General features: G+C 57.1%; 45 protein-coding genes and 1 pseudogene (2 of these 46 cut by a window edge). 27 read left to right on the top strand and 19 right to left on the bottom strand.

Features of this window, described 5'->3' with window-relative positions:
* The 3 genes in view from entF to fes are tightly spaced (at most 10 nt apart) and all read right to left on the bottom strand, a layout consistent with a single transcriptional unit that may run on beyond the window.
* Positions 1 to 3,104 carry the 5' portion of an enterobactin non-ribosomal peptide synthetase EntF gene (entF, locus tag PGR09_RS01885; protein ID WP_430915757.1) on the bottom strand. 778 nt of this gene lie to the left of the window's left edge, so the window shows 3,104 of its 3,882 coding nt (coding positions 1-3,104); its start codon is at positions 3,102 to 3,104; its stop codon lies off the left edge, out of view.
* 10 nt (positions 3,105 to 3,114) lie between these two features.
* A complete protein-coding gene (locus PGR09_RS01880; RefSeq protein ID WP_045392859.1) occupies positions 3,115 to 3,318 on the bottom strand; it encodes an MbtH family protein in 204 nt (67 codons plus the stop codon).
* Positions 3,319 to 3,321: 3 nt separating this feature from the next.
* Positions 3,322 to 4,590, bottom strand: coding sequence for an enterochelin esterase (gene fes / locus PGR09_RS01875; RefSeq protein ID WP_430915837.1), 1,269 nt, complete (start codon positions 4,588 to 4,590; stop codon positions 3,322 to 3,324).
* A 236-nt stretch (positions 4,591 to 4,826) separates the two neighbouring features.
* On the opposite strand from fes, the gene fepA reads away from it, so the two are divergent.
* Positions 4,827 to 7,055, top strand: coding sequence for a siderophore enterobactin receptor FepA (fepA, locus tag PGR09_RS01870; RefSeq protein WP_289577301.1), 2,229 nt, complete (start codon positions 4,827 to 4,829; stop codon positions 7,053 to 7,055).
* A 204-nt stretch (positions 7,056 to 7,259) separates the two neighbouring features.
* On the opposite strand, the gene PGR09_RS01865 is transcribed toward fepA, so the two are convergent.
* Together PGR09_RS01865 and PGR09_RS01860 are read right to left on the bottom strand one after the other, a co-directional pair.
* On the bottom strand, positions 7,260 to 8,201 hold the full coding sequence (locus tag PGR09_RS01865) for a transketolase family protein (protein ID WP_047068226.1): 942 nt from the start codon (positions 8,199 to 8,201) through the stop codon (positions 7,260 to 7,262).
* Positions 8,194 to 9,024 (bottom strand): transketolase, encoded by an 831-nt coding sequence (locus PGR09_RS01860; protein ID WP_047049382.1) that lies wholly within the window; start codon positions 9,022 to 9,024, stop codon positions 8,194 to 8,196. The genes PGR09_RS01865 and PGR09_RS01860 overlap by 8 nt, the downstream gene beginning before the upstream one ends.
* A gap of 372 nt (positions 9,025 to 9,396) precedes the next feature.
* On the opposite strand from PGR09_RS01860, the gene PGR09_RS01855 reads away from it, so the two are divergent.
* The 10 genes from PGR09_RS01855 (at position 9,397) to PGR09_RS01810 (ending at position 20,772) form a co-directional block, all read left to right on the top strand.
* Positions 9,397 to 10,347, top strand: coding sequence for a sugar-binding transcriptional regulator (locus PGR09_RS01855; RefSeq protein ID WP_015367784.1), 951 nt, complete (start codon positions 9,397 to 9,399; stop codon positions 10,345 to 10,347).
* A gap of 350 nt (positions 10,348 to 10,697) precedes the next feature.
* Complete coding sequence (locus PGR09_RS01850; RefSeq protein WP_430915756.1) at positions 10,698 to 12,218, top strand: FGGY family carbohydrate kinase; 1,521 nt, start codon at positions 10,698 to 10,700, stop codon at positions 12,216 to 12,218.
* A gap of 169 nt (positions 12,219 to 12,387) precedes the next feature.
* Positions 12,388 to 13,323 (top strand): D-ribose ABC transporter substrate-binding protein, encoded by a 936-nt coding sequence (locus tag PGR09_RS01845; RefSeq protein WP_015367786.1) that lies wholly within the window; start codon positions 12,388 to 12,390, stop codon positions 13,321 to 13,323.
* 43 nt (positions 13,324 to 13,366) lie between these two features.
* Positions 13,367 to 13,987, top strand: coding sequence for a DUF2291 family protein (locus PGR09_RS01840; protein WP_063414694.1), 621 nt, complete (start codon positions 13,367 to 13,369; stop codon positions 13,985 to 13,987).
* A gap of 1 nt (position 13,988) precedes the next feature.
* Complete coding sequence (locus PGR09_RS01835; RefSeq protein ID WP_045392839.1) at positions 13,989 to 15,533, top strand: sugar ABC transporter ATP-binding protein; 1,545 nt, start codon at positions 13,989 to 13,991, stop codon at positions 15,531 to 15,533.
* A 17-nt stretch (positions 15,534 to 15,550) separates the two neighbouring features.
* Positions 15,551 to 16,618 (top strand): ABC transporter permease, encoded by a 1,068-nt coding sequence (locus PGR09_RS01830; RefSeq protein ID WP_015367789.1) that lies wholly within the window; start codon positions 15,551 to 15,553, stop codon positions 16,616 to 16,618.
* Positions 16,619 to 16,679: 61 nt separating this feature from the next.
* The gene (locus PGR09_RS01825) at positions 16,680 to 17,477 is read left to right on the top strand and encodes an SDR family oxidoreductase (protein ID WP_020079384.1); all 798 of its coding nucleotides are present in this window, start codon (positions 16,680 to 16,682) and stop codon (positions 17,475 to 17,477) included.
* Positions 17,478 to 17,676: 199 nt separating this feature from the next.
* Positions 17,677 to 18,462, top strand: coding sequence for an SDR family oxidoreductase (locus tag PGR09_RS01820; protein ID WP_047049390.1), 786 nt, complete (start codon positions 17,677 to 17,679; stop codon positions 18,460 to 18,462).
* 274 nt (positions 18,463 to 18,736) lie between these two features.
* Positions 18,737 to 19,717, top strand: coding sequence for a DUF1852 domain-containing protein (locus PGR09_RS01815; RefSeq protein WP_047049391.1), 981 nt, complete (start codon positions 18,737 to 18,739; stop codon positions 19,715 to 19,717).
* A 23-nt stretch (positions 19,718 to 19,740) separates the two neighbouring features.
* On the top strand, positions 19,741 to 20,772 hold the full coding sequence (locus PGR09_RS01810) for a methionine synthase (RefSeq protein ID WP_047049395.1): 1,032 nt from the start codon (positions 19,741 to 19,743) through the stop codon (positions 20,770 to 20,772).
* 79 nt (positions 20,773 to 20,851) lie between these two features.
* Here PGR09_RS01810 and PGR09_RS01805 read toward each other — a convergent pair whose 3' ends face one another.
* The 3 genes and pseudogenes from PGR09_RS01805 to betT all read right to left on the bottom strand — a co-directional run bounded on the left by PGR09_RS01805 (position 20,852) and on the right by betT (position 25,764).
* The gene (locus tag PGR09_RS01805; protein ID WP_047077911.1) at positions 20,852 to 21,217 is read right to left on the bottom strand and encodes a hypothetical protein; all 366 of its coding nucleotides are present in this window, start codon (positions 21,215 to 21,217) and stop codon (positions 20,852 to 20,854) included.
* Positions 21,218 to 21,225: 8 nt separating this feature from the next.
* Positions 21,226 to 23,482 (bottom strand): annotated as a pseudogene (locus PGR09_RS01800) (type VI secretion system Vgr family protein).
* Positions 23,483 to 23,730: 248 nt separating this feature from the next.
* Positions 23,731 to 25,764, bottom strand: coding sequence for a choline BCCT transporter BetT (gene betT, locus PGR09_RS01795; protein WP_015704693.1), 2,034 nt, complete (start codon positions 25,762 to 25,764; stop codon positions 23,731 to 23,733).
* Between the two features lie 128 nt (positions 25,765 to 25,892).
* Here betT and betI point away from each other — a divergent pair, with 128 nt between their 5' ends.
* The 5 genes from betI (at position 25,893) to PGR09_RS01770 (ending at position 31,949) form a co-directional block, all read left to right on the top strand.
* Positions 25,893 to 26,486 (top strand): transcriptional regulator BetI, encoded by a 594-nt coding sequence (betI, locus tag PGR09_RS01790; protein WP_045392822.1) that lies wholly within the window; start codon positions 25,893 to 25,895, stop codon positions 26,484 to 26,486.
* An 11-nt stretch (positions 26,487 to 26,497) separates the two neighbouring features.
* Positions 26,498 to 27,970 (top strand): betaine-aldehyde dehydrogenase, encoded by a 1,473-nt coding sequence (gene betB, locus PGR09_RS01785; protein ID WP_047077914.1) that lies wholly within the window; start codon positions 26,498 to 26,500, stop codon positions 27,968 to 27,970.
* 14 nt (positions 27,971 to 27,984) lie between these two features.
* A complete protein-coding gene (betA, locus tag PGR09_RS01780; protein ID WP_045392819.1) occupies positions 27,985 to 29,649 on the top strand; it encodes a choline dehydrogenase in 1,665 nt (554 codons plus the stop codon).
* A gap of 407 nt (positions 29,650 to 30,056) precedes the next feature.
* Positions 30,057 to 31,172, top strand: coding sequence for a YbdK family carboxylate-amine ligase (locus tag PGR09_RS01775; protein ID WP_063414688.1), 1,116 nt, complete (start codon positions 30,057 to 30,059; stop codon positions 31,170 to 31,172).
* Positions 31,173 to 31,220: 48 nt separating this feature from the next.
* Complete coding sequence (locus PGR09_RS01770) at positions 31,221 to 31,949, top strand: phosphodiester glycosidase family protein (protein ID WP_396279846.1); 729 nt, start codon at positions 31,221 to 31,223, stop codon at positions 31,947 to 31,949.
* A gap of 44 nt (positions 31,950 to 31,993) precedes the next feature.
* On the opposite strand, the gene PGR09_RS01765 is transcribed toward PGR09_RS01770, so the two are convergent.
* Positions 31,994 to 34,717, bottom strand: a complete 2,724-nt coding sequence (locus tag PGR09_RS01765) for a cation-transporting P-type ATPase (RefSeq protein WP_430915754.1) — start codon at positions 34,715 to 34,717, stop codon at positions 31,994 to 31,996.
* A gap of 499 nt (positions 34,718 to 35,216) precedes the next feature.
* Between PGR09_RS01765 and PGR09_RS01760 the strand changes: the two genes are divergently transcribed.
* Positions 35,217 to 35,465, top strand: coding sequence for a DUF1158 domain-containing protein (locus PGR09_RS01760; RefSeq protein WP_015704686.1), 249 nt, complete (start codon positions 35,217 to 35,219; stop codon positions 35,463 to 35,465).
* Positions 35,466 to 35,521: 56 nt separating this feature from the next.
* Here the strand turns inward: PGR09_RS01760 and PGR09_RS01755 are convergent, their stop codons facing one another.
* Positions 35,522 to 35,863 (bottom strand): RamA family antibiotic efflux transcriptional regulator, encoded by a 342-nt coding sequence (locus tag PGR09_RS01755; protein WP_015367806.1) that lies wholly within the window; start codon positions 35,861 to 35,863, stop codon positions 35,522 to 35,524.
* Between the two features lie 32 nt (positions 35,864 to 35,895).
* Positions 35,896 to 37,011: an MBL fold metallo-hydrolase gene (locus tag PGR09_RS01750; protein ID WP_380378588.1), complete on the bottom strand. Its 1,116-nt coding sequence runs from the start codon at positions 37,009 to 37,011 to the stop codon at positions 35,896 to 35,898.
* A 173-nt stretch (positions 37,012 to 37,184) separates the two neighbouring features.
* Between PGR09_RS01750 and PGR09_RS01745 the strand changes: the two genes are divergently transcribed.
* The 3 genes from PGR09_RS01745 (at position 37,185) to nfsB (ending at position 38,908) form a co-directional block, all read left to right on the top strand.
* Positions 37,185 to 37,766, top strand: coding sequence for a TetR/AcrR family transcriptional regulator (locus PGR09_RS01745; RefSeq protein WP_047049409.1), 582 nt, complete (start codon positions 37,185 to 37,187; stop codon positions 37,764 to 37,766).
* Entirely contained in the window at positions 37,766 to 38,134 is a 369-nt protein-coding gene (locus tag PGR09_RS01740; RefSeq protein ID WP_015367809.1) for an MmcQ/YjbR family DNA-binding protein, read from the top strand. The genes PGR09_RS01745 and PGR09_RS01740 overlap by 1 nt, the downstream gene beginning before the upstream one ends.
* 120 nt (positions 38,135 to 38,254) lie before the next feature.
* Complete coding sequence (gene nfsB, locus PGR09_RS01735; RefSeq protein WP_047049412.1) at positions 38,255 to 38,908, top strand: oxygen-insensitive NAD(P)H nitroreductase; 654 nt, start codon at positions 38,255 to 38,257, stop codon at positions 38,906 to 38,908.
* 142 nt (positions 38,909 to 39,050) lie between these two features.
* Here the strand turns inward: nfsB and PGR09_RS01730 are convergent, their stop codons facing one another.
* Together PGR09_RS01730 and PGR09_RS01725 are read right to left on the bottom strand one after the other, a co-directional pair.
* Entirely contained in the window at positions 39,051 to 40,088 is a 1,038-nt protein-coding gene (locus PGR09_RS01730; RefSeq protein WP_430915753.1) for a DUF2157 domain-containing protein, read from the bottom strand.
* Positions 40,089 to 40,112: 24 nt separating this feature from the next.
* On the bottom strand, positions 40,113 to 40,982 hold the full coding sequence (locus PGR09_RS01725; protein ID WP_020079399.1) for a helix-turn-helix transcriptional regulator: 870 nt from the start codon (positions 40,980 to 40,982) through the stop codon (positions 40,113 to 40,115).
* 109 nt (positions 40,983 to 41,091) lie between these two features.
* On the opposite strand from PGR09_RS01725, the gene PGR09_RS01720 reads away from it, so the two are divergent.
* The 3 genes from PGR09_RS01720 (at position 41,092) to PGR09_RS01710 (ending at position 44,389) form a co-directional block, all read left to right on the top strand.
* Positions 41,092 to 42,519 carry an MFS transporter gene (locus PGR09_RS01720; RefSeq protein WP_430915752.1) on the top strand — a complete coding sequence of 476 codons (1,428 nt, stop codon included), beginning with the start codon at positions 41,092 to 41,094 and terminating at the stop codon, positions 42,517 to 42,519.
* A 77-nt stretch (positions 42,520 to 42,596) separates the two neighbouring features.
* Entirely contained in the window at positions 42,597 to 43,841 is a 1,245-nt protein-coding gene (locus PGR09_RS01715) for a mechanosensitive ion channel family protein (RefSeq protein ID WP_430915751.1), read from the top strand.
* A 131-nt stretch (positions 43,842 to 43,972) separates the two neighbouring features.
* A complete protein-coding gene (locus PGR09_RS01710) occupies positions 43,973 to 44,389 on the top strand; it encodes an Exc2 family lipoprotein (protein WP_045381305.1) in 417 nt (138 codons plus the stop codon).
* Between the two features lie 36 nt (positions 44,390 to 44,425).
* Here the strand turns inward: PGR09_RS01710 and pheP are convergent, their stop codons facing one another.
* From pheP to PGR09_RS01685, 5 genes are all read right to left on the bottom strand, one after another.
* Positions 44,426 to 45,802 (bottom strand): phenylalanine transporter, encoded by a 1,377-nt coding sequence (pheP, locus tag PGR09_RS01705; RefSeq protein ID WP_430915749.1) that lies wholly within the window; start codon positions 45,800 to 45,802, stop codon positions 44,426 to 44,428.
* Between the two features lie 106 nt (positions 45,803 to 45,908).
* On the bottom strand, positions 45,909 to 48,107 hold the full coding sequence (locus PGR09_RS01700) for a TonB-dependent receptor (RefSeq protein WP_063414682.1): 2,199 nt from the start codon (positions 48,105 to 48,107) through the stop codon (positions 45,909 to 45,911).
* A 59-nt stretch (positions 48,108 to 48,166) separates the two neighbouring features.
* On the bottom strand, positions 48,167 to 49,249 hold the full coding sequence (locus PGR09_RS01695; protein WP_316422876.1) for a YncE family protein: 1,083 nt from the start codon (positions 49,247 to 49,249) through the stop codon (positions 48,167 to 48,169).
* 368 nt (positions 49,250 to 49,617) lie between these two features.
* A complete protein-coding gene (locus PGR09_RS01690; protein ID WP_430915748.1) occupies positions 49,618 to 50,922 on the bottom strand; it encodes an NAD(P)/FAD-dependent oxidoreductase in 1,305 nt (434 codons plus the stop codon).
* A 323-nt stretch (positions 50,923 to 51,245) separates the two neighbouring features.
* Entirely contained in the window at positions 51,246 to 52,730 is a 1,485-nt protein-coding gene (locus PGR09_RS01685; RefSeq protein ID WP_289577343.1) for an aldehyde dehydrogenase family protein, read from the bottom strand.
* A 158-nt stretch (positions 52,731 to 52,888) separates the two neighbouring features.
* On the opposite strand from PGR09_RS01685, the gene PGR09_RS01680 reads away from it, so the two are divergent.
* The 4 genes from PGR09_RS01680 (at position 52,889) to PGR09_RS01665 (ending at position 57,013) form a co-directional block, all read left to right on the top strand.
* A complete protein-coding gene (locus tag PGR09_RS01680) occupies positions 52,889 to 54,190 on the top strand; it encodes an NAD(P)/FAD-dependent oxidoreductase (protein ID WP_015367823.1) in 1,302 nt (433 codons plus the stop codon).
* 13 nt (positions 54,191 to 54,203) lie between these two features.
* Positions 54,204 to 54,569 (top strand): cupin domain-containing protein, encoded by a 366-nt coding sequence (locus PGR09_RS01675; protein WP_025714914.1) that lies wholly within the window; start codon positions 54,204 to 54,206, stop codon positions 54,567 to 54,569.
* A 373-nt stretch (positions 54,570 to 54,942) separates the two neighbouring features.
* Positions 54,943 to 56,442: an APC family permease gene (locus PGR09_RS01670; RefSeq protein WP_047049430.1), complete on the top strand. Its 1,500-nt coding sequence runs from the start codon at positions 54,943 to 54,945 to the stop codon at positions 56,440 to 56,442.
* Positions 56,420 to 57,013, top strand: a complete 594-nt coding sequence (locus PGR09_RS01665; RefSeq protein ID WP_430915747.1) for a DUF3156 family protein — start codon at positions 56,420 to 56,422, stop codon at positions 57,011 to 57,013. Before PGR09_RS01670 ends, PGR09_RS01665 begins: the two co-directional genes overlap by 23 nt.
* A gap of 6 nt (positions 57,014 to 57,019) precedes the next feature.
* Here PGR09_RS01665 and PGR09_RS01660 read toward each other — a convergent pair whose 3' ends face one another.
* Positions 57,020 to 57,671, bottom strand: partial view of a class II histone deacetylase gene (locus tag PGR09_RS01660; protein WP_315709624.1) — the 3' portion only. The gene runs 464 nt beyond the window's last position; only the last 652 of its 1,116 coding nucleotides appear in the window; the start codon falls outside the window, past its right edge; the stop codon is at positions 57,020 to 57,022.

Raw genomic sequence — 57,671 nt, 5'->3', positions numbered from 1 at the left:
CCGACCGTCGAAGCGACCATCACCTGCCCCGGCGTCACCTGCCGCGCCAGCTCGCGGCTAAGCTGCGCCGCCAGCCGCATCGCCAGCAGCGAATGGCCGCCGAGGGCGAAGAAATCGGCGTCGATATCATTTACCTCGCAGCCCAGCAGTTGGCTGAACGCCGCGGCAACGGTCATTTCGGTAGCCGATTGCGGCGGGCGACCGCTGCGCTCGCTGCTTAAGGAGGGGAGCGGTAGCGCTTTACGGTCCAGCTTACCGTTGGCGCTGAGCGGGAAGGATTCCAGTTGGATCAGCACCACCGGCACCATGTGCGGCGGCAGCTGTTCGCTAAGACGCGCCTTCAGCGCCGCCACGTCCAACGGCTGGCCGGACTCGCTCACCAGATAACCGACGAGCTGACGGGCATCGCCGCCGGTGGCCGCGGCCTGATTGAAGACGCAGGCGTGGCACACCGCCTGCGCGACGTCCGGCAGCGCCGCCATCACCCGGTCGATCTCGCCAAGCTCAATGCGCTGGCCGCGAATTTTCAACTGATCGTCGCTGCGGCCAAGATACTCTACCGCCCCGTTATCCAGCCAGCGCGCCACATCGCCGGTGCGGTACATGCGCTCGCCGGGAGCAAACGGGTCGGCAATAAAGCGGCTGGCGGTCAGATCCGGGCGCCCCATATATCCCTGCGCCAGCTGAATGCCCGTTAAGTACAAATCACCCGCCACGCCCGGCGGCACCGGGCGCATGGTGGCATCAAGAATACGTAATCCAGTGTTCCATACCGGCCAACCGATGGGCACGCTGTTGCCGGTGACCGCCGCCAGCTCTGGCCCACAGGCGGGATACCAGCTGACATCCACCGCCGCTTCCGTCGGCCCGTACAGGTTATGCAGCGGCGCGCCGGTTAAGCGTTCCCATTCGCGACACAGTTCCGTCGGCAGCGCTTCGCCGCTGCAGAAAACGCGTTTTAGCGTCCGGCAGGACGACACATTATCGCTATCCAGCGAGGCGACAAACGCCGCCAGCATCGACGGAACAAAGTGGGTGGTGGTCACGCCGTACTGCGCGAAGAACCGCTGCATCGCCTGCGGATCGCGATGCGCCTCCGGCGCCGCCATCACCAGCTGCGCGCCGGTCATAAACGGCCACCAGAACTCCCATACCGAGACATCAAAGCTGCACGGCGTCTTCTGCGCCACCACATCGGCGGCGGTTAACGGATAGTGATTTTGCATCCACAGCAGGCGGTTCACGATGGCGGTCTGGCCGACCATCACCCCTTTCGGCCGCCCGGTGGAGCCGGAGGTGAAGATGATATAGGCGGTATGTTCCGGTTTTGACAGCGCCAGCGGCGTATCATCTTCAGCGGCCAGCGGCTGCTGATAACACAAGCTGCTCAGCCCAGGAATATCGCTAAAACGGGCCAGTTGATCGTCAGAGGTAATCAGCAGCGAAGGCCGCGCATCTTCCAGCATCATCCGCAGACGGTCATCCGGGTAGCCGGTGTCCAGCGGCAGCCAGGCGGCGCCGGCTTCGACAATGCCGTGCAGCGCCAGCGTCAGGAACACCGAACGCGGTAAGGCAACCGCCACGCTATCCCCCGGCTTCACGCCGCGTTGCCGCAGCAGGTTGGCCAGCGCCACCACCTGCTGGCGCATTTCGCGGTAGCTAAAGCGCCAGTTGGCATCCGCCAGCGCCGGGGCATCCGGCGTTTTCCGCGCCTGTTCCGCCACCAGCGCGCTGAGGGTGGTGGTCGGCAGCGGCATCGCGGTATTGTTGATCAATGCCAGCTGCGCGCCTTCTTCCGCCGACAGCATCTCCGCTTCGCCGCAGCGCAGCGCCGGATTGGCGGCAAACTGCGCCAGTAACGATGTCAGACGCGATACGTGGCGGTTCAGCGTCGCCTCATCGTAGCGTGCTTTGTTGGCGAGGATCTCCAGCGACAGGCCGCCGCGTTCGTCCGGGAACAGTGCCAGCTCGAGGTCATTCACCGGGCCGGTGGCGAGGGTATGCGTCTGCGCCTGCACGCCGTCGATATCCAACTGGTAATCAAAGACTTTGATGTTCAGCACCGGGCCGAACAGCGGTTCGTCGCCCGCCGCTTTGCCGCTATCGCGGACAATTTGCTCAGCATCGTAGCGCTGATGGCGGCGCATTTTTTTCAGCTGCCCGGAGAGTCGCGTCGCCAGCTGCGCCAGCGTCTCCTGCGCGTCGATATTCACCGCCAGCGGCAGTACGTTGAGTACCGGGCCGGTAGCGGTCAGCGCCGCCGATCCCATGCGGCGCATAAAGATAAAGCCCGCCGCGTAATCCATGCGGCCGCACAACCGTCCCAGCCATAACGTCGTCAGCGCCAGCGCCAAATCGGCGCGCTGGCACTGCGGCGCGCTGGCGGCGAGCTGGCTGAAGATAGCCGGATCGGCCTCCAGTTTCAGGCGCCAGATATCACTGCTGGTCGCCCGCCCGGCCAGCGGCGCGTCAGATAGCGAAGCCGGAGACGGCAACGCCTGACGCTGCGCCTGCCAGAAGGCTTTATCGCGCTGCCACGCCTCGCTGCCGTAGTAGCGCTGATACTCTTCCACCACCTCGGCGAACGAGGTAAACGGTGAATCCGGCGTCTCTTCCCCGCGTTGCCAGGCGCGATAAATCGCGGCGATCTGGCGGGTAATGGCAGGGAAGCTAAAGCCATCAACCAGCAAATGGTGATAGCGCTGATACCAGTACCAGCAATCGTCGCCAACGCGCATGAGCTGATGGCAGACCAGCGGATTACCGCTATCGACACGCAGATTCTGCCCGAGATCGCTTTGCATCAGGGCCAGCGCGGCCATGTGCGGATCGGCCTGCTGGCGCAGGTCGACGTTTTGCGGCTCGGCAAACTCGCGCGCGTCATCAACCCACTGCCACGCTTCGCCGTTATCTTCGCAAAAGCGCATGCTCAGGGTATCGGCCTGCTTAAGCCCGGCGACGATAGCCTTACTCAGCAGCGCCGAATCGAGATTGCCGCGCAGTTCAACATAGTGGGCAACGCTCCAGGCGCCGGGTAGCGTAGAAAGGCGTTCAGCCATCCAAATCCCCGGCTGCGCCGCAACCAGCGGTAAACGTGTACTCATCGAAAGCTCCTCAGGAGGCGTAGTGCGCTGGAATAAGGGTTGACCAGTTGGCGGCAAGCCAGGCGTTACAGGCCTCTAATGACTGCGGCGGACACTCCACCGTCCAGCCTGTCGGCAGCGCGCAGTGATGCGGCCACAGGCTAAATTGCCCCTGTGCGTTGCGCAGAATGTAAAACTGCCCTTGGGGATTATCGAAGGGGTTGCTGAATTGCATCTCTCACTCCTCGTTAAGCGCGTGTTGTTGCCCGCGGCGCAAAGACTGCCACAGCTGGATAAGCCCGGACGTCAGCCCGCCGCGCCAGCATAGCGCGTCATGCCCGCCGTCAACCTGGCGCCAGAAAATGGACGGCGTGGTCTGCCGCAGCTGCGCGAAAAGCGCCTGGTTGGCGCGAAAAATAATCGGTTCGCGCACGCCGGCTTCCAGCCAGATACGCAGCCCCTGCGGCCGAAGTTCGCCGCGCTGCAGTTGTTCAAGTATCACCCCCGGCTGGCTACTGCCGCGCTGCGGCCACCAGTACGACCCCGACTGGCTCAGGACGCAGCCAAAACGCTGCGGCCAGTGGAGCGCGGCATACATCGCCGCCAGACCGCCAAAGCTCTGCCCCGCCACCACCGTCCGGTCGGCGCGATCGCTGAATGGCGCCACGGCGTGCACCTGCGGCAGCAGTTCTTCCTGTACCGCCAGCCAGAAATCACGGTTGCAGGGCAGCTCGACGCTGCGGTGTTGATTGTCGATAACGTCGATCAGCACATAGACCGCCGGCGGTAGGCGGCCTTCCCGCGTCAGCCCCGCCAACGGCGCAAAAATCGGCATGCTTTCGGCCCAGAACTGGCCGTCAAGCAGGACCGCCAGCGGGCGATCCGTCCCACTGCCGGTGGTGTAAATCCACACTCGTCGCTGGTTACCTAATCGCTGGCTGCGCCATTCAATACAGCGCGGCGCAGGCGAAACCGGCTCGCGATAATGCCAACCCGGCTGTTCCGGCGCCTGCGGCAGTTCCAGCGCCGAGACCGCGTGGCCGCGTCCCCCCTTCCAGCTTTGCGGATTGCGGGGATCGGCAATCGCCCGCGGCAGCAGTTTGCGCCAGCCTTCGCGCAGCAGCGCGCGGTCCGGCGCTTCACCGTTAAAAAGCTGCGGGGAAAAATCGTCGTCGCGTTCGGAGGGAATAAAACAGTAGCTGCCGCGCCAGCTGGCGGGGAGCGTGGTTTGCCAGCGCCAGGCATCGGTACCGGGGATGCGCTGCAGGGTTTGCGGCGCCGCGTTGTGGTGATGATCGGTGACGCCGGTAATGTAAATCCACACCCGCCGAATCGGCGACGTGGTTTCGCTGCCGGCCGGATCGCGCCACCAGAAGGTCACCCGATATGCGTCGCCCAGCACCTCAGTCTGCGGGCCGGCGATCCCCCGCCACCAGTCGTCACTTCCCGTTATTTGCATTCCGTCAGTAACCCTATGTTTACCGTGATTTTTATCAACAAAGGTAATATTTATTGATAATATTATTGATAACTATTTGCATTTGCAATAGCGTATTAACGCGCCTATGGGTAGCGCGTCTTCTCAATACATTAAATCAAGGTCAGAGAGGGTCTTTTCAGAGCGTTTGGCTCGGTCGGCTACGGAAAGCGTTCACCTTCTACTGGCTACATTTATGCTGTCTCCCCTCCCGGTGGGAAGGGGCTTCTGGGGAAAGCGGCAAAGAAAAGCGGAACTGACTTACAATGAATAACAGGATTAAGTCCCTGGCCTTAATGGTCAATCTGGGTATCTACGGGGTGGCATTCCCGCTGTGCGCGGCAGAAGAAACCACCGACAGTAAACAAGCCGCCGGTGAAGAAACGATGGTCGTCACCGCCGAGGTGCAAAACCTGCAGGCGCCGGGCGTTTCGACCATTACCGCCGATGAAATTCGTAAACGTCCGCCGGCGCGCGACGTCTCTGAAATCATCCGTACCATGCCGGGCGTCAACCTGACCGGCAACTCCACCAGCGGCCAGCGCGGCAACAATCGCCAGATTGATATTCGCGGTATGGGCCCGGAAAACACCTTAATCCTGATTGACGGTAAGCCCGTGACCAGCCGTAACTCCATTCGTCTCGGCTGGCGCGGCGAGCGCGACACCCGCGGCGATACCAGCTGGGTACCGCCGGAAATGATCGAACGTATTGACGTTATCCGCGGCCCGGCGGCGGCGCGCTACGGCAACGGCGCGGCGGGCGGCGTGGTCAACATCATTACTAAAAAATTCGACAACCAGTGGCATGGTTCGTGGAACGCCTACATGAACATGCCGGAGCATAAAGACGAAGGCGCGACCAAGCGTACCGACTTTAGCCTCAGCGGCCCGCTGGGCGGCGATTTCAGCTTCCGCATGTACGGCAACCTCGATAAAACCCAGGCTGACGCCTGGGATATCAACCAGGGCCATCAGTCTGAACGCACCGGCATTTACGCCGATACCCTACCCGCCGGGCGTGAAGGGGTAGAAAACAAAAACATCAACGGCGTGGTGCGCTGGGATTTCGCGCCGATGCAGTCGCTGGAGTTTGAAGCCGGCTATAGCCGCCAGGGCAACCTGTATGCCGGTGATACGCAAAACACCAACAGCAACGCTCTGGTGAAAGAGAACTACGGTAAAGAGACCAACCGTCTCTATCGCAATACTTACTCCGTGACCTGGAACGGCGGCTGGGATAACGGCGTGACCACCAGTAACTGGGCGCAGTACGAACACACCCGCAACTCGCGTAAAGGCGAAGGTCTGGCGGGCGGCACCGAGGGGATCTTCAGCAGCAACCAGTTTACCGATATCGACCTGTCGGACGTGATGTTGCACAGCGAAGTTAATATTCCGTTCGACCTGTGGGTTAACCAGAACCTGACGCTGGGTACCGAATGGAACCAGCAGCGCATGAAGGACAACGCCTCCAATACTCAGGCTCTGTCTGGCGGCGAAATTCCGGGCTACGACAGCACCGGCCGCAGCCCGTATTCGAAAGCGGAAATCTTCTCCCTGTTCGCCGAGAACAACATGGAAGTGACCGATACCACCATGCTGACGCCGGCGCTGCGTTTCGATCACCACAGTATTGTCGGTAATAACTGGAGCCCGTCGCTGAACCTGTCGCAGGGTCTGGGCGACGACTTTACCCTGAAAATGGGTATCGCCCGCGCCTATAAAGCGCCGAGCCTGTATCAGACCAACCCCAACTATATTCTCTACAGTAAAGGCCAGGGCTGCTACGCCAGTAAAGAAGGCTGCTATCTGCAAGGGAATGACGACTTAAAAGCCGAGACCAGCATCAACAAAGAGATTGGCCTCGAGTTCAAACGCGACGGCTGGCTGGCGGGCGTCACCTGGTTCCGTAACGACTACCGCAACAAGATTGAAGCGGGATATGCCCCAGTTTATCGCAATACTAAAGGGACCGACCTGTACCAATGGGAAAACGTGCCGAAAGCGGTAGTTGAAGGGCTGGAAGGCACGTTGAACGTGCCGGTCAGCGAGACGGTGAACTGGACCAACAACATCACCTACATGCTGCAGAGTAAGAACAAAGAGACCGGCGATCGCCTGTCGATTATTCCGGAATACACGCTGAACTCGACGCTGAGCTGGCAGGTTTATCAGGACGTTTCTGTGCAATCGACCTTCACCTGGTACGGCAAGCAGGAACCGAAGAAGTACAACTACAAAGGCCAGCCAGTCACCGGCAGCGAGAAGAACGAGGTCAGCCCGTATAGCATTCTCGGCCTGAGCGCGACCTGGGACGTGACCAAAAACGTCAGCCTGACCGGCGGCGTGGATAACGTCTTCGACAAGCGCCACTGGCGCGCGGGTAACGCCCAAACGACCGGCGGCGACAAAGGGAGTATGTACGGCGCTGGCGCTGAAACCTATAACGAATCCGGTCGTACCTGGTATATGAGCGTCAACACCCACTTCTGATGACAACCCTTCAAAGAGCACGGACGCTCCCCTCGCCCCTTCGGGTGAGGGTTAGGAAGAGGGGTAAATCTGCTGATTAGTCAGCTCGTTATCACCCTCACCCCGGCCATCTCCCTGGGAGGGAGAGGGAAAAAAAGACCCCTCATTCACTTTTAAGCACGTTTGTCAGCAGTCTGACGCCCTCCCCATGGAGGGCGTTGTGCTTCAACCCCGTACTGACTTCTGTACTCGCGCGACAATCGACGCCGCGTCAAAACCGTGATGTTGACGCAGCCAGCCGCGATCGGCGGCCGCCGCGTATTCGCCATCCGGGATCCCCAGACGCTGTAAGGTTATCCCCGTCCCCGCTTCCGCCAGCACTTCGGCGACCAGGCTCCCCAACCCGCCGTTGACATTATGCTCTTCGACGGTAATGACTGAACGACATGACCGCAGCGCCGCCAGCAGCGCCGCGGTATCGCAGGGTCGAATCGACGGCACGCTAACCACTTTAGCCTCAATACCAAGGTCGGCAAGCTGCTGCGCCGCCTCCACCGCCTCGTGCACCGTCGAGCCGGTCGCCACCAGCGCCACCGCTTCGCCTTCGCGCAGGGTCAGCACCGCGCCGGGCACAAAACGGTACGCTTCGTCATGCAACTCCGGCAGCGCCTTGCCATCCAGACGAATATAAACCGGCCCCTGATACGCCAGGGCGTAGTCGATAATCTGCCGACATTCGCGCGGCGTGGAGGGGGCGAAAATCTGGATATTGCCGAAACCGCGCATTACCGCCAGATCGTCAATGGCATGGTGGGTACTGGCCAATGGGCCATAGCTGGCGCCGGCGTTGAGGCCAAAGAGCTTGACGTTGGTGTTGTTGTAGCAGACATCAACTTTAATCTGCTCGTTGGCGCGAGAGACAAGGAACGGCGCGGCGTTACAGGTTACCGCCACTTTACCGCCGAGCGCCAGCCCCGCGGCGGTGCCGACCATGCTCTGCTCGGCGATACCGACGTTAACCAGCCGTCCGGGGAACTGCTTAATAAAGGGAGCGATCTTGGCCGTTGAGGTGGAGTCCGCGACCACCGGCACCAGATCGACGCCCTTTTCCACCGCGGCGATAAACGCCTCGACCATCACGTTCGCCAGGTGTTCTGCATTACTCATCTTTCAGTTCCTCCAGCGCCAGTGCGATTTCCTCGCCTTTCGGCACCCGGTGGTGCCACTCCGGGCGCCCCTGGATAAAGGAGATGCCCGCGCCCTTCGTGGTGTTGGCAATAATGACGTTAGGTTTACCGTTCTGCTGTAGCCCTTCGAGAGTCGCGACCACCGAGGCCATATCGTTGCCCTCGCATTCGCTGACCTCCATGCCGAAGGCGCGCCATTTATCGGCCAGCGGATCGGTATTCATAATTTCGCGGGTTGGCCCGGCCAGCTGAAGATTGTTCTTATCATTAATAATGACCAGGTTATCGAGGCCGTAATGGGCCGCCGCCAGCGCCGCCTCCCAGTTACTGCCTTCCGCCAGTTCGCCGTCGCCGGTGATTAAAAAGATGCGGCGTGAGCTGTTGCTTTTCTTCGCGGCCAGCGCCAGCCCCACCGCAACGGGCAAACCGTGGCCCAGCGCGCCGGTGTTGAGCTCAATGCCCGGCGTTTTCTGCCGCACCGGATGGCCGGGAAGATGCGAGTTCGCATGCTGGTAGGTCTCCAGCCAATCGATCGGGAAGAAACCGGCTTCCGCCAGGACGCAGTAGTAGCAGCCCACCGCATGGCCTTTCGACTGGATATAGATATCGCGCTGCGGGTCGTCCAGGCGATCGGGCGCCGCATTGAGCACACGGAAGTAGAGCGCGGTTAACAGCTCGACCTGCGACAGGTCGGCCCCGGTGTGACCGCCAGCCGGACTATTGGCGTTTAAGCGGACAATGTGGCGGCGCACGGCGCGCGCTTTGCGCTCAAGCGTCTGGACATCAAATCTGTAGGGATTCATTTAATACCTCTGAATTTATTTTCAATATGGAATATTTATTCCGTCAGGGACTAAAAAACCAGATATCCCCATGCCGGTGGTTAGCCTTCCGCCCCAGCGCCATACTCAGGAACATTCTGCCTTCCGCTCCAGGCGAAGCCCGGATAAACTCGTTGACTCAAAACCGCCTTGAATATATATTCAATGATGATTCTTTATTCGATTATGGCCTGGCTGTTTTGTTTTTGTCCATAGCCGATTTTGATGAGTGGTAAAAATTTGACCATCATCACACTTAAGTGTGATTTTTTTTCGCGTATGATAAAAGTCACTACGATAATGGCTGCAGCTAAACGCCTGAAGAAAGGCGATAAATGATTTTCGAGGATTAATATGGCTAAGCAGGATGAACAACGGCTATTGGTGAAGATTGCCACGCTTTACTATCTGGAAGGACGAAAGCAGTCTGATATCGCCCAACTTCTCTCGCTGTCTCAGTCATTTGTCTCTCGCGCGATTACCCGCTGCCAAAAAGAGGGCGTTGTCAAAATCAGCGTCGTACAGCCATCAAATATCTTCCTCAATCTCGAAAAGGGGCTTGAGGATCGCTACGGGCTTAAACAGGCGGTGGTGGTCGATACCGAAGAAGAGGCCAGCGACCATACCATCAAGCGGGCGATTGGCTCGGCCGCCGCGCACTACCTGGAAACCCGCCTGCGGCCAAAAGATCTGATTGGCGTCTCTTCATGGAGCTCCACCATCCGCGCGATGGTCGATGAGGTTCACGCGCAAAATCTGAAGGCCAGCGGCGTCATCCAACTGCTTGGCGGCGTCGGGCCCAACGGCAACGTGCAGGCGACGATCCTCACCCAGACGCTGGCCCAGCGTCTTAACTGCGATGCCTGGCTGCTGCCGTCGCAAAGCATCGAAGGTTCCATGGAAGAGCGCAACCGCCTGCTGGCCAGCAAAGATGTCGCCGATGTGGTTTCACGCTTTGACGAGGTCGATATCGCCATTGTCGGCATTGGCATTCTCGAACCTTCCCAGTTGCTGAAAACGTCGGGTAACTATTATCACGAAGATATGCTGCAAGTGCTGGCGGCGCGGGGCGCAGTTGGCGATATCTGCCTGCACTACTACGACAAATACGGCCAGCCGGTATTACGCGAAGATGAAGATCCGGTGATCGGCATGGCGCTGGAGAAAGTCAAAAAATGTCCGAACGTGGTCGCGCTGGCCGGCGGCACCGACAAAGTCGCGGCAATTAAAGGCGCGCTTACCGGCGGCTATATCGATGTTTTAATCACCGATTACCCCACTGCCAGACTACTGGTTAGCGACTAATCCTCCGCAGTTTTATGCCTCGTCAATCCCTGAGGCTGTTTTTTCAGCAACAGGGATTGCAAAATAACTCATTTTAATTCAATAAATTAAACCGCTCCCCTCCCCGCCTTCGTGTCATATTCCCAATCTGCGAAATGTGATTGCCAGCACAATTGATGATTTTTCAGGTAGCCCATCACCGGGTTTGTGGCTTAAGGTATCAAATAAATAATCACTATCGAATATATATTCAGTGATTAAAGAAACGATAACGATATGTCACATCATGGCCTGCATAGACGCATGCAATGGCCGGAGACCATCTCTGTTTCCGCCGTTCCAGGACAATGGGTGACCGAGGAGAGCATCATATGCAGGCGACAGCCAAAGAGTTCATCATTGCGCTGGATGAAGGCACCACCAACGCGAAAGCCGTGGTGCTGGACGGCAAAGGCAAGGTTAGCGTCAAGTTCTCGCAGCCGCTGGCGATCCAAACCCCGCGCGAAGGTTGGGTGGAACAATCCGGCGAGGCGCTGATGGCGGCCTCACTGGCGGTGATCGCCAAAGCGGTGGCGCACGTCGGTGCGGAAAACGTCGCGGCGCTGGCTATCAGTAATCAACGCGAAACCGCCATCGGCTGGTATCGCGCCAGCGGCGAACCGATCAACGCCGCCATCACATGGCAATGTACCCGCAGCGCCACCTTCTGCGACACGCTGCGTCGCGATCGTCAGGAGCAGCGCATTAAGCACGCCACCGGCCTGCCGATTGCACCGCTGTTTTCCGCCTCCAAAATGCGCTGGCTGCTGGATGCCACTTCCGATGGTTATCAGCTTGCCGCGCGCGGCGAGATTTGCCTCGGCACTATCGACAGCTGGCTGCTGTGGAATTTAACCGGCGGACAATCTTTCTTCTGCGATTACTCCAACGCTGCCCGCACCCAATTGCTGAATCTGCACCGCGGCGAGTGGGATGACGAGATGCTCACGCTGTTTGGTATTCCGCGCGCGGCGCTGCCGGAGATTAAACCGTCGAGCGGGCTGTTCGGCTACACCAAAGGGCTGGCGGCGATCCCCGACGGTATCCCGGTGATGGCGATGATTGGCGACTCCCACGCCGCGCTATTCGGCCACGCCCTTGGCGAAGCTGGCTGTGTGAAAGCCACCTACGGTACCGGCTCCTCGGTGATGGCGCCGGTCCAATCAGCCCAGTGCGATATTGCCGCCCTGGCGACCACCGTCGCCTGGCACGATGGCGACCAGCTGGTGTGGGGACTGGAAGGCAACATCCCCCATACCGGCGATGCGGTAGCATGGATGGCGGACAGCACCGGACTGAGCGAACTCTCCGCAGCCGACCTGGCCCATGAGCTGAATACCCTGCCCGCCTCCGTCGATTCGACTTTAGGGGTCTACTTCGTACCGGCGCTGACCGGGCTCGGCGCCCCCTGGTGGGACGACAGCGCCCGCGGGGTAATCTGCGGCCTTAGCCGCGGGGTCAAGCGCGCGCACCTGATCCGCGCGGCGCTGGAATCCATTACCTATCAAATCGCCGACGTGGTGGCGGCGATGCGCCAGCACGCTGAATTCACCCTGACGGCATTAATGGTCGACGGCGGTCCAACCAACAACGACTGGCTGATGCAATACCAGGCCGACCTGCTCGGCTGCCCGGTGATGCGCAGCGATATCCCGGAACTGTCCGCCATCGGCGCGGCGCTGCTGGCGCGAAAAGCCCTCACTCCCGGTGAAACCGCTGACCTGCAAGCCTTCTTAACCGAACACAGCGCTTTTCAACCCGACATGGCCCGCCACCAGCGCCTACAGCAGCGCTGGCAGGAGTGGCGCCATGCGGTAAACAGAACATTATGGAAACCGGATTCGCCGGCCTGATGCCCATCGGCGTCAGATTGGGCGACGAACCTTATTAACCCACTACAGGAGAACCCCGGCCCATAACGATGTATCGCAACCCCCGAATTTATTCTGGGGAAATTTCAGACCGTAAACCCTGCCCGCTCAGGGATCATTTGTTCGAATATAAAAATACAGGAACAGAGTCATGAAATTACGTTTAACTCTTTTAACCGCTGCGACCCTGACCGCCTTTTCCTTTGCCGCGCATAGCGCCGAAAAAGGCACCATTATGATAATGGTTAACTCGCTGGATAACCCTTATTACGCCTCGGAAGCCAAAGGCGCCAGCGAAAAAGCGCAAGCCCTCGGCTATAAAACGACCGTGCTTTCGCATGGCGAAGATGTCAAAAAGCAAAATGAGCTGATTGATACCGCCATTGGTAAAAAGGTGCAGGGAATTATTCTCGATAATGCCGACTCCACCGCCAGCGTCGCCGCCATTGAAAAAGCCAAAAAAGCGGGTATTCCGGTGGTCTTAATTAACCGTGAAATTCCGGTTGATGATGTCGCGCTGGAACAAATTACCCACAATAACTTCCAGGCCGGTTCAGAAGTCGCCAACGTATTTGTTGAGAAAATGGCGGAAAAAGGCAAATACGCCGAACTGACCTGCAACCTCGCCGATAATAACTGCGTCACCCGTTCTAAATCCTTCCACCAGGTGATTGACCAGTACCCGGATATGGTCAGCGTGGCAAAACAGGATGCCAAAGGCACCCTGATCGACGGCAAACGCATTATGGATAGCATTCTGCAGGCTCACCCGGATGTCAAAGGGGTGATCTGCGGTAACGGCCCGGTGGCTCTTGGCGCCATCGCGGCGCTGAAAGCGGCCAATCGTAACGATGTGATTGTCGTCGGCATCGACGGTAGCAACGACGAACGCGATGCGGTGAAGGCAGGCACGCTACAGGCGACCGTGATGCTCCAGGCGCAGGCCATCGCCGCCCAGGGCGTTACCGATCTCGATAACTACCTGCAAAAAGGCGAAAAGCCGGCGAAGCAGCGCGTGATGTTCCGCGGCATTCTGATTACCCAGGATAACGCAGATAAAGTTCAGGACTTCAATATCAAGTCCTGAGTTCGGGTGGTTGCGCCCCTGCGGGGGCGCAGAGGAGAGCATTATGTATAAGAAAACCTGTCTGGCGCTGGCCGTTCTGGCGCTTGGCGGCTGCCGCATCGTCTCGCAGCAGGAGCTGGCAGACCTGAAATCCCCGCCCAATCCGCATATGGCGAACATCGATAAAACCTGGCAGCAGAGCATCGTGCCGCAGGTGGTCGCCAACGCCCGCCCGGCGGCGGAGTTGATGAGCGCGCTGAAGGCGCAAAAAGATATCGATAGCGCCTGCAAAGCGCTGGGCTACCGCGCCCAGGACGAAAACCCGTGCATCTTTTACGTCAAGGTGGCGGGCGCCGTCAGCAAGCTGGATAGCGCCTCGCGCAGCGGCAAGATGACCCTCGCCGATGGCAGCATCGGTAATGTGCTGGTGCAGATTGGCCCTACTCTGCGCGGCACCCTGCTGCGCGACGGTTACCGCGGCGCCAGCTACCAGGACTTTAACGACCAGGTGCTGTTTGGCGAATACAGCAAAAATATTAATAGTCAGGCGGTCAAAATGATTCAGGCGGCCAACCTGAAAACCGGCGACAACGTAGAAGTGTATGGCGTCTTCTCAGCCTGGGATATTCCACAAACTATTCCGGAAATCACCCCGGCGAAAATCGTTCATCCGGGGGGACAATAATATGACGCCGCAAGATATCGTCGCTCCCCAACCAGTCGAATCTGAAGTGATTATCGAAACCCGCGGCCTTTCGCGCATTTATCCCGGCGTGACCGCGCTGGATAACGTGAATTACCGGGTCTATCGAAATAAGGTTAACGTTCTGATCGGAGAAAATGGTGCGGGTAAATCCACCATGATGAAAATGCTTGCCGGCGTGGAAACGCCCTCCTCCGGTCAAATTATTCTCGATGGCGAAGCGGTGACTTTAAACTCTACCCACCAGGCAGAGAAATTAGGCATCAGTATTATTTTTCAGGAACTAAATTTATTCCCCAATATGAATGTGATGGACAACATATTCATGGCTAATGAATTCTTTCAGAAAGGACGCATCAACGAAAAATATCAATATGCGTTAGCCAAATCGCTACTGGAGCGGCTGGAGCTCGACGTCGATCCCTACACGCAGCTGGGCGAACTGGGGATTGGTCATCAGCAGCTGGTTGAAATCGCCCGCGCGCTATCGAAAGACACCCGCGTGCTGATTATGGATGAACCCACCTCGGCGCTGAGCCAGTCAGAAGTCAAAGTGCTGTTTAAGGTTATCGAGCAGCTTAAGCGCCGCGGCGTCACCATTATCTACATTTCGCATCGCCTCGAAGAGCTGATGGAGATTGGCGACAACATCACCATTTTCCGCGACGGCCGCTTTATCAGCGAGCGTAACGTCAGCGACGCCAGCGTGCCGTGGATCATCGAGCAGATGGTCGGAGACAAGAAAAAGCACTTTGATTATCAGCCCGCGCCAAAAGGAAACGCGGTGCTTGAGGTCAAGGGGCTGACCGCGCTGCATCCGAGCGGCGGCTACAAACTCAATGATGTCACCTTCACCCTCAGCAAGGGCGAAGTGATCGGTATTTACGGCCTGCTGGGCGCCGGGCGCACCGAGCTGTTTAAAGGGCTGGTCGGCCTGATGCCCTGCCAGAGCGGCGAGGTACATCTTAACGGCGAAAGCATCGGTAAATCTCGCTTTCAACATCGCCTGAAAAAGGGGCTGGCGCTGGTGCCGGAAGACCGTCAGGGCGAAGGCGTGGTGCAGATGATGTCGATTCAATCCAACATGACGCTCTCTGATTTTAGCCTGCAGGGTTTCCGCCGCGCCTGGCGCTGGCTGAATCCGCAGAAAGAGGAGTTCTGCGTAAAAGAGATGATTCAGCAACTGGCGATCAAAGTAAGCGACGCCAATTTACCCATCACCTCGCTGAGCGGCGGCAATCAACAAAAAGTGGTGCTGGGTAAGGCGCTGATGACCCAGCCGCAGGTGGTGTTCCTTGATGAACCGACGCGCGGCATCGACGTCGGCGCGAAAACCGACGTCTATCACCTGATCGGCAAAATGGCCCAGCAGGGGCTGGCGGTCATGTTCTCCTCTTCGGAGCTGGATGAAGTGATGGCGCTGGCCGACCGCATCCTGGTGATGGCCGATGGCCGCATTACCGCCGATTTACCGCGCCATGCGGTGACCCGCGAAAAGTTAATCGCGGCTTCAACACCTCAAGATTAATCAGGCTGGAATCCATCATGAACCAGAAATATATGATTTATATGTACCTGCTGAAGGCCAGAACCTTCATCGCCCTGCTGCTGGTGATCGCATTCTTCAGCGTGATGGTACCGAACTTCCTGACCGCCTCTAACCTGCTGATCATGACCCAGCACGTGGCGATTACCGGCCTGTTGGCCATCGGTATGACGCTGGTGATCCTCACCGGCGGCATTGACCTGTCCGTCGGCGCGGTGGCAGGTATCTGCGGGATGGTCGCGGGCGCGCTGCTGACCAACGGGCTACCGCTATGGAACGGCGATATCATCTTCTTTAACGTCCCGGAGGTCATCCTTTGCGTCGCGGTCTTCGGCGTGCTGGTAGGGCTGGTTAACGGCGCGGTGATTACCCGCTTCGGCGTCGCGCCGTTTATCTGCACCTTAGGGATGATGTACGTCGCCCGCGGCTCCGCCCTGCTGTTTAACAACGGCAGCACCTACCCGAACCTCAACGGCATGGAAGCGCTGGGCAATACCGGTTTCGCCACGCTGGGCTCCGGTACGCTGCTTGGCGTTTATCTGCCGATCTGGTTGATGATCGGCTTCCTGGTACTGGGCTACTGGCTGACGACCAAAACGCCGCTTGGTCGCTACATCTACGCTATCGGCGGCAACGAATCCGCCGCTCGCCTCGCCGGCGTACCGATCGTCAAAGCCAAAATTTTCGTCTACGCCTTCTCCGGCCTGTGCGCCGCCTTCGTCGGCTTGATCGTCGCCTCTCAGCTACAAACCGCCCACCCGATGACCGGCAACATGTTTGAGATGGACGCCATCGGCGCCACCGTGCTCGGCGGAACCGCGCTGGCAGGAGGCCGCGGTCGGGTGACCGGCTCGATTATCGGCGCCTTCGTGATCGTCTTCCTCGCCGACGGCATGGTGATGATGGGAGTTAGCGACTTCTGGCAGATGGTCATTAAGGGCCTGGTGATCGTCACCGCCGTTGTCGTCGACCAGTTCCAGCAGAAGCTGCAGAACAAAGTCATTCTGATGCGCCGCCACGAAGAGAAGCTGGCCGCGATCCCGCCGAACGGCGCCACCTCCAGCTAATCGCAACCGTATTCACGTATTCCGCCGGGCCCGGCGCCCGGCTTATCGAAAGGGAAAAAATATGCAACGAGATTTCCATAATAAAACGGTAGTTATCACCGGCGCTTGCCGCGGCATCGGCGCAGGTATTGCGGAGCGCTTTGCCCGCGACGGCGCTAATCTGGTGATGGTCTCCAACGCCGAGCGCGTTCACGAGACCGCCGAAACCCTGCGTCAGCGCTATCAGGCGGATATTTTATCGCTGCAGGTCGATGTGACCGACGAAGCGCAGGTACAGTCGCTGTATGAGCAGGCCGCCGCGCGCTTCGGCGCCATTGACGTCTCCATTCAGAACGCCGGGGTGATCACCATCGATTACTACGATCGGATGCCAAAGGCCGATTTTGAAAAAGTGCTCGCGGTTAACACCACCGGCGTGTGGCTGTGCTGCCGCGAGGCCGCTAAATATATGGTGAAACAGAACCACGGCAGCCTGATTAATACCTCTTCCGGCCAGGGGCGTCAGGGCTTTATCTACACGCCGCACTACGCCGCCAGCAAAATGGGCGTGATCGGTATTACCCAAAGCCTGGCGCACGAACTGGCGCCGTGGAACATCACCGTCAACGCCTTCTGCCCCGGCATCATTGAGAGTGAAATGTGGGATTACAACGATCGCGTGTGGGGAGAAATTCTCAGCACCGAGCAGAAGCGCTACGGCAAGGGCGAACTGATGGCGGAATGGGTCGAAGGGATCCCGATGAAGCGTGCCGGTAAGCCGGAAGACGTGGCCGGGCTGGTGGCCTTCCTCGCCTCCGACGACGCACGCTACCTCACCGGGCAGACCATTAATATCGATGGCGGTTTAATTATGTCGTAATCCCCCGAGGTTAGCGGGCCCTATCGCCCGAATAAGGCATCCCGCATTGGCGCCACCACTCCGGGAAGGCCCCCGGTGGCGCTTTGCTTACCGGGGCTACGTAATACCGCCGAAGGGTAGCCCGGATAAGGCGCTACGCGCCGCCATCCGGGAAACCGGGACCCCGACGTTCGACACTATACTGAAGAGAGTAATCACTATGATCGGCAAAGACTTTGCACAGCAGCTGTTTAACCTGCAGGAGCGCGTCGCTTTCGTGACCGGCGCCGGCAGCGGCATCGGCCAAACCATCGCCTGCGCGCTCGCCAGCGCCGGCGCGCGAGTGGTCTGTTTTGATCTTCGCGACGACGGCGGGCTGGCGGAAACGGTCGGCCATATTGAATCCATCGGCGGCCAGGCCTGTTCTTATACCGGCGATGTCCGCCAGCTTGCCGACCTGCGCGCCGCCGTTGCGCTGGCCAAAAGCCGCTTTGGCCGCCTCGATATCGCCGTTAACGCCGCCGGTATCGCCAACGCCAATCCGGCCCTGGAGATGGAAAGCGAGCAGTGGCAGCGGGTTATCGACATCAACCTCACCGGCGTATGGAACTCCTGCAAAGCAGAAGCGGAATTGATGCTCGAGTCTGGCGGCGGGTCGATTATTAATATCGCCTCGATGTCGGGGATTATCGTTAACCGTGGCCTCGATCAGGCGCATTACAACTGTTCGAAAGCCGGCGTTATCCACCTGTCGAAAAGCCTGGCCATGGAGTGGGTTGATAAAGGGATCCGCGTCAACGCCATCAGCCCCGGCTATACCGCCACGCCGATGAATACCCGCCCGGAGATGGTGCATCAGACCCGCGAGTTTGAAAGCCAGACCCCGATGCAGCGCATGGCGAAGGTTGAAGAGATGGCCGGCCCGGCGCTATTCCTCGCCAGCGACGCCGCCTCATTCTGCACCGGCGTCGATCTGGTGGTCGATGGCGGGTTTATCTGCTGGTAAAACCGGTCTTGCCCCGGCTAACGATGCCTAAGCCGGGGCTATTTCATTCCACTCTTGCACGTCTACGCAGAGCACATGACGGCTCATGAAGATGGCTCATGCCGTATTGAAATTAACTCTCTTTCACTCACTCAATGACTCTGGCAAAAATAGTCTTCAGCAACTGCAGACAATATGAATGCTACTGAATAATAAATCCAGATAAATCGCAAGGTCATTCTGGGAATGTGAAATACCTGCATTTTTATATCAGAACCCAGGGTGGAAAGAGACGATGACAGACTTTACCTTTACGATTAAACGCAGTCGTTTTGATGAACACTATAACCCGGCGAAAAATACGCGTATTACCACCAATTTTGCCAACCTGGCGCGGGGCGAAAACCGTCAGCAGAACCTGCGCAACACGCTGACGATGATTGATAATCGCTTTAATAACCTGGTGCAGTGGGATAATCCGCACGGCGACCGTTATTCCGTCGAACTCGATATTATCTCAGTCGAGATGAATATTACCGCTAACGGCCAGAATGCGGCATTCCCGGTGATTGAGATTCTGCAAACCAATATTATCGATAAAGCCACCAATACGCGTAGCGAAGGCATTGTAGGAAATAACTTTTCCTCTTATGTGCGCGATTATGATTTTAGCGTATTACTGCCGGAATATAATAAAGACAAGGCAACCTTCAGCGTGCCGGAAGATTATGGCGTTCTGCATGGCAATATCTTCAAGCACTTCACGCACTCTGCCGAATACCATGAATGTTTTAAAAAATCGCCGGTCATCTGCCTGAGCGTATCCAATAAGCATACTTACCGCCGGACCGGTAATCAGCACCCTATTCTCGGCGTCGAATACCAGCAGGATGGCGTGGCCCTCACCGAAGCCTATTTCAATAAGATGGGCCTGCAGGTGCGTTACTTTATGCCGGCCAATAGCGTAGCGCCGCTGGCCTTCTTCTGCGCGGGGGATCTGCTTAGCGATTACAGCAACCTTGAGCTTGCTAGTACCATTAGCACCATGGAAACGTTCCAGAAGATTTATCGCCCGGAAATTTACAACGCCAACTCCGCGGCCGGGCAGTGCTATCAGCCGAACCTGAATAATCAGGATCATTCGTTTACCCGGATTGTCTATGACCGCGAAGAGCGCAGCCGCCTGGCGATTGAACAGGGCAAATTTACCGAACAACAGTTTATTAAGCCGTACCAGCATATTCTTGAGCAATGGTCAGCTCATTACGCTCTCTAAATCATAAAATAAAGGTCACCTGTATGAAAACATTGCTCCCGACATCCACCGCAGGCAGTTTACCGAAACCGACCTGGCTGGCGCAGCCCGAAACGCTGTGGTCGCCGTGGAAATTACAGAATGAAGAGTTAGTATTGGGCAAACGCGATGCGCTGCGTTTATCGCTCGACGATCAGCTGCGCGCAGGCATTGATATCGTCAGCGATGGCGAGCAGACGCGTCAGCACTTTGTCACCACCTTTATTGAACATCTCAGCGGCGTCGATTTTGAGAAACGGCAAACGGTGAGAATTCGCAACCGCTATGACGCCAGCGTGCCGACCGTCGTCAGCGCCGTCGAGCGCCAGCAGCCGGTGTTTGTCGAAGATGCGAAATATCTGCGTCAACTCACCAACAAACCGATTAAATGGGCCCTGCCGGGGCCAATGACCATGATCGATACGCTGTATGACGATCACTATAAAAGCCGTGAAAAGCTGGCATGGGAATTTGCCAAAATTCTCAACCAGGAAGCACGGGAATTAGAAGCCGCCGGGGTAGATATTATTCAGTTTGATGAACCCGCCTTTAACGTCTTCTTTGATGAAGTCAATGAATGGGGGATCGCCGCGCTGGAAAAAGCCGTTGAAGGGCTGAAATGCGAAACCGCCGTACATATCTGCTATGGCTACGGCATTAAGGCCAATACCGACTGGAAAAAAACGCTCGGCTCCGAATGGCGCCAGTATGAAGAGGCGTTCCCGAAACTGCAGACCTCTTCTATCGATATTATTTCGCTGGAGTGCCACAACTCGCGCGTACCGATGGACCTGCTGGAGCTCATCCGCGGTAAGAAAGTGATGGTCGGAGCAATCGATGTGGCGACCAACGCCATTGAGACGCCAGAAGAGGTGGCCAGCACGCTGCGTAAAGCCCTGCAGTTCGTCGACGCCGACAAGCTCTATCCATCAACCAACTGCGGCATGGCGCCGTTATCGCGTCAGGTCGCCAGCGGTAAGCTGCATGCGCTAAGCGCCGGGGCGGAAATCATTCGCCGGGAGCTGGCGGCGAAATAGTATTCACCGATTTCTACTCTCTGATACTAAAATAGTAGCCGGGTCTACCCGGTTGCTGTTATTTATCCCCACAAGGTTATCATCTCTGTCTTAACTCCTGATGATAATAATCTAACTTACTGTACTTCGGATTAGCCCGATAGTAGATCACGGGCACCTCTTTTCCCACATAAACCTTATCGAGATCCACCATATTAATAGTCATAAACTGATTGGCCTTGCTATAAATTTTACCTCCGGCACTAAAGCTGTACGTTAATACAATACTCACCTCGCCACGATCGTTCGGTGTTTTAGGATAATAAGAGACGATACTAGCGCGAGTCGCTACGGGATCCCTTTTAATCAGCCAGTAGAAGAAAAAACCTCGGGCAAAGCAGAAGACAACCGCAGCCATCAAGGCATAGAAGGGCCCACGAATGATGATCCCTGAATATTTTTCCATTATATTTCTCATGTAATGATTGTTAATAGTGCGGTCTGCAAAGACAATAAATTATACTCCAGCCTATTACCATTGATCTCAAAATGCGCCCCGCCGCCGCGAAACTTAAACACCACGGGATTAGTTTCGTATTTTAATCCTTTGACGCTAATTTCTGTTAGGGCCAGCGCGGTATCATTAAGTTTGACCGACATCGCCGCCGCTTTATATTCAAAATAATCCGGGCACTGGAGGTCAATTTTCTTTTCTCCTCGCAATATCATGGTATCAGGGGTCGATATCTCGATATCACCGGTAGTCACTTTTTGGGCCCAACCTCCAGCTACGGTTGTTGTTAATCCGCCGATGATGGTATTTTTACGCCCGCCGCTACGGACTATTAATTCATCGCCGTCGTGGATTTCAACGTGCCGTCCTCCCGCGGAAACCTTCAGCCACATGCTGCCATCTTCCAGGGTCAGGTACCGATCGCCGATGTTTATTGTCGTGCAGGCAGTACCATTAATGGTGGTCGTCACATCACCGTTAATCTGTGAAAAATCGCCACCGTCGGTGATGGCCAGTTTTCTCCCCTTCGCGATTGTCTTGGTTTCACCCTGGTTAAAAATGGATTCTTCTGCTTTTTCAACCCTGGTGGTACGCCTGGACAGATAAGTAAAAACGGCGTCATCCATCACTTCATGGGTCTGCGTTTTGCCTATTTTTGTGAGATAGTGGCCATCAATAGCCGCAGTTTTATCGTTCTCTACTGAAATATTCATATCTCTTTCAGCGTGTAAATCAACCGATTCGCTGCCCGCCCGATCTTCGAAGAAAAGATAGCTCGCATTATCTTTATGCCCATCTTTGCTACGGGTCATAAACCCCATCCGCGTGGCCTCGTTCGGTAGCGCCCACGGCGGTAAACTAGATTCGTTATAAACGCGCCCGATAATTATTGGGCGGTCGGGATCGCCGTTAATAAAGTCAACGATCACTTCATCATTGACCCTCGGGATCTGTATCCCGCCAAACCCCTGTCCTGCCCAGACGCTCGATACGCGTACCCAACAGGAACTGCTATCGTCGTTATTTCCTTCTCGATCCCAGTGGAATTTCACTTTGACGCGCCCATATTTATCGGTCCAGATACTCTCAGCCCGAGGGCCCACCACTCTTGCTGTCTGCGGACCATAGGTACGCGGCCAGGGTGTCGCCAGTGGCGGACGGATAGACGGTAGACGACGGGATCACGACAAAATCAATGCGCTGAATGGCCTGATTATCAGCACCACTGGCGTAACGATTTTCCTCGAATTCATAATGCGCCTGGATGGTAAGATATTCGCCATTGTCGCCAAAGAACGGCGCGTTGCTTAATTGAAATCGCGCGCCAGGCACAATGCCCGGCGCCGTCGAGGTAGCGTTAATTTTATGCTGTTCCACCTGCCAGCGCTGTTGACGAAGACGGGCGTAGTTTGCCCCCTGTTCATGCTCCACAAAGCGGCCAGGCCAGTCATAAACATCAATTTTTCCCGGCCGTGGGGAGAGCGGATTTTGTCGCGCCTGCAGCAACCAGGCATTCGGTTTACGAAAATCATAATCATCAAGGCTATATAGCCCCGGAGTGACGTTATCCTGCATCGCCCAGCGTGAGATGCCCTCGGCCGGCGTACTTCCACGCAATGATGCGCACTGGTAGGGAATGTCTTCATAACCAGTAATCGAATGATAACTTTCAGCGGCATCAACCAGAACCAGCGTATGCTTATCTCGATCGTGGCGAAAATAATAAGCAATACCTTCGTGCTCCATTAAGCGGCTGATAAAATCAAAACTACTTTCCTGATATTGAACACAGTAATCCCAGACACGATATTGTTCCAGCAGCGCATCTTCAACATTTACCTGGTATTCAGCCAATAGCATGACCACAATCTGCGGAACTGTTTTTTCCTGAAAGATGCGCGAATTACGATCGCGCTGCATCGGCCATAAATCTGATTCAAGCGTCAGCGAATAAGCCGCATATCGGTTCCCTGACAGCTCTATCGCCCCCACGCCAATCCCGGTGACTTTGCCATTAAAATATCGCGGTTCTAACGCGTTTTTTACAGGAACAGCAACCGTAACCGACTCTCCCAGCAAGGTGCTACGATCGATACGCGCATCCGTCGCCAGCAACACGGCTTCAAAAGAAAATGGCGTTGAAATTGCTGCATCTCCAGACAATTTCCAGAAAGAAAGTCCGTCAATCGGAAGCTCAACAGATATACGGTTAAATATCGTTGTCGCTCCTGGAAGCAATCCTGGAGGACTCATTATTTCATTCCATTATTTGCAAATAATGATATTTAAGCGTAGATATCCCCCCATGACTATATGACAACCAGTAATAACACAAATAAAACATTTTAATTAAGCACAAATAGTACATTAAATGGCTATTTAATAATTAAAGCTGTAAATTGACAATGTATTAGATTGCAAGAAAAGGGCGTCATTTATTACATGACGCCCTGGTAAAAGCGGGTTTACATTCCAGGGAAGGTGACGCTATTCCCCGGCGCTTCCCTGTGTAGATGAATAAAGTTCAGGTGCCGCTCGTACTGGTCGAGAATATCGGTGATCACCTGCTCTTTGCTGTAATCCATCAGGTCGTTACCCTGGCTTCCTTCCAGCAGGAAAGTCTCAAGACGGTAGTAGGTCGATTTGCCGCTGCGCGCCCGGTAGGTAAAACCGGGAATCGAGTACTGCTGCGGCCAAATCTGGTAGACGAAGTTCTGTTCGTCGCCCATATGCACCAGCAGATCGAGGTGACCAAGGTTATCCCCCTCTTCCGGCGGCAGGCTTTTCAGCTCAACGTAAGCGCCGCGCAGCTTCAGCTCCTGCGCCACCTCTTCCATCGCCGGGAAGCATACCGTCTCCATCATCTGGCGGGTATAGCGCGTGCCGGGATAGTTCATCAGGCGTGACAGGCGCTTTTTCCAGCTCAGACGATCCTGCACGCCAAGCGGGCGCGGCGCGGTATCACGGTTAGCGCTTTCACGGCGATAATCCTCCACCTTCAATGACTTATATAACCCCGCCATCACGAAGAAAATCACAAAGCTGAACGGTAGCCCCATGATCACCGTCGCGTTCTGTAGGGCGGAGATGCCGTTAGTCATCAGCATACCGAGGGTCAACAGGCCAATCACCACCGACCAGAAGATGCGCAGCCAGTTCGGCGCATCGCTATTAATATCCTTCAGCTTCGAAGTGAAGTTGCCGAGTACCAGCGCGCCGGAGTCCGCTGAGGTGACATAAAACAGCAGGCCGGTAATGGTGGCGACCGAGGCGCTAAAGGTAAACGCCGGATACTGCGCCAGCAGGTTATAGAAACCGCGCTCCGGGTGAGCGATGGCTTCGGCGGCAAAATCCGCATTGCCGTGAATAATTTCATACAGCGCGCTATTGCCGAATACCGACAGCCACAGCAGGGTGAAAGTGAACGGAATAATCAGCGTACCTACCACAAACTGGCGAATGGTGCGCCCGCGCGAAATACGCGCCAGGAACAGGCCGACAAACGGCGACCATGCCACCCACCAGGCCCAGAAGAATAACGTCCAGTTATTCATCCATTCCACCGGGCGGTCGAAGGCGAAGCTGTTCAGCGTCATTCCCATAAAGCGATTGACGTAATCCCCGACGTTCAACACCAGCGCATTGAGCAGGAACTCGGTATCGCCCATAAACAGAATGAATAAGATCAGCCCCAGCGCCAGTACCACGTTGAGCTCGGAAAGGATACGAATGCCCTTATCCACTCCGGAGGTCACCGAAATGGTGGCGATAATCACCGACAATACAATCAGCGCCGCCTTTGCCCCCAATGAATCAGGAATATGGAACAGCACGCTCAGGCCATAATTGAGCTGCACCACGCCGATACCGAGGGTGGTGGCGATACCGAAAATCGTACCGATCACCGCGGCGATATCGACGCTGTGGCCGATGGGGCCATTAATCTTTTTCCCGAAGATAGGATAGAGCGCGGAACGGATGGTAAGCGGCAAATTATAACGATAGCTAAAGTATCCCAGCGCCATTCCCATCAGGGCGTACATCGACCAGCCGGTGAGCCCGTAGTGGAATAGCGTCCACACCATCGCCTGGCGGGCGGCTTCCATGGTCTGCCCCGCCCCTTCCGGCGGCTGCATATACTGCGTGACCGGTTCGGCGACCGAGAAGAACATCAGGTCGATGCCGATCCCGGCGGCAAACAGCATCGCCGCCCAGCTCAGCACGCTAAACTCCGGCTTCGAGTGCTCCGGCCCCAGTTTCACCGAGCCAAAGCGGGAACAGGCAATACAGACGACGAACACGATATACAGCGTGGCGGCGAGTAAATAATACCAGCCGAAGGTTTTAGAAACCCAGTTCAGGGTACGGCCAATCCAGGCCGCGGAAAAATCGCTGAAGAAGATAGTCATCAGGGAAAACAACAAAATCAGTCCTGCGGAAGTGTAAAAAACCACCGGATTGATTTTGTCCTTTTCTCTGCTCGGCGAAAGGTCTGTCATCCATTCTCCTTACATTTATTGCAACTATTAAAAAGCAAATCGGTAACAATTAAGACACATTTTATATTGAACGTCCAATCAAAAACCGCTTTAATAGATAAACAAATCTGATGAATGGAGTCCGGGAAATGCCAAAACTGGGGATGCAATCGATACGTCAGCGACAGCTGATTGACGCTACGCTGGCGGCGATTAATGAGGTCGGCATGCATGACGCCACCATCGCGCAGATCGCCCGCCGGGCGGGCGTATCGACGGGCATCATCAGCCACTATTTCAAGGACAAAAACGGCCTGCTGGAGGCAACGATGCGCGACATCACCGGTCAGCTGCGTCATGCGGTATTACAGCGGCTGCGGGCGCTGCCCGGCGCCAGCGCCGAACGCCGTCTGCGGGCGATCGTCGCCGGCAACTTTGATGACAGCCAGATAAGCGGCGCGGCGATGAAGGCCTGGCTCGCCTTCTGGGCCAGCAGCATGCATCAGCCGATGCTCTATCGCCTGCAGCAGGTCAGCAGTAAGCGTTTGTTATCGAATATCGTTTATGAGTTTCAGCGTCAGCTGCCGCGCGAGCAGGCGCAGGAAGCGGGCTACGGCCTGGCGGCGCTGATCGATGGCCTGTGGCTGCGGGCGGCGTTAAGCGGGAAACCGCTCGACAAAGCCCGCGCTGAGGCGCTCGCGGACCATTTCATCAGGCAGTATCTGCCACCGACTTCGCAATAATGGAGGAAACCATGTCCCGAATGGCCGAACAGCAGCTTTATATTCACGGCAAGTTTGTCGCCGCCACCAGCGGTAAAACTTTCGAGACCATCAACCCTGCCACTGGGGAAGTGCTGGCAACCGTCCAGGCCGCCGGGCGTGAAGACGTCGACCGTGCGGTAAAAAGCGCCCAACAGGGGCAAAAAGTCTGGGCGGCGATGAGCGCGATGGCGCGCTCGCGGATCCTGCGTAAAGCGGTTGATATTCTGCGCGAACGTAACGATGAGCTGGCGCGTCTGGAGACGCTTGATACCGGCAAACCGCTGAGCGAAACCGCCGCCGTCGATATCGTGACCGGCGCCGATGTACTGGAGTACTACGCCGGATTGATCCCGGCGCTGGAAGGCAGCCAGATCCCGCTGCGCGACAGTGCTTTTGTCTACACCCGCCGTGAACCGCTTGGCGTGGTCGCCGGTATCGGCGCCTGGAACTACCCGATCCAGATAGCGCTGTGGAAATCGGCCCCGGCGCTGGCCGCCGGTAACGCGATGATCTTTAAACCAAGCGAAGTCACTCCGCTCACCGCGCTGAAGCTGGCGGAAATCTACCGCGAAGCGGGTCTGCCGGAAGGGGTCTTCAACGTCCTGCCGGGGATCGGCGCCGAAACCGGCCAGTACCTGACCGAGCATCCGGACATCGCCAAAATCTCCTTCACCGGCGGTGTCGCCAGCGGCAAAAAAGTCATGGCCAACTCCGCCGCCTCTTCTTTAAAAGAGGTGACCATGGAGCTGGGCGGTAAATCACCGCTGATTATCGCGGAAGATGCCAACCTCGACCTCGCCGCCGATATCGCCATGATGGCCAATTTCTACAGCTCCGGTCAGGTCTGCACCAACGGCACCCGCGTGTTTGTGCCCACGAAATTTAAAGCCGAATTTGAGCACAAGATCCTCGAGCGCGTGGGCCGTATCCGCGCCGGAGACCTGTTTGCCGACGATACCAACTTCGGCCCGCTGGTCAGCTTCCCGCATCGCCAGAATGTCCTGCGCTATATCGAGAGCGGCAAAAGCGAAGGCGCTCGCCTGCTGTGCGGCGGCGATGTGCTCAAAGGCGAAGGCTTCGATAATGGCGCATGGGTCGCTCCGACGGTCTTCACGGACTGCACCGACGACATGACTATCGTGCGCGAAGAGATCTTCGGACCGGTGATGTCGATTCTCAGCTATGACGACGAAGCGGAAGTGATTCGCCGCGCCAACGCCACCGAGTACGGCCTTGCCGCTGGCGTCGTCACGCCGGATCTGAACCGCGCTCACCGCATCATCCACCAGCTGGAAGCGGGCATTTGCTGGATCAACAGCTGGGGCGAATCGCCGGCGGAAATGCCGGTCGGCGGCTATAAGCACTCCGGCATTGGCCGAGAAAACGGCGTGATGACGCTACAGAGCTATACCCAAGTGAAATCCATCCAGGTTGAGATGGGTCAGTTTCAATCCATATTTTAACCAGGAGGTCATTTTTGCAGTTTGACTACATCATTATTGGCGCCGGCTCCGCCGGCAACGTCCTCGCGACGCGTTTAACGGAAGATCCCAACACCACCGTCCTGCTGCTGGAAGCGGGCGGTCCGGATTACCGCTTTGATTTCCGCACCCAGATGCCCGCCGCGCTGGCTTTCCCGCTGCAGGGCAAACGCTACAACTGGGCCTATGAGACCGAACCGGAACCCTATATGAACCACCGCCGCATGGAGTGCGGACGCGGTAAAGGTCTCGGCGGCTCCTCGCTGATTAACGGCATGTGTTATATCCGCGGCAACGCCATGGACCTTGATAACTGGGCCGCCGCGCCGGGGCTGGAACACTGGAGCTACCTCGACTGCCTACCCTATTACCGAAAAGCGGAAACCCGCGATATCGGCCCTAACGACTATCACGGCGGCGACGGCCCGGTGAGCGTCGCTACGCCGAAACAGAATAATAATCCGCTGTTCCATGCGATGGTGGAAGCCGGCGTGCAGGCGGGCTATCCGCGCACTGACGATCTCAACGGTTATCAGCAGGAAGGGTTTGGCCCGATGGATCGCACCGTGACGCCGCAGGGGCGTCGCGCCAGCACCGCCCGAGGCTATCTCGATCAGGCCCGCAGCCGCGCAAACCTGACCATCCGCACCCATGCCATGACCGATCACATTATTTTTGACGGCAAACGCGCCGTCGGCGTCGAGTGGCTGGAAGGCGATAGCAGCGCGCCGTCAAAAGCGACAGCCAATAAGGAAGTGCTGCTGTGCGCCGGCGCCATCGCCTCACCGCAAATTCTGCAGCGTTCCGGCGTCGGCAACCCGGAGCTACTGCGCCAGTTTGATATTCCGCTGGTCCACGCCCTGCCCGGCGTGGGTGAAAATCTGCAGGATCATCTTGAGATGTATCTGCAGTACGAGTGCAAAGAGCCAGTGTCGCTGTATCCGGCGCTACAGTGGTGGAACCAGCCGAAAATCGGCGCGGAATGGCTGTTCGGCGGCACCGGGATTGGCGCCAGCAATCAATTCGAAGCGGGCGGATTTATCCGCAGCCGCGAGGAATTCGCCTGGCCAAATATTCAGTACCACTTCCTGCCGGTGGCGATTAACTACAATGGCTCCAATGCGGTTAAAGAGCATGGTTTCCAGTGCCACGTTGGCTCGATGCGTTCACCAAGCCGCGGCCATGTGCGCCTGAAATCGCGCGACCCGCATGCCCATCCGGCAATCCTGTTTAACTATATGTCGAGCGAACAGGACTGGCAGGAGTTCCGCGACGCCATCCGTATTACCCGCGAAATCATGAACCAGCCGGCGCTGGATAAGTATCGCGGGCGTGAAATCAGTCCTGGCGTTGAGTGCCAGAGCGATGCGGAGTTAGATGAGTTTGTACGTAATCACGCCGAAACCGCGTTCCACCCGTGCGGCACCTGTAAGATGGGGTACGACGACATGGCGGTGGTCGACGGAGAAGGCCGCGTCCACGGTCTGGAAGGGTTACGGGTGGTCGATGCGTCGATTATGCCGCAGATTATTACCGGCAACCTGAACGCCACCACGATCATGATTGGCGAGAAGATGGCCGATGCCATTCGCGGGCGTCAGCCGTTACCGCGCAGCACCGCGGCCTACTATGTCGCCGGCGACGCGCCGGTTCGCCGCTAAACGAGCAGGTCCCCGGATTGCGCTACGCTAATCCGGGCTACCAAATCGCACAGCGCTGTAGCCCCGGTAAGCGACAGCGCCACCGGGGATTTTGAAGCCGCCAGCACCGGTGTCAGCGCTACGCCACTCGCCCTCCCCGGATTGCGCTGCGCTCATCCGGGCTACCAAATCGCACAACTCTGTAGCCCCGGTAAGCGACAGCGCCACCGGGGATTTTGAAGCCGCCTGCGCCGGTGTCAGCGATATGCCACCCGGCCTTCCCGGATTGCGCTACGCTCATCCGGGCTACCAAATCGCACAACGCTGTAGCCCCGGTAAGCGACTGCGCCACCGGGGTTTTCTCATCCCGCCCGCACTCTCTGCGCTTCACCTATACTTGCAGTTTAAGCGGGGACAGGAGAAAGACGATGACACTACCCGATTTTCACGTCTCAGCGCCTTTTACGCTTGGTATTGAGCTGGAGTTGCAGGTCGTCAACCCGCCGGGATACGACCTCAGCCAGGATGCCTCCACGCTGATTGCCGATGTGCAAAGTGAACTAACGACGGGAGAGGCTAAACACGACATCACCGAAAGCATGCTGGAGATAGCCACCGGCATCTGTCGCGATATTAGCCACGCCACCGCACAGCTCGGCGCCATCCATCAGGCGGTACAGCGCGCCGCTCTCCGTCACCATCTGCAGATCTGCGGCGGCGGATCGCACCCTTTCCACGCCTGGCAGCGCCAGCAAATCAGCGATAATCCGCGCTATGTGAAAACCGTCGAGCACTTCGGCTATCTGGCAAAGCAGGCGACGGTATTTGGCCAGCACGTTCACGTCGGCTGTCAGAACGGCGATGACGCCATCTATTTGCTGCACGGGCTGTCACGCTTTGTACCTCACTTTATTGCCCTCAACGCCGCCTCGCCGTGGTTCGACAGCACCGACAGCCGCTTTTCCTGTTCGCGTCTGAATCGTTTCTCTTCCTATCCCGATAACGGGCCAATGCCGTGGGTTGAGAACTGGCATGCCTTTCAGCGTTTATTCCGCCGCCTGAGCTACACCAGCATGATCGACAGCATGAAGGATCTGCACTGGGATATCCGCCCGAGCCCGGTGTTCGGTACCGTCGAGGTGCGGGTAATGGATACGCCGCTGACGATAGGCCAGGCGGTGAATATCGCCGGATTTATCCAGACGCTGGCCTGCTGGCTGTTAAGCGAACGGCCGTTTAAACATCAGCCGGAGGATTACCTCCTCTACCCTTTCAACCGCTATCAGGCCTGTCGCTACGGCCTCGACGGGGTGATAACCGATGTCTGGTCCGGCGAACAGCAGAGCATCCGCGCGAACATTCTGCAGTTGGCCGACCGATTGGCGCCTTTTGCCCACAAGGTGCATGCCAGCGCGGCGCTGGAGTCGGTTGTGCGCCAGGCCAGGTCCCCCATCAGCGAAGCGCAGCAGATGCGCGAATTCATCGCCAACGGCGGTTCGCTGATTGGTCTGGTACAAAAGCATTGCGAGATTTGGGCGGCATAAGGAAGCGAAACGGGTATACTCGGCGCAGGATATTTAAAAGGAATGTTCATGTTATTACGCCGCCTGATCCCTCTTGCGCTTCTTCCCTTCACCGCTTTTACCCATGCCGCCTGTACGCTCACCGACCCGACGCTGACCTTGCAAAGCTATACGGTTAATCCGCAGCAGGAGCGCATCGTGATGTACTGGCAAAAGCAAAATGGTAAAGCCTGGGGATCGTTGCGTTCGCTGCTGTCCGATATCGATAAAGACGGCAGCGTCCAGATGGCGATGAACGGCGGGATATACGATAAGGCCTACGAACCGCTGGGCTTGTATATCGAAAACGGCGAGCTGCTAAAGCCGCTCAACCGCGCCTCCGGCGGCGGCAACTTTTTCATCCGCCCCGGCGGCGTATTCTGGCTAAAGGACCAGCGGGCGGGAATAACGCCTATCAACAACTTTAAGCCATCGCCTGAGATAACCTACGCCGTGCAGTCCGGGCCAATGCTGATTGAAAACGGCGCCATCAACTGGCGGCTGAAGCCCTCCGCCAGCTCGCGCAAACTGCGCAACGGCGTCGGCATTGATAAGCAGGGACGGGTGGTATTTATGCTTAGCGAGCGTGAAACCAATTTCTACGATTTCGCCTGTTACGCGCAGTCCAAACTCCACGTGCGCCAGATGCTCTACCTCGACGGCACCATCTCAAAAATGTATCAAAAGGGCGGCAGCATACCGTGGCAGTACCATCCGTTCGTCACCATGATCGCGGTGGAAATCAAAAAACCAGGCTAAAGGAAAATGGCGCCCGCTCAATCCTGAAGGGGCGCCGGAGGGGATCAGGCAGCTTTACGGAAACGGCGGGTCAGCCGCTTCTCAATTTCAACCACCAGGAACATAGCCACACCAATCACCAGAGTCACGAACCAGTAGCGCAGCGGCAGCGCCTCAGTGCCGAACATGTTCTGCATCAGCGGTACATAGATGATGACCAGCTGCATCAGCAACAGGACGCCGGTCACCAGCCAGATGCCTTTGTTGCGCAGCAACCCTTTGTTCAGGGAGAAACTGTCGCTGCTGCGGCAGTTAATCATATAGACCCACTGCGCGGTCACCAGCATCTGCAGCAGCACGGTGCGGATGAACTCGGCGCTGTGGCCACGCGGCGCCAGCCAGGCTTCGAGAACAAAAGCGGCGACGGCAATCATCGAACCGACAAAAGCGACGCGCCAGACGGCGAACCCATCCATCACGTGCTGGCCGGTCTTACGCGGTGGACGGTTCATCACGTTGCGCTCGGCGGCTTCAAAGGCCAGGCCGAAGGAGAGCGTGGCCGAGGTCGCCATGTTCATCCACAAAATCAGCACCGGCGTCAGCGGAATAATATTGCCCGCCAGCAGCGCGATGATGATCAACAGTCCCTGCGCGAGGTTGGTCGGCATGATGAACAGGATGGTCTTTTTCAAGTTGTCGTAGACGCGACGCCCCTCCTTCACCGAACTGGCGATGGTGGCGAAGTTGTCGTCGGTGAGCACCATATCGGCGGCCTCTTTGGTCACCTCGGTCCCTTTAATGCCCATGGCGATGCCCACGTCGGCCTGGCGCAGCGCCGGGGCGTCGTTAACGCCGTCACCGGTCATGCCGACCACTTCGCCGCTATCCTGCAGCGCCTTTACCAGACGCAGCTTATGCTCCGGACTGGTACGGGCGAAAATATCAAACTCCACCGCCGCCTTCGCCAGCTCGGCATCATCCATATGCTCAAGCTGATAGCCGGTCATCGCCTGGCGGCTGTTGGCGATCCCCAGCATCTGACCGATGCTCATCGCCGTCTGCGGGTGGTCGCCGGTGATCATCTTCACGCGGATCCCGGCGGCCTGGCAGGCGTGGATCGCGTCAATCGCCTCCGGACGCGGCGGATCCATCATTCCGGCGATGCCGAGGAACACCAGCCCTTCCCTCAGGTCATCGTGGGTCAACGCGGCGCTGCCGACGGCTGCCGGTTTGCAGGCGGCGGCAACCATCCGTAACCCCTGGCGGGCAAAGCGCGCCATTTCGTCTTCCCAGTACTGACGGTCAAACGGCATTGGCCCCTGCTTGCTCATCTGCTGGCCGCACAGGGCGAAGATGACATCCGGCGCGCCGGTAATCAGTACCCGCTCCTCATCGCCAATCTGCTGATGGGTGGCCATGTATTTGTACTGCGAGTCGAACGGAATTTTCGCCACCAGCCGGGTGACGACCGGCGCTAACTGGGCTTTCGCCGCTAATACCTTCAGCGCCCCTTCGGTCGGGCCGCCGGTGATGCTCCACAGGCCACGTTCGTCCTGAACGATCTGGCTGTCATTGCACAGATCGATGGTGCGCAGGTAGGTTTCCAGCACGCTGCCCGGCTGGACCACCACCGGCTCGTCGCTGCCCTCCTGGAAAATGCGCCCCTGCGGCTCATAGCTGTCGCCTTCAACGCGGTAGCAGCAGTCGGCGGTGATGATCGCTTTCACCGTCATCTCGTTCATGGTCAGGGTGCCGGTCTTATCCGAACACACCACGGTCATCGCGCCAAGCGTTTCAACCGTCGGCAGCTTGCGGATAATCGCCCGCTTACGCGCCATCGTCTGTACGCCGAGCGACAGGATAATCGAGATAATCGCCGGCAGTCCTTCCGGTACCGCCGCCACCGCGAGGCTAATCAGCGACAGCAGCAGCTCGCCCAGCGGGATATCGCGCAGCGCGAGGCTGAAGAAGAACAGCGCCACCATCATCGCGAGGATGATGACAAAAATCGCTTTCCCCAGTTTATCCATCTGCACCAGCAGCGGAGTACGGTGCTTTTCAATAGCCGCCATCATCTGATTGATGTGGCCTAGCTCGGTCTCTTGACCGGTAGCGGTAACCACACCGACGCCGCTGCCGGCGCTGATAGTGGTGCCGGAGAAGACCATATTGGTGCGGTCGCCCAACGGCAGTTCGCCCTGTAGCGTCACGGTGGTTTTATCCACCACCGTCGACTCGCCGGTGAGGATCGCCTCTTCGACCCGTAGATTGTGGCTTTCAATCAGGCGCAGATCCGCCGGAACGCGGTCGCCGGCGCGCAAAATAACAATATCGCCCGGCACAAGGTCACGAGTGGGGATGGTTTCATGCTTGCCGTTGCGCAGCACGCGGGCATCGCTGGAGAGCATGTTGCGGATCCCCTGCAGCGATTTTTCGGCATTGCTCTCCTGAATATGACCGATCAACGCATTAATGACGGTAACGCCGAGAATAACCAGAGTATCGACCCAGTGGCCCATCACCGCGGTGAGCGCAGCAGCGGCCAGCAGGACGTAAATCAGGACATCGTTGAAGTGGGCGAGAAAACGCAGCCATGCCGGTTTGCCTTTCTTTTCCGGCAGCGCGTTAGGGCCGTATGATTTCAGGCGACCGGCGGCTTCAGCGGTGCTGAGACCGTCGGCATGGCTCTTTTTTTGCGCCAGTACCGCCTCGACTGTTTGCTGATAAGCCTGCTGCGGCGCGACGTCGCCCGAGGGCGTGATGTTGTGGGGATTAATCATGCTGGTCAAAATAAAGTTTCCTTTTAAATTCCGTGAATCGGAAAGCCTGAAATCATTTCTGGCCAATGAATTAATGCGTTTTGCGAGCAAGATCAAATTATCCAGCCACAACATTTATTTACTCGCAAATTTAAAAATACATGGTAAGTTGGTTCTGAAAACAAATATTACAGAGTATTTCTAAACCATTTCTAAACGAGGTAAAACATGTTTGGAATCTACCGTGGACGCCGTCTGGCGCTGTATGTCGTACTGGCAATCATTATCGCCACCATTGTGGGATATAGTACTTATACTTTTGTAAAAATGCTGGGGTAATAAATGACGGTAATTTACATCACGATGCAATTAACTTAATCACAAATATTACTCAATAAATTAACAGGGGGTTTTAATTAATAGTATTAGAAATAATATGAATGACGTAAATTAATCAGCGGATAAAGCATATTGCGTTAACGGACTTTTTACCGGACAATATGTTTTTTAACTGACGATTAACATCATAATGAAACACCCGCTGGAAACGCTATTATCCGCCGCCGGCATTTTGCTGTTAGCCCTGATTTCTTGCTTGCTATTGCCGGCGCCCTCGCTCGGCCTGACGCTGGCGCAAAAGCTAGTCACATCCTTCCACCTGATGGATCTCAACCAGCTCTATACCTTGATCTTCTGCCTGTGGTTCTTAGCGCTGGGAGTCGTCGAGTACCTGGTATTACGCTGGGTATGGCGCCGCTGGTTCTCACTGGCAGATTAAGCAGTAAGAGAGAAAAAAAGCCCGCCGATAAAGGCGGACTGGTATGCGGCCGGCGCTCAGTGCGCACGGCTGTGGTTCTCTTTGCGATACGCGCCCGGCGGCTGATTGAAGGTACGGGTAAAGATACGGGTGAAGGTTTGCTGCGAATCAAAGCCGTATTTCAGGCAGATATCATAAACCCGCTGGTCGGTATCTCGCAGGTCGCGCGCCGCCAGCAGCAGTTTACGCTCGCGAATGTAGCGCCCGAGACTTTCCCCTTTGTACTGTAAAAACAGCCGTTGCAGATGCCATTTCGAATACCCGGCATGGCGCGCAATATCATCAATTCGCAGCGGTTGATGCAGATTGTCATCAATCCATTCCACGATAGTGTCAATCACCTGAGCGGATATATTCATATCTCTTCTCTCCTCCTGAACCACTCTGGCGGTTAGCGCCACCAGGCGTTAAATGATTGTGTCTTATCAGCGACCCACACCGGTTCGCCCAGCATTGGCGTGACTAAATGCCACTCACGTCCTTCACTGGCTGCCGCCAGCCGCTGGTACGGATCGTCCCAGCTGTGTTTTGCCAGCACAAAGCGTCCGGCATGCCCCGGTAATACCGACCGGGCGCGTAAATCATCGGCGGCCTGCGCCGTTTCTTCCGGCATCATGTGGATGTACTTCCAGTCCTGGTCATATTGACCGTTTTCCATGATCGCCAGGTCGATAGGACCAAACTGCTCGCCAATCGCCTTAAAATGCGGGCCATAGCCGCTATCGCCGCTGTAATAAATCTTTTGCTGCGGGGTGACGAACAGGAAGCTGGCCCACAAGGTCTGGTTGCGTTTCAGCCCGCGGCCGGAAAAATGGCGAGCCGGCAGCGCGTGTACGGTCAGTTCATCGCTGATTTTTACCGTCTGGTTCCAGTCCACTTCGTTGATAATCGCCGCATCCATTCCCCAGTAGCGCAGATGCGAACCGACGCCGAGCGGCGTCACCACGCGTTTAACTTTCGGCATCAGCGCTTTGATAGTGGCGTAGTCGAGATGGTCATAGTGATCGTGGGAAATTACCAACACATCGATCTCCGGCATCTGCTGCGCCTTCCACGGGTAGTCGCCGGGAAAGGCTTTATTGATGAAAGAGAATGGCGCGGCATAATCGCTAAATACCGGATCGATCAGGATACGTTTCCCCGCCAGCTGCAGATACCACGATGAGTGGCCAAGCCAGACCATCACGTCTTCGCCAGACGGCAGGCTGGCAAGATCGGTATTCACCAGCGGCAACGGCTGCAGCGGGCGTGCGTTTTCTCGCTTAGTCACCAGGAAATCCCACCACGCGGCCAGCATGTTTTTCTGGCCGGTGAATCCTGGCGTCGGCAGTTGATTATGGAACTGGCCGTCACGGTAATTCGGCGACTGTTCGACAAGACTAAGCTGCGCACCCTTTGGCGCTTTGCCAAAACCGGCATTGAGAACAAACGGCAATGTCGTTGTTGCTGCTAATAACATAATGGCGACCACGCTAAAGGTGACACGGTTCATATCCTGACCAGACAAAAGCCCCATCCAGGGGACTTTATGATATAACTTGATTATGAGTGAGTAAGCACTCATTATTAGGAAGGAGTAGAAAATCGTCAAGCCTATTTTCAATTTTTGACATCTGCCGTTGCAGTTGCGCGGTCCGCCGTGATTAGATCGGGGTTTAACTTTCAGCGAGGTAAAATGTAGTGGCTCGTCCTAAGAGTGAAGATAAAAAACAAGCGTTACTGGAAGCCGCTACGGCCGCTTTCGCCCAGTCCGGCATTGCCGCTTCAACATCGGCGATAGCCCGCAGCGCGGGGGTTGCCGAGGGGACGCTGTTTCGCTATTTCGCCACCAAAGATGAGTTGCTCAACGAGTTATACCTCGCTATTAAGCTGCGCCTGGTGCAGACGATGATCGCCGGGCTCAACCCTGACGAAAAACGCCCAAAGGAAAACGCGCGCAATATCTGGAACAGCTATATCGACTGGGGGATGCGTAACCCTATGGAATATCGCGCCATTCGCCGTATGGCATTGAGCGAACGCATCACCGATGAAACCCGCAGCCTGGTCAAAGAGAGTTTTCCCGAGCTTAACGAGATGTGCCAACTATCGGTGAAAGCGGTTTTCCTTAGCGACGCCTATCGCGCTTTCGGCGATGCCCTGTTCCTGTCGCTGGCCGAGACCACCATCGAGTTCGCCAGCCACGATCCGCAGCGCGCCCGTGAGCTTATCGCCCTCGGTTTTGAGGCGATGTGGAATGCGCTGCATGAGAGTGAGCATTAATGGATAACGAAGCGCTACACCATCACGCGCAGCGTATCGCGCTGACCTACCCTTTCACCGAGCACTGCTGGCCGTTTGGCCCGGAGTATGACGTGTTTAAAGTCGGCGGGCGTATCTTCATGCTAACCATGACCCTTCGCGGGCGGGCAATCGTCAACCTGAAGGCCGATCCGCAAAAATCGCTGCTCAATCAGCAAATTTACCGCAGTATCGAGCCGGGCTATCACATGAACAAAAAGCACTGGATCACCGTCGTGCCGGGCGAGGATATCAGCGAGGATTTACTTGCCGAGCTTATTGACGACTCGTGGAATCTGGTGGTGGATAAGCTGGCGAAAAAAGACCAACGTCGGCTGCGTCCCGGCTGATTTTCAAATAAATGCGATAAGTGTTATCGCATTTTTCACTCTTATCATTTCCCGCGCATCGCTGTACTCTTCCTCCCACGAAATGTGCCCGTAAGGGGCTGAAAATTGTGAGGAAGAGTCATGGATATTATCTCAGTTGCCTTAAAACGTTACTCCACTAAGGCCTTTGATCCGGCGAAAAAGCTGACGGCCGAACAGGCGGAAAACCTGAAAACGCTGCTGCAATATAGCCCGTCGAGCACCAACTCCCAGCCGTGGCACTTTATCGTCGCCAGCAGCGATGAAGGCAAAGCCCGCGTCGCGAAAGCGGCCAGCGGCACCTACGTGTTCAACGAACGTAAAATCCTCGACGCTTCCCACGTTGTCGTGTTCTGTGCGAAAACCGCGATGGACGATGCGTGGCTGGAAAAAGTCGTTGATCAGGAAGACGCTGATGGCCGTTTTGCCACTCCGGAAGCCAAAGCCGGCAACCACAAAGGCCGCACCTTCTTTGCTGATATGCACCGCAAAGAGCTGAAAGATGACGATCAGTGGATGGCGAAACAGGTTTATCTTAACGTGGGCAACTTCCTGCTCGGCGTGGCGGCAATGGGGCTGGATGCGGTGCCGATCGAAGGCGTCGATTTCGCCATCCTCGACGAAGAGTTTGGCCTGAAAGCGCAAGGTTATACCAGCGTGGTCGTCGTGCCGGTCGGTCATCACAGCGTGGAAGACTTCAACGCCACGCTGCCGAAATCCCGCCTGCCGCAGTCCACTACCATCACCGAGATCTAATCTCCGCGCGCTGCCCTCCCCGGTGGCGCTGACGCTTACCGGGGCTACCAACCGAGTGCCGGATCGTAGCCCGGATAAGGCGCAACGCGCCGCCATCCGGGGAGGACGGCGGCGATCGCTTACGCTTAGCAGGGAAAAACTGTTACTTTTTCTCCCCCTCGCCGGCGTGCCAGATCCGCTCGGCGTAGCGGCCAATCATCGCCAGCGACGCCGCCAGGATCAGGAAAAACACCACCTTGTGCAGGCTGTACCAGAAGAATTCGAAGAAGCGGGTGTAGAGGTTGATGGCGAGGAACGTCAGGCCAAATCCACGCAGCATGCCATCGTCGGTTTTCAGGCTGATATAAATACAGATCACCGCCGCCAGCGCAAACAGCAGTCCCCACGGCAGCAGTTGCGCCTGACTGACCCCATACCAGCTCTCGGAATCGTAGTTGCCGAATATCGACAGGATCCACAGCGCGACAAACAGCCAGGTCAGCCCCATCGCCTTACTGACGGTAAACAACTGCCGCTGGCGTAACACATTTTGCATCAAGTAGCACAGCGCCAGCAGCACGCCGCCGAACAGCACGAAACGAATCGGGAAGCTCATCCCTAGCCAGTAGGCCCCCCAGCCTGATATATAGCCGGTTTCCGCGCCAAACCAGTTACCTAACGCCAGCAGGAAGAACAGCCACACCAGCCCGGAGCGAGCGAAAAACCCTATCAGGCCGTAAATCGCGCAGCCGAACAGTATCAGCGGCGCCACGTGACCGCTGCCGTCATCCAGCCGATCGCCTAGCTGCCACAGGGCAATGGCGGTGCAAATCACGCCGAGGAACAAAATCGCCTCGGTGCTATAGTGCCACTGCGCTTCGCGACGCTGACGGCGGAACCCCCAATAATAAAATGCGATGGCCAGCAGCGTCGGCAGGATAATGCGCGCGACAGCGGAGTCGCTGAACAGATTGATAATCGCGGCAATCAGTTCGGCATCGGCGAACAGGCTGCCCAGCGCAATCAGTACGCAGGCTATCGCGGTCCAGAAGGCGTAGCGGCTCAGGCGCTGCCAGTCGAAAGCACGGACAGATAGCGACGCTGATAGCCGTTGGCCGTCGCTGCTGTTCAGGACCCCCTCCTGCTGCCATTGCTCGATTGCGCGTTGAATAATCCGCTGTTGTTTGCGGGTGACGTTCATAAGCGTTCCTTGTCCATTGCGGGCTTAGCCCTGTTGATCCAGCCAGGCCAGCGCCTGCTCTCCGGTTTCGTCCAGCGGTAAATAGACCAGCAGACGCGAACCGTTGCGCGGCGCGGAATACCAGTACATTTGCTGCAGGCTAAAGCGCCCGAGCTGCGGATGGTTGAAATTTTTCACCTGATTTTCGACGCCGCGCACCTCATAGCGCTGGTGCCATAGCGCTTCGAACTCCGCTGAGGCGGCGAAAAAGCGCGCCAGCTTGTCTTCCCACTCTGGCGAACCGCGATGCTCAGCCATCGCCGCGCGAAAATAGGAAACAAAAGTCGGCAACACGTCGCGATTTTCAATGCGGCTACGCCAGGCTTCGCAGGTGAGATAGAGATAGATGCAATTGCGGTCTTCTTCGGCAATCGTCGCGAAATCAACGCCCATCAGACGGCAAAAGCTGTCATTCCAGGCGACGATATCAAAGTTCGGTTTCTGAATGCTGGCGGGCTGAGGCATCAGGCTATCAAGCATACGTCGGGTTCCGGGGCTTATCCCCTCGCAGACCGTGGCCTGCGTATTCTCTGGGGGCGTTAAGCCTGCCAGAACGAACAGATGACGGGTCTCCAGCGGGCTGCACTGAAGCGCGCTGGCCACGCCGCTTAATACCGCCGCCGACGGATTCACTTCCCGCCCCTGCTCAAGCCAGGTGTACCAGGTCACGCCGACGTCCGCCAGCATCGCCACTTCTTCCCGGCGCAGCCCCGGCGTCCGCCGCCGCCCGACGCGCGGCAGGCCGAGACGCTGCGGGTCAAGGCTTTCGCGGCGGGCGCGCAGGAATGCCCCCAGCTGTTTACGGCTATCATCGGGCGCGAGATTCAGCGCCTCACGTTGCAGCATTAGCGTCATCGTTCCTCCAGCATGGTAGTACCAATACCAGTATAGACAGGAACTGGTACCCGTTTAATTAATCGGAGATGCTACGGCCATCCGCTGAATGACGCAATGGAGAGATCCGATGAATTCGTCTGCTGTTTCACCCGGCCGCGCCGGCTTACTGCTGTTACTGACCGGCCAGATGCTGCCGTTAATTGATACCTCGATAACCAACGTGGCGCTGGATTCGATCACCCACTCCCTCGACGCCAGCGCCACCCAACTGGAGCTTATCGTCGCGCTGTACGGCGTGGCCTTTGCCGTCTGCCTGGCGATGGGCAGCAAACTGGGCGATAACTATGGACGCCGCCGCCTGTTTCTTTGGGGTGTGGCGGTATTCGGCATCGCCTCGCTGCTATGCGGGATGGCTAACTCAATCACTACCCTGCTGGCCGCGAGAACGCTGCAAGGCGCGGGCGCCGCGCTGATCGTGCCGCAAATACTCGCCACCCTGCACGTCACCCTGAAAGGCACCGCCCACGCCAGGGCGATCAGCCTCTACGGCGGTATCGGCGGCATCGCGTTTATCGTCGGGCAGATGGGCGGCGGCTGGCTGGTCTCCGCCGATATCGCCGGGCTCGGCTGGCGTAACGCCTTCTTTATCAACGTGCCTATCTGCCTACTGGTGTTGGCTTTTAGCCGCCGCTATGTGCCGGAAACCCGCCGCGAAAGCCATTCCAGCATCGACTGGCAGGGAACTTTCAGCCTGGCGTTAATCCTCTGCTGCCTGCTGTTCCCGATGGCGCTGGGGCCGGAACTGCACTGGCCATGGGAGCTACAGCTGCTTTTGCTGGCCGTACTCCCCCTGCTCGGCTGGATGCGCCTGAGCGCGCTGCGTAAACAGCAGCGCGGCGAGCAACCGCTGCTACCGCCGCGGCTGTTAAAGCTCACCAGTATCCGCTTTGGGATGGCTATCGCGCTGCTGTTCTTCAGCGCCTGGTCCGGCTTTATGTTCTGTATGGCGCTGACCATGCAGGCCGGGCTTGGGATGGCGCCGTGGCAGTCCGGCAACAGTTTTATCGCTCTCGGGGTGGCCTATTTTATCTCCGCGTTGTACGCGCCGAAGCTTATCGCCCGCTACAGCATGGGGCGCATTTTGCTGATAGGCCTGGCGGTACAGATTAGCGGCCTGCTGCTGCTGAGCGCCACCTTTTATCAACTTGGCCTGCGGACCACGACGCTGGCGCTGGTGCCCTCCACCGCGCTAGTCGGCTATGGTCAGGCGTTAATCGTCAACAGTTTCTATCGTATCGGGATGCGGGACATTCGCGCCTGCGACGCCGGTGCCGGTAGCGCCATCCTCAGTACTCTGCAGCAGGCGACGCTGGGCCTGGGGCCGGCCATTCTTGGCTCGCTGTTCTTGACCCTGGCCCAGCGCGGCGGTGGCGACTATGCGCAGGCGCTGATCGTCTTCCTGCTGGTCGAGGTGGCGATGATGCTGCTGCTGGGCGCTATAGCCCTTTGGCTGCGCCATCACCTGAACCTGCAGCCGGCGGCGACGGCGTCCTGATTCACAACTGTGTAACCTCTGATTTGCATAATAGTCATCCAGCGGTCATCATAACCGCTGGATGTACAGGAGACGTTATGCAGGAATTAATATCGCAAATCGCCGCATTAGGCATCAAAATCACCCCTACCACCTCGCTCATCATTACCTTTGGCATTATTTTTCTGACGGCGATTGTCGTTCATCTCATTCTGCACAAAGTGGTACTGCGCACCTTCGAAAAGCGGGCGCAGGCCAGCAGCCATTTATGGCTGCAAATCATCACGCAAAATAAACTCTTTCACCGCCTGGCGTTCACCCTGCAGGGAATTATCGTCAACGTTCAGGCCGTGCTCTGGCTGCAGAAAGGCAGAGAAGCGGCGGAAATTTTATCCACCTGCGCGCAGCTGTGGGTAATGGTTTACGCCATGCTTTCCTTCTTCTCGCTGCTGGACGTGATTTTCAATCTGGCGCAAAAATTCCCCACCGCCTCGCAGCTGCCGTTAAAAGGCATCTTCCAGGGCATTAAGCTGGTTACGGCGATTATTATCGGCATTCTGATCATATCGCTGCTAATTGGCCAGTCGCCGGCGATTCTGATTAGCGGCCTTGGCGCGATGGCCGCCGTGCTGATGTTAGTATTTAAAGACCCGATTCTTGGCCTGGTGGCCGGGATCCAGCTTTCCGCCAACGACATGCTCAAACTCGGCGACTGGCTGGAGATGCCGAAATATGGCGCCGATGGCGCGGTTATTGATATCGGTCTGACCACGGTAAAAGTGCGCAACTGGGATAACACCATCACTACAATCCCCACCTGGTCGCTGGTCTCGGATTCGTTTAAAAACTGGAGCGGGATGTCGGCCTCCGGCGGTCGTCGCATTAAGCGCAGCCTGAACATCGATACCACCAGCATCCATTTTCTTGACGAGCAGGAGCAACAGCGCCTGATTCAGGCCAAATTGCTGAAGCCCTATATGGACTCGCGCCATCAGGAAATTAACGAGTGGAACCAACAGCACGCCAATGCGCCATCGGTGCTCAACCTGCGCAAAATGACCAATATCGGCACCTTCCGCGCCTATCTGCAGGAGTATCTGCGTAACCATCCGCGGCTACGCAAGGATATGACCATGATGGTGCGCCAGCTAGCGCCGGACGCTAACGGCCTGCCGATTGAGATCTACTGCTTTACCAATACCGTGGTGTGGGCGGAGTATGAAGGCATTCAGGCGGATATCTTCGACCATATCTTTGCGGTGGTTGACGAGTTCGGCCTGCGTATTCACCAGACGCCAACCGGCAACGACATTCGTTCGCTGTCTGGCGCGCTGTCGTCCTGATTCCCGGCTGGCGCGCATTGCGCGCCAGCGTACTCTCACTCCACTATCATTTCTCAGGGCTAGCCGTCGACACAGTTTAAGCAGATGATCTTTTCACCAACATGGATTATCGCCAAAGGACGCTCTGCATAATGAAATTAACCACAACGTTTGTCGCGCTTGGCTGCGCTTTAGCACTCCTTTCCGGTTGCACCTCATCGAAGACCTCGCCAGAACGCCATGCTTATAGCTTCGTGTCTCACCGTTCAGATTTCGTCGGCGGTAATTTCACCGTTAACCGTCAGCAAAATTATCAGATGAACCTGCCTAACTTCCGCGATATTTATGCCCGCGGGCAAGAAGATCGGAAAAAAGGGGTGAGTGAAAGCGATGCGCAGCGTGTTGCCGACGCCATTAAGCAACAGGCGCTGGAAGGGGTGAAGTCACAACACTCCTTCAACGGTAATGCGAGCGATCGGTGGAGCGAAACGATGGAAGCGAAGGATGCTCGTCTGTTTGGTAATGAGCTGGCTGGCGCCTATCTGGACGGCTTCCACGGGATAAAATAAGTTGTGTCGCCCCGCCAGTCCGCGGGGCGATAAGCCTTACGCCGGGCGACGCAGCAGTTTGAAGGCGGCAAACAGGAAGATAATCCACACCGGCAGCAATATCGCCGACAGACGCATCCCGTCAATGGTGCACATCAGTACCAGAATCAAACCGAGAAAAGCGATGCAGAAGTAGTTGCTGGCTGGCGCCAGTAACGCTTTGAACTTCGATTCGCGGCCTTTACGACGCTGCGCGGCGCGAAACTTCAGATGCGCCATACAGATCATTATCCAGTTCAGCAGCAGCGTCGCCACTACCAGCGCCATCAGCAGCCCCAGCGCTTCATGCGGCAGCAGATAGTTCAGCACCACCACCAGCGAGGTAATGACGCCTGACAGCAGCAGCGAATTCACCGGCACGCCGCGTTTGCTGACGCGGGCGAGAAACTTCGGCGCATTGCCCTGTACCGACAGGCCGAACAGCATCCGGCTGTTGGAATAGACGCCGCTGTTATAGACCGACAGCGATGCCACCAGAATGACGAAATTCAGCGCGGAAGCCACCACGTTGCTGTCAAGATTATGGAAAATCATCACAAACGGGCTGCTATCGGATTTAATCTCCACCCACGGATAGAGCGCCAGCAGCACCACCAGCGAGCCAATGTAAAACAGCAGGATACGGTAAACCACCTGGTTAACCGCTTTCGGAATGCTCTTTTCCGGATTTTGCGCTTCCGCGGCGGTAATGCCGATAAGCTCCAGCCCGCCGAAAGAAAACATAATCACCGCCAGCGACAGCACCAGGCCATGCCAGCCGGTGGCAAGGAAACCGCCATGCTTCCACAGGTTATCAAAACCGGCTTTGCTGCCGCCGTGGCCGCCAAACAGCATCCACAGGCCAAAGGCGATCATGCCGATAATCGCCAGCACTTTAATCAGCGCGAACCAGAATTCTGCTTCGCCATACAGGCGTACATTGACCAGGTTGACGGCGTTAATAATGATGAAGAAGGCCGCCGCCCAAACCCAGGTGGGCACGTCCGGGAGCCAGTACTGCATATAAATCCCGGCGGCGGTCAGTTCCGCCATCCCTACCAGCACGAACATGACCCAGTAGTTCCAGCCGGAGAGAAAGCCGGCGAACGGGCCCCAGTATTTATAGGCAAAGTGGGCAAAGGAACCGGATACCGGCTCTTCCACCACCATCTCGCCAAGCTGGCGCATAATCAAAAAAGCGACAATACCGGCCACGGCGTAACCCAGTAATACCGCCGGGCCAGCCATTTGAATCGCGGGACCAATGCCGAGAAACAGGCCGGTACCAATCGCGCCGCCAAGGGCGATAAGTTGAATATGTCGGTTTTGTAAACCGCGATGAAGCGTCAGGCCGCTCTCTTCCACGGCATCCGACGACGTTGACGCGTCTTTCACGTCGTTCCCCTGTGTGTTTTTGTGAAGGGGCACCTTTTATCACTTAGGGGGGATTGTCGCAAGTTGCGCGGGGCAAGCATCAGCCGCCCGCCCCGCTTTTTTAGCGTTAGAAGTCGTAGCTCATTGAGACGCGAACGGTACGCGGATCGCCTTCGAACAGATAGGTTCCGGTATCGTCAATGCCGGACCAGTACTTCTCGTTGGTCACGTTGGTCACCCCGATGCGCCAGGTCATTTCGTTCTGGTCGGCGTTCAGGCGCATACGATAGCGCAGGCCTAAATCCAGGGTGGTGTAGCTATCCAGCTTCTTGGTGTTGGCCGCATCGGCATACTGCGAGCCGCTATGATTGACACGCGCGGTCGCTGTCAGGCCTTCCACCGGCTTGATATCATACTCGGCGCCGAGCACCGCGTAGAAGTTAGCCACCCCAATGGCATCTTTACCGTCGGTTGCGCCTTTAGCGGTTTTAGTCTGTTTGGCATCCAGCCACACCGTACTGGCGTTAAGACGCAGCCCCAGCATCGGCTCGCCGAAGACGTTCATCTCTACGCCGCGGTTACGCTGCTCGCCGTCGAGGCCGTAATTGCCAGCGGTATCGGAAATGGCGTTCGGTTTTTTGATTTCAAACAGCGCCAGCGATCCGCCGATCGTACCGTAGTCGATCTTGACGCCCACTTCGTCCTGCTTCGAGTGCGCGATCCCGGTACTCTGCCCGGCATTGGCCGCCGTAGTCGGCGCCACAGAGCCCGGCTGCAGCGCTTCGGTATGGTTAGCATACAGCGACAGCTGCTCCCACGGCTTGTACACCAGGCCAAACGTCGGCATCCAGCGGCTTTGGGTATAACGCGACGAGGTATCTTCCAGTCCGGTGGCGTTGCTGTAGTTGCGCACGACCACTTTCTGATGACGAGCAGCCGCGGTAAACAGCACCTTATCGTTAAAGAAGCCGAGGGTGTCGCTCAGCAGCCAGCCCTGCGTACGGCTGCGCGAGGTGACCAGCGGATCGTGGTAGTTGCCGCCAAAATAGGCGTTATCCGGCATTGCCACATCGCGGTTGTCATAGATATTGGTGGTCGGGTTCTTCGCCGACATTCGCCAGGCAGTCGCATCGGTATGCACCTGCGCCGCATAGCCGAGATTCACCTTATGCGAAATCGCGCCGGTATTGAAATCGCCGCGTACCCCGCCCATGCCGCTAATCGCGTCGATGATGCGGTTAGTATCAAGGCGGCCAACCGTCGCATCGCCGTTTTTATTGAGCAGCTTCGGCGCGCTGTAGGTGCCGATTTCATGCGAATGCTGACCGCCGAGGGCGCTGTATACCGTCCAGCTATCGGTCAGGTCATATTCCGCCTTCGCCATGCCGAACTCGCTTTCGATATCGCTATAGCCCCACTTCTGGCTGTAGTTTTTGCTGTTGTCCGGCAGCGCCGGGACGAAATCCACGCCGCTGATATTGACGCCCATCGTACCGCCGTGGAACGTTTTCTTCTGATAGCCGAAATCGAGCGAGGAGCGGAAACGATCGCCGCGGTAATCAAGCCCCAGCGAAGCCAGCGTGGTACGGCGTTTATCGTTATCGATAGCGCCTTCGCCCTCGCGATGCACCAGGTTGACCCGGGCGCCGAACTGGTTGTTATCGCCGAAACGGCGCCCCAGGTCGAGGGTACCGCCAACCTGGGAATCAGAGGTATAGTCGACGCCAACGCGTGCGGTCGGCAGATCTTCCGCCCGCTTCGGCTCGAGGTTAATCATCCCGCCGACGCCGCTGCTGGCCGCGCCGTTAAGCAGGCTGTTAGCCCCTTTGAAAATTTCAACGCGCTCCAGCATCTGGGTATCCATCACCTGACGCGGCACCACGCCCGCCAGTCCGCCCATGGTCATGTCATCGCCATCGAGCTTAAACCCGCGGATTCGATAGGTCTCGGCGAAGTTGCCGTAGCCCTGTACGGCCTGCACGCCAGCGTCGTTGCTGACAACATCGGCGATAGTTTTCGCCTGCTGGTCCTGAATCAGCTTCGAGGTATAGCCGATGACGTTAAACGGGACGTCCATCGCTTTTTGTTCGCCAAGCATTCCCAGACGGCCGCCGTGGGCGATCTGGCCGTCGAGGAATGCCGGAACTACCAGGTCGCCGCCGGATTTAAAATCGCTGTTTTCGTTAGCCTCGACGATGATGGTCTCTTCGCCAGGCTGCTTCGCGGCGGCAGCGTCCGCGGCCATCGCCGTTTGACTGGCGGCGCTGATGGCTAAGGCCAGCAGCGTTTTACGCAGCGGGAAGGATGAATAGTGCGTGGTGTGCATAATTTGCCCCATGGATGAGGATAAATGGATCAAAGGGCCCGTCGCCGGGCCAGTTATTTTTATTGCGCGTTCAGGTCGATACGTACGATGCTGTCCGGGCCTTTAGTGGAGTGGTCTTTATTGAAGGGCTGTTTGACGGTGACAAACAGCGTCTGACCATCGGCGGAAAGCAGCAGGCTGTTGGGATTGGCCGGCAGCGCCCAGCTTTTCTTCAGCGTGTAGCGGCTGGCGTCAAGGCTGATAACCTTGCCGGATTCACGCTGTGAAATATAAATCTCGTGGCGTTTCCCATTGAACTGCACCGCCAGCGAATCGCCGACATCGAGCTGTTTAAGCAGTTTGCCGCTGTGGATATCCAACACCAGGGTGGTTTTCGCTTTCGAGTTATCGGTCACGAACAGACGACCGGTTTCGCTATCTTCGGCCATATTAAGCAGCAGCGCCGGCTTGTCGCCCAGCGGCTTCCAGCGCTGTTCAATGCGTTGGTTGCGCGGGTTGATCACCAGAATTTCACCGCTGCCGTTGGCGGCGTATACGCGCCCGGTTTGTGCAGAATAGTGCAGGCCGGTCATCCATTTACCGGTGTTTTTAATCCGCGTTTTCAGCTTCAGGGTAGTGGCGTCAACCACCCAGATTTGCGCCGGGTCGGCGACCGCCCCAACGTAGAGGGTATTATTTAACAGCAGCAGCTGACGCGCCCCATAGGGGAGCCCTTTTTCATTGCGCTCGCTGAACAGCAGGCGGTTTTTTACCTTGCCGGTGGCGGTGTCAATAGCGCTGATGCCGCCGTCGAGCGAATTGCTGACGTATAGCGTTTTACCATCCGCAGAGAGCTGTAAAGCGAAGTTTTTCAGATCGGTATGCGTCAGGCCGATGGTATTAAGGGTTTGCGGATCCAGCTTGTAAACCGCTCCGCCCTGCACATCTTTAAAGCCCTCGGCGCTGGCGACGTACAGCGCATCGCCCTGCGGGCTTAGCGCCATCTCGTACAACCCTTCCGCTAGCTGGCGCTGCAGAGGTTGCGCCACGTTAGCCGCAGGAGAGTTAACAACCGGTTGAGCAACGGCAGCGGAATGGTGGGTCGCGCAGCCGCCTAACGTCGCGCTGATGGCCAGCGCCAACGCCGGAAGAGTGTATTTCATTGGAACAACCCTATAAAAAATCAATGACCCGGTGGTCGCGCAGCGGCCGATATTGTGTGTTTCCGGCCTGCTGTCTTTGCGTCACCCTACGCCTTCGCTGTTCCTTGTGAACGACTCACTGGCGCAGATCGATCCCTGCTTAGTCTGCGAACAAAAAAGAGAATGAGAACTATACTCATTATCGAATGTCAAACAAGCCTCGGCGGGCAAAAAAGATTATCTGCTGATTTTTTAACGTGGGATGGCGGATTGATAGGGGGAGAAAAGAACTGCGGGATCGATACATACCCGGATAGCGGCGCATTACGCCTTATCCGGGCGACAGGAGGCTAAGCCGCACGCTTCTGGCGAAGGGCGGCTTAGCACGTTTAATGCAATTTCAGGCGCGGGCGAATAATACGGTTAATCCCGCCGGACAGCATCATCAGGCCGGTTTTGAAATAACCGTGCAGCGTCACCTGATGCATCCGATACAGCGAATCGTAAACCATGCGCGCAATACGGCCTTCGACCATCAGCGGGCCGATCGGCAGATGCCCCATAATGCTACCGAAGGTGGTATAGCTGGACAGTGAAACCAGCGAACCGCGATCGCGATAGGAGAACGCTTTCAGCTTATGCCCCTTCATGCGGGCGATAATATTATCGGCGGTGAACAGCGCCATCTGATGGGCCGCCTGGCCGCGCGGCGGGATAAATCCGCCTTCCGGACGCGGGCACGCCGCGCAGTCGCCGAAAGCAAAAATATCAGCGTCGCGCGTGGTTTGCAGCGTCGGGGTCACCACCAGCTGATTGATACGGTTGGTCTCCAGCCCGGCAATATCCTTCATGAAGTCCGGCGCTTTGATCCCCGCCGCCCAGACAATTAAACTCGCCTCGATAAACTGGCCGTCTTTAGTATGCAATCCACGCTCCTCAACGCCGGTGATCGTGGTATTGGTCATCACATTCACGCCAAGTTTACGCAGCTTTTCGTGCGCGGCGCGGGAAATCCTTTTTGGCAGCGCGGGCAAAATACCGTCGCCGGCCTCTATCAGGCTGACATTTAACGCTTCGTTGGTCAGTTCTTTATAACCGTAGCTGCGCAGTTCTTTTACCGCATTATGTAATTCGGCAGATAATTCAACGCCGGTAGCGCCACCGCCAACAATGGCAATATTGACCTTACCGGTGGTCTGCGGGTCGGCGGAATAGCGCAGAAATTGGTTCAGCATTTGCTGATGAAATACTTTTGCCTGCTCAGCGCTGTCGAGGAAAATACAGTGTTCTTTTACCCCTGGCGTATTAAAATCGTTCGACGTACTGCCCAGCGCCATCACCAGCGTATCCCAGCGCAACTTGCGTTCCGGCACCAGCATTTCTCCCTGCTCATCCCGCAGCGCGGCGATAGTAATAGTCTTATCCTGCCGATCGATATCCATCACCGAACCGTGCTGAAAGGAAAAATGATGCTTGCTGGCATGCGCGAGAAAGCTCAGCGCATCGACGCCTTCATCCAGCGAACCGGTGGCGACTTCATGCAATAGCGGTTTCCACAGATGACTCTGGCTGCGGTCGACAAGGGTAATATTCGCTTTCCGCCGACGCCCTAATTTACGTCCCAGTTGGGTCGCTAGCTCCAGCCCGCCGGCGCCGCCGCCGACAATAACGATCTCTTTTAATGGCGTAGTCAAGATGAACTCCAAAATAATTAATTAAATGTTAATTAAAAACTCTCAGATAATTTTTAGTTAACAATAATTCAAACAATAAAATGCCAGTCATCCATTAGATGATTACGGGGTGCATATTGGTAATCGCAAATTTAATTGGCGGCAATTTTTAATCGGGATATTATTGTACAAGTTTTCAGGCAATTTCCTTGCACGCATATTCGAGGTAAATAAAAAGGCCACTAAATTATTATTTAGCGGCCAGGGTAAGGATTAGATAATAATAACTATTAAGTCTTATATTTAATGAAGGGTGATTAGCGGCAGCAACGTATTACCGCGGTTTAATAACGCATCATCACCGATTTAAGTTCAGTATAATCATCAATAAACGCGCTACCAAACTCACGGCCAATACCCGATCCTTTCATGCCGCCGAACGGCACCGCCGGGTCGAGGAAGGTATGCATGTTGACCCATACGATCCCGGCGTCAATAGCCTGCGAGTAGCGCAGCGCCTGGCGGATATTATCCGACCAGACGCTGGCCGCCAGCCCATAGGGCGAAGCATTAATTCGGGCCAGCGCCTCTTCTTCGCTGCGATAGCCAATAAAGCTGCATACCGGGCCGAAGGTCTCTTCGCGCATCAGGGTGCTCTCTTCGCTGCGCACTTTAACCGCCGTCGGCTGCAGGAAATAGCCCTCGCCGGGCAGCGCTTCGCCGCCGCAAACGATGGTATCGCCCTCATCGCGCGCGGTCTGAATGAGCCGCAAGACTTTGTCATACTGCTGGCGGTTGGCCAGCGGCCCCATCAGCGTTTGTTCATCCAGCGGCGACCCCGGCGCGAAAGCGCTGAGCTTATCTTTCAGCAGCGCCAGTACCGCATCCAGCTTGCCCTGCGGCAGATAAAAGCGCTCAGCGGCGGCGCAAATCTGCCCCTGGTTGAGGTAACCGGCTTCAATGATGCCGTTCACCATGGCCTCCGCCGTCAGATCATCGAGGAACAGCGCGGCGTTTTTACCGCCCAGCTCCAGCGTAACCCGTTTACCTGACCCGCTGGCCGACTGCTGGACTTTTTCCCCGGTCGCCACCGAGCCGGTGAAGCTCACTTTGGCGCAGGCCGGATGCGTGATGAGCCGTTGGGCGATTTCGCCTCCGGCGCCGTTGACCACGTTAATGACGCCATCCGGGATACCCGCCGCTTTCGCCAGTTCCGCCACCCGCAGCAGCGTCAGCGGCGTATACTCGCTCGGCTTGAGGACGATAGTGCAGCCGCAGACCAGCGCCGCCGCCATCTTCCAGATGGCAATCATAATCGAGAAGTTCCACGGTACGATGCCGACCACCACGCCCAACGGCTGGCGGCGGGTAAAGGCGGTATATTTCTCCCCGGCCATCGACGGCAGCGACACATCCAGGGTTTCCCCGGTGATTTTTCCCGCCCAGCCGGCGAAGTAGCGCAAAAACGCTACCGATTGATCCAGTTCCAGCATCCGCGCCAGGGTGATGGTCTTACCGGAGCAGAGGCTTTCCAGCTGCGCCAGCTCTTCGCGATGCTCTGCCAGCGTGTCCGCCAGTTTCAGCAGCAGCGCGCCGCGCGCCAGCGTCGGTATCTCGCGCCACTGATTAAACGCCAGGCGGGCGCTCTCCATCGCGCGGTCCGCCTGGCCGACATCCGCCGCCGTGACCTCGGCAATCGCCTGTCCGGTCGCTGGGTTTATCACCGCGAACGGCGCGCCGTGGCCCGCCTCCCGATGACCGGCAATAAACTGCCCGTGCGGCTGGCGTAAAAAGGCGGTCACTTCCGCCAGTAAGGTTATCTCGCTCATCGTCAGCACCCGTTTTTTAGCAAAGTTAGCCCATCACAGCACGGTTGCGCCGCACCGCCCATCGTTCTAAAGAACGTCATTCTTCCGGACGATATTCAGCGCCCGCGCGGCGTGCTGTGATGAGGACATTGAGCCAGGCAAGACGACAGGGTAACGCGATGAATATTAAAATCGATGCGCTGAACTACTACGGCGCGACGAAGAAATACCAGCTCCATTTTCCGGCGCTGCGGGAAGATATCGAAGCCGATGTGGTAATTATCGGCGGCGGCTTTTCCGGCATTAACACCGCGCTCGAACTCGCGGAACAGGGGATCACCAACGTGGTGGTGCTGGAAGCGCGCCATCTTGGCTATGGCGGCACCGGGCGCAACGGCGGTCAGGTGATGGCTGGGATCGGCCACGATATCGAAGCGGTGAAAAAACACGTCGGCAAAGAGGGGCTGGAGACGCTATTTAAAATCGCCAACCTCGGCGCGGGTATCATTCGCGAACGCATCCGCAAATACAACATCGACGCCGATTTCGTCCCCGGCTACGGCTACCTGGCCTATAACCAGCGGCAGCTTAAAACGCTACGCCAGTGGGAGAAGGAGTTTAAAGCCGCCACCCCCGATGAAGAAATCGAACTGTATACCGGGAAAGAGGTGCAGCAGGTGGTCGGCTCCGAAGTTTACTGCGGCGCGCTGAAACATATGGGCGGCGGGCAGATCCATTCACTCAATATGCTGCTTGGTTCGGCGCAGGCCGCGCATTCGCTGGGGGTGAAGATTTTCGAATCCTCGCCGGTGGTGGAGGTGAATTACGGCAAACAGGTACGGGTGCGCACCGCGATGGGCAGCGTTAAAGCCGCCAAACTACTGTGGGCCTGCGACAGCTTCCTCAACAATATGGAGCCGGAGATCTACAACAAAACGCTGGTCACCTACTCCTATCAGGTGTCGACCGAGCCGCTCTCCGATGAACTGATCGAGCGTATCAGCCCGCTGCGCGGCGCCTTCAGCGATATTCGCCCGGTGATTAACTACTACCGCGTCACCCGCGAAAACCGCCTGCTGTTCGGCAGCGCTACCCGCTTCGTGGAGTATACGCCGAACGATTTCGCCGCCTGGAACCGTACGCTGCTGGCGGAGGTCTTCCCATACCTGAAAGATGTGAAGATCGATTTCGCCTGGGGCGGGCCGATGGCCTGTAGCGCCAACCTGTTCCCGCAGATTGGCACCTTACGCGACCATAACAACGTCTTTTACGTCCAGGGGTACTCCGGCTTCGGCGTCACCCCCTCGCACATCGTGTGCAAAATCCTCGCCGAAGGGATCAATGGCGGTTCCGACCGCTATCGTCTGCTAAGCAGCATTCCCCACGCGACCATCCACGGCCGTGACAGCCTGCGCTTGCTATTAGTCACCGCCGGAAAACTGATGCATCAAACCGCCGGTTTCTGGAAAGGCCGGAGTTAATCAGGAGAACGCTATGCACGCTTTTAAACTCAAACACCCGGTACCTGAACTACAGCCGATCGGCAGCGTCAGCCTGCTCGGCGCGACGCCGACCGCCGGCGACCCGCAGGTAGCGGGCGCGATGATATACGGCGAGCCGCAGGACGCCTTTACCTGCGGACTGTTTTCGTCCACCGAAGGGAGCTTCACCATGACCTACCCGTTTACCGAACACGCCACCGTGCTGGAGGGCGAAGTTGAACTGACCGTCGCCGGCGGCGAGCCGCAGCGCTTCGCGCCGGGGGACAGCTGGTTTGTCAAACAGGGCACCGAAGTGGAGTGGAAAATCCTCACCCCACGTTTCGTCAAACACTATCTGGCGAACGTCGAGACGCGCTAACACGCTGATAATGCCCGGCGGCGTATTGCGCCTTCTCCGGGCTACCAAATCGCACAGCGCTGTCGCCCCGATAAGCGTCAGCGCTACCGGGGTTTTGAGGCCAAATTAAAGGCAGGCCGCACGGACCGTAGGCCGGGTAAGGCGCTAGCCGCCACCCGGTAGAAATACGCGCAACGTGGCAAGACAGATGGCCCCGCTTTCCGGGGCCATCTTGTTTATCAACCGCCACATTCATGGACTACGTCACAGATTCACCCGTTGCTCTCCACCTTCCGGACGATATTCGTTGAGCAGGATGCCCGCCTAAATTATGACTATCCGGGAGTGGCGCTGGCTATTCCCTGCCCTCCCCTACATTGTGCAGAGGTTGACTATGTTTAGTAACAGACTCGCCAGCCATCTTGAACGCGGCGTCGTCGGCTTTCCGACGACCCTCGCCAGCTCGGTTGGGCTGATTATGGCAAGCCCGGTGATCCTGACGGTCACCAGCGGATTCGGCATGGGCGGCGACACCTTCGCGCTGGCGGTACTGCTGGCTTTTATTATGATGCAAGCACAGGTCACTACCTTCGCCGAAGCCGCAACGTTAATCCCTACCACCGGCTCGGTGTACGACTATATATCCTGCGGTATGGGCCGCTTCTTCGCCATTACCGGCGCGCTGTGCGCCTATCTTATCGTCCATATCTTCGCCGGCACCGCGGAGACCATTCTCGCCGGCATTATGGCGCTGGTGAACTTCGAATCGGTCAACGCGCAGATGGCCGCCCATCAAAACACCTGGATGGTGGGCGTCGGTATGGTGGTCATTTTCGGCCTGCTCAACGCCATTGGCGTGGAAATTTTCGGCAAGGTCGAAGTGGTGCTTACCTTTGGCATGTGGACAACGCTGACCATTTTCGGCCTGTGCGGCATTTTTATGGCGCCGGTGACTCATCTTTCCGGCTGGTTCGGCACGCCGCTGAACGTTAGCGATATCTCCGGCCTGTTCGGCTATATCGGCATGGCGATGTTTATGTTCGTCGGCTGCGAACTGGTGACGCCGATGGCGCCGGAAATCAAAAAAGCCCACCGCACCATTCCGCGGGCGATGGCGTTGGGTCTGCTGGGGGTCGCCAGCTGCATGTTTATCTACGGCGCGGCGATTAACCGCCAGGTGGAAAACGTGGTGATCGATGCGGCGAATAACGTCCATTTGCTGGACACGCCGATGGCGATCCCGGCCTTCGCCGAGCGGGTGATGGGCCACGCCGGCCAGTACTGGCTCGGGGTCGGCCTGCTGCTGGCAGGCTGTGCAACCATTAATACGTTAATGGCCGCGGTGCCGCGTATTATTTACGGTATGGCGCTGGACGGCGCGCTGCCGCGTTTTCTTACCTGGCTGCATCCGCGCTTCAAAACGCCGGTGATCGCAATTGCCATCGGCGTGGCCATCCCCTGCCTGCACGCCTGGTACCTGAACGGCGATCTGGACCGTATCGTACCGCTGATCCTCGCCGCGGTATGCGCCTGGGGCGTGGCCTATCTGCTGGTCACGCTGTCGGTGGTGATGCTGCGCATTCGCCGCCCTGACCTGCCGCGCGCCTACCGCTCGCCGTGGTTCCCGCTACCGCAGATTATCTCCAGCGTCGGGATTATCATCGCGATTGTGAATATTACCCCACCGGGGATGGACAGCCGCGAGGTGCTGGTGCCGTTCGGGATTATGCTCGGCCTGACCGCCGCCTATGCCCTGTTCTGGACGCTATGCGTACAGCGCGTTAATCCGTTCAAGCCGCTGGAGGTGGAAGAGGTGGTCGAGCGCGCTATCGGCAATTATGAGAAACAGACCCGCGGGGAGATGACGCCTGATGCCCTCCGTCCCCTGGTTTGAAACACCATTAATGAACGCGGTGCAGCGCGACTTAGCGGGCTGGCCGAGCGAAAAACTCAGCGAACGCAGCGCGATGTTGCGGTTGAACGACGCCACCGCCGTCATCTTCAGCGTGCGCCAGAAGCGGCTATTTATGGCCAGCATTCACAGCTGCGAGTTTGTCGTCGAGGGGCCGGTTACCCGGCCCGCTCGCGGCAAGATCCGCGCCCACCAATCCGGCTGGCTGAAACGTCAGCCCATCCGCTTTATCGGCAGTAAAGAGAGCGCGGAACTCGCCGGCTATCTCAACGGTTTTCCTAATCTCCAGCACACCTTAAGCGAGCTGGACTACCGCCGCTTTTCGTTGACCTTTGACGATAGCGGCTGGCGCTGTTGCATTGAACCCTGGGCCGCCAGCGAAGTGGTCTGTAAAATGCCGCCGCTGCGCCGTTATCTGAAGCTCGAAGCGCAGCAGCGGATGCTGCTGCTCAGCGTGCTGGCGATGATTAATCAGGCGGTAAGTCAGTGGATGCGCGGTGAAATCGCAGAAGGGAAAACATTGACTTCCCCGCCATCACAGCGGGGAAGCTGAGGCGTTTTATAGCAGACCGAACTGCTGCGCCAGCCGATCGATGGCCTGGCGCTGGAACTGTGCGAATGCGGCGCGCGGCTGCTGCTGGTGAATAAATTCCAGCAGCGGATCCTCAACCTCGGTGCGCACGCCGCTCAGCGTTTCCATCACCGCCAGGCCGCAGAACGGCACGTAGGACTCGGCGTAGCCGCCTTCATGCACCATCACCAGTTTCCCGCCGCACAGGCGATCCGCCGCCTGCTGGACCTGTTCGGTCATCGCCCGGAAGCTGTCACTATGTAGCTGCATCCGCGCTAATGGATCCATCGCGTTGGCATCATAGCCGCAGGCGATAATAATCAGTTCCGGCTCAAAACGCGCCAGCGCGGGAATGACGATAGTTTCCAGCGCATAGCGCCAGCTGTCGTCGCCCGCCCCGGCCAGCAGCGGAATATTGATGTTGTAACCTTCGCCCGCGCCAACGCCGCGATCGTCCTCGCCGGAGTAGCCCGGCGGGAAGCAGCCGTCCTGATGCAATGAGATAGTCAGCACGTCATCGCGCTGCAGATAGATATGCTGCGTACCGTTACCGTGGTGAACGTCCCAGTCAATAATCGCCACCTTGCCGAGCCCCAGCAACGCTTTCGCCCGTTCAACGGCAATGGGAATATTGGCGAGG

Source organism: Klebsiella sp. 141251 (genome assembly GCF_050600725.1).
GTDB lineage: Bacteria > Pseudomonadota > Gammaproteobacteria > Enterobacterales > Enterobacteriaceae > Klebsiella > Klebsiella aerogenes.
The sequence above is the reverse complement of the archived record's forward strand: the minus strand, read 5'-3'. Positions and strand labels throughout refer to the sequence as shown.

What these genes read in the sequence shown, in the direction of transcription:
- PGR09_RS01880 (WP_045392859.1), bottom strand. Translation starts at nt 3,318, where the DNA reads ATGCAATTCAGCAACCCCTTCGATAATCCCCAAGGGCAGTTTTACATT.
- fepA (WP_289577301.1), top strand. Translation starts at nt 4,827, where the DNA reads ATGAATAACAGGATTAAGTCCCTGGCCTTAATGGTCAATCTGGGTATC.
- PGR09_RS01865 (WP_047068226.1), bottom strand. Translation starts at nt 8,201, where the DNA reads ATGAGTAATGCAGAACACCTGGCGAACGTGATGGTCGAGGCGTTTATC.
- PGR09_RS01860 (WP_047049382.1), bottom strand. Translation starts at nt 9,024, where the DNA reads ATGAATCCCTACAGATTTGATGTCCAGACGCTTGAGCGCAAAGCGCGC.
- PGR09_RS01855 (WP_015367784.1), top strand. Translation starts at nt 9,397, where the DNA reads ATGGCTAAGCAGGATGAACAACGGCTATTGGTGAAGATTGCCACGCTT.
- PGR09_RS01850 (WP_430915756.1), top strand. Translation starts at nt 10,698, where the DNA reads ATGCAGGCGACAGCCAAAGAGTTCATCATTGCGCTGGATGAAGGCACC.
- PGR09_RS01845 (WP_015367786.1), top strand. Translation starts at nt 12,388, where the DNA reads ATGAAATTACGTTTAACTCTTTTAACCGCTGCGACCCTGACCGCCTTT.
- PGR09_RS01840 (WP_063414694.1), top strand. Translation starts at nt 13,367, where the DNA reads ATGTATAAGAAAACCTGTCTGGCGCTGGCCGTTCTGGCGCTTGGCGGC.
- PGR09_RS01835 (WP_045392839.1), top strand. Translation starts at nt 13,989, where the DNA reads ATGACGCCGCAAGATATCGTCGCTCCCCAACCAGTCGAATCTGAAGTG.
- PGR09_RS01830 (WP_015367789.1), top strand. Translation starts at nt 15,551, where the DNA reads ATGAACCAGAAATATATGATTTATATGTACCTGCTGAAGGCCAGAACC.
- PGR09_RS01825 (WP_020079384.1), top strand. Translation starts at nt 16,680, where the DNA reads ATGCAACGAGATTTCCATAATAAAACGGTAGTTATCACCGGCGCTTGC.
- PGR09_RS01820 (WP_047049390.1), top strand. Translation starts at nt 17,677, where the DNA reads ATGATCGGCAAAGACTTTGCACAGCAGCTGTTTAACCTGCAGGAGCGC.
- PGR09_RS01815 (WP_047049391.1), top strand. Translation starts at nt 18,737, where the DNA reads ATGACAGACTTTACCTTTACGATTAAACGCAGTCGTTTTGATGAACAC.
- PGR09_RS01810 (WP_047049395.1), top strand. Translation starts at nt 19,741, where the DNA reads ATGAAAACATTGCTCCCGACATCCACCGCAGGCAGTTTACCGAAACCG.
- PGR09_RS01805 (WP_047077911.1), bottom strand. Translation starts at nt 21,217, where the DNA reads ATGGAAAAATATTCAGGGATCATCATTCGTGGGCCCTTCTATGCCTTG.
- betT (WP_015704693.1), bottom strand. Translation starts at nt 25,764, where the DNA reads ATGACAGACCTTTCGCCGAGCAGAGAAAAGGACAAAATCAATCCGGTG.
- betI (WP_045392822.1), top strand. Translation starts at nt 25,893, where the DNA reads ATGCCAAAACTGGGGATGCAATCGATACGTCAGCGACAGCTGATTGAC.
- betB (WP_047077914.1), top strand. Translation starts at nt 26,498, where the DNA reads ATGTCCCGAATGGCCGAACAGCAGCTTTATATTCACGGCAAGTTTGTC.
- PGR09_RS01775 (WP_063414688.1), top strand. Translation starts at nt 30,057, where the DNA reads ATGACACTACCCGATTTTCACGTCTCAGCGCCTTTTACGCTTGGTATT.
- PGR09_RS01770 (WP_396279846.1), top strand. Translation starts at nt 31,221, where the DNA reads ATGTTATTACGCCGCCTGATCCCTCTTGCGCTTCTTCCCTTCACCGCT.
- PGR09_RS01760 (WP_015704686.1), top strand. Translation starts at nt 35,217, where the DNA reads ATGAAACACCCGCTGGAAACGCTATTATCCGCCGCCGGCATTTTGCTG.
- PGR09_RS01755 (WP_015367806.1), bottom strand. Translation starts at nt 35,863, where the DNA reads ATGAATATATCCGCTCAGGTGATTGACACTATCGTGGAATGGATTGAT.
- PGR09_RS01740 (WP_015367809.1), top strand. Translation starts at nt 37,766, where the DNA reads ATGGATAACGAAGCGCTACACCATCACGCGCAGCGTATCGCGCTGACC.
- nfsB (WP_047049412.1), top strand. Translation starts at nt 38,255, where the DNA reads ATGGATATTATCTCAGTTGCCTTAAAACGTTACTCCACTAAGGCCTTT.
- PGR09_RS01730 (WP_430915753.1), bottom strand. Translation starts at nt 40,088, where the DNA reads ATGAACGTCACCCGCAAACAACAGCGGATTATTCAACGCGCAATCGAG.
- PGR09_RS01725 (WP_020079399.1), bottom strand. Translation starts at nt 40,982, where the DNA reads ATGACGCTAATGCTGCAACGTGAGGCGCTGAATCTCGCGCCCGATGAT.
- PGR09_RS01720 (WP_430915752.1), top strand. Translation starts at nt 41,092, where the DNA reads ATGAATTCGTCTGCTGTTTCACCCGGCCGCGCCGGCTTACTGCTGTTA.
- PGR09_RS01715 (WP_430915751.1), top strand. Translation starts at nt 42,597, where the DNA reads ATGCAGGAATTAATATCGCAAATCGCCGCATTAGGCATCAAAATCACC.
- PGR09_RS01710 (WP_045381305.1), top strand. Translation starts at nt 43,973, where the DNA reads ATGAAATTAACCACAACGTTTGTCGCGCTTGGCTGCGCTTTAGCACTC.
- PGR09_RS01700 (WP_063414682.1), bottom strand. Translation starts at nt 48,107, where the DNA reads ATGCACACCACGCACTATTCATCCTTCCCGCTGCGTAAAACGCTGCTG.
- PGR09_RS01695 (WP_316422876.1), bottom strand. Translation starts at nt 49,249, where the DNA reads ATGAAATACACTCTTCCGGCGTTGGCGCTGGCCATCAGCGCGACGTTA.
- PGR09_RS01685 (WP_289577343.1), bottom strand. Translation starts at nt 52,730, where the DNA reads ATGAGCGAGATAACCTTACTGGCGGAAGTGACCGCCTTTTTACGCCAG.
- PGR09_RS01680 (WP_015367823.1), top strand. Translation starts at nt 52,889, where the DNA reads ATGAATATTAAAATCGATGCGCTGAACTACTACGGCGCGACGAAGAAA.
- PGR09_RS01675 (WP_025714914.1), top strand. Translation starts at nt 54,204, where the DNA reads ATGCACGCTTTTAAACTCAAACACCCGGTACCTGAACTACAGCCGATC.
- PGR09_RS01670 (WP_047049430.1), top strand. Translation starts at nt 54,943, where the DNA reads ATGTTTAGTAACAGACTCGCCAGCCATCTTGAACGCGGCGTCGTCGGC.
- PGR09_RS01665 (WP_430915747.1), top strand. Translation starts at nt 56,420, where the DNA reads ATGCCCTCCGTCCCCTGGTTTGAAACACCATTAATGAACGCGGTGCAG.